Here is a 55853-nt window from a genome sequence, read left to right as displayed (position 1 = left end):
CGTTCAACGAGAAAGGCCGACTCGAGTCGTGCTCCGGACTTTTTCACGGACGCATGCCGCTCGATGCCGTCCACCCGGGCGGCCATCGGAACCGACCAGCCGACCTACCATCGACTGGCCGATCGAAGGTCGGCCCGATCCGGTGGCAGACCGGTCCGCCCGGATGTCGATTTCGTGCACCGGGCGTTCGTCGGTGAAGTGACAGTGCCGGACGACGAGAAGGACACGACATGCCGAAGTACACCCTGCTGATCTACGGCGACTCCGCGCAGTGGGAGGCGTTGACCGTCGAGCAGCGCCGGGCTCATGACGCCGCCCACGCCGACTTCCGGGACGCGGCGGGGGACCGCGTCATCGGCGGGCAGGAGCTGGAGCCGTCGCCGAACGCGACCACGCTGCGCGGGTCGGTCACCTCGGACGGGCCGTTCCTCGAGACCAAGGAGGCGCTGGGCGGCTTCTACATGCTCGAGGCGGCCGACCTGGACGAGGTGCTGGCGCTGGCCAAGCTGCTGCCCGAGGTGCAGGCCGGGCACAGCGGCGTCGAGATCCGGCCGGTCGTCGAACACCCGTGACGTCCGACTTCGTCGCGGCGGTGGCCGAGGCTCACCGCCGCGACTGGGCGCAGGTGCTGGCGACGACGGCACGGGTGACGCGTGATCTCGACCTGGCCGAGGAGTGCACCCAGGACGCGTACGCGCAAGCCTTGGTCGTCTGGCCCCGCGACGGTGTGCCGAGCAAGCCCGGTGCGTGGCTCACCCGGGTGGCACGGAATCGGGCGCTGGACGAGATGCGGCGGGCCGCGGCCTTCCGCCGGCGCCTGCCGCTGCTGGTCACCGCGCCCGACAATCCCGGCGACGACCGGCTGCGGCTGATCTTCACGTGCTGTCATCCGGCGCTGTCCCGCGAGACCCAGGTCGCTCTGACCGCTCGCCTCGTCTGCGGGCTTTCCACGTACGAGGTGGCTCGCGCGTTCCTCGTGCCGGAGCCCACGATGGCGGCGCGCCTGACCCGGGCCAAGAAGAAGATCGCGACCGCCCGCATCCCGTACCGCACGCCCGACCCGGACGAGATGGAGTCCCGCCTCGGCCCGGTGCTGGAGGTGGTGCACCTGCTCTTCACCACCGGTCACACCGCCCCCACCGGCGCCGCCCTGATCCGTACCGACCTGACCGCGAGCGCCATCCACCTGGCCCGCACGCTGCACCTGCTGATGCCCCGGTCGGCCGCGGTCACCGCCCTGCTGGCGTTGCTGCTGGTCACCGACGCCCGGACGGCGGCCCGGGTCACCCCGGCGGGGCAGCTGGTGCTGCTCGCCGACCAGGACCGGAGCCTCTGGAACCGTACGCAGATCGCCGAAGGCATCGCGTTGCTGACCGATTCGCTGCGCCGTGAGTCGCCGACCCGTTTTGCCGTCGAGGCCGCCATTGCCGCCGTGCACGCCGAGTCGCCGTCGTGGGAGCAGACCGACTGGACCGAGATCATCGGGCTCTACGACGTGCTGCTGCGGCTGACCGGCGGCTCACCCGTGGTGGCCCTCAACCGGGCGGTGGCGGTCGGTTTCCGTGACGGACCGCGGGCCGGGCTGGACGCGTTGGCCCCGCTCACGGCCGAGCCCGCATTGGCCACGTACGCCTATCTGGCCGCCGCCCGGGCCGACTTCCTGCGTCGCCTGGACCGCACCGCCGAGGCGGCCGCGGCCTACGAGGAGGCCCTGGCCCTGACGGACAACGAGGTGGAACGAGACTTCCTGCACAGTCGCCTGCGCAGCCTTTAGATCGGTTGGCGTCCCGCCGATAGTTGGGGTACAAATGATTGGCGTGGCAATGATGGCTCGGGAGGGCGCAGCGATGACGAAGAACGCCGAGGGACGCGGCCGGTTCCAGCAGTGGCTGCACGAGACGTTCGACGACATGTGGTTCCGCTCGATGATCGGGCCGGCCCAGACCAAGAACGCCGTGCAGGGCTGCGACGAGGGCGCCCGCGAGCAGTGGAAGCGCGACCTCGAGAACCGCAAGCGCTACACCCGTGAGCAGCGCGAACGCAAGCGCCTGGCGCGCGAGGCCCGTTCCAACTAGCGCCGTACGTCGTCGCCGGTGAGGGCGGCCAGCTCGGCCCGGGTGGGTGCCCCCTCGCAGTCGCCGGGCACGGTCACCGCGAACGCCCCGGCCGTGATCGCCGTGGTCAGCCGCTCGGCCGGGGAAGCGCCGGCCAGGCGGTCGGCCAGGTAACCGGCCACGAACGCGTCGCCCGCGCCCACCGGGTCGACCACCGTCACGGCCAGGGCCGGCACGGTGTGCCGCTCGCCCTCGATCAGGGCCACGCAGCCGTCCCCGCCGTCCTTCACGATCACCTCGGCCGGGCCCAGCTTGGCCAGTTCGGCCGGCACGTCACCGGGGCCGACGAACAGCTCGGCCTCGGCCGGTGACGCGAAGACCACGTCGGCCCGCGAGGCCAGGTCGCGCAGGACGGGAGCGGCGTCGAACCGGCTCCACAACTTGGCCCGGTAGTTCAGGTCGACCGACACCGTCACGCCGGCCGCCCGAGCCGTCTCGATCGACTGGAACACCGCCGCCCGGGCCGACTCGCTGAGTGCGGGCGTGATGCCGGTGACGTGCAGGATCGAGGCCGCCGTGATCTCGGCCGAGGGCACGTCAGCCGGGGAGAGGCGGGAGCCCGCGCTGCCCGCCCGGTGATAGTCGACCTGGGCGAACTCGCCGGACCGGCGGTGCCGCACCATGAGGCCGGTGAACGACTCGTCGGTGATGGCCAGCGTGCGTACGCCGGCCGCCGCGACACGCGAGGCGATCAGCGCGCCGGCCGCGTCCGGGCCCACCCGGCCCAGCCAGGTGGCCTCGCCGCCGAGCCGGGCCACGCCCATGGCCACGTTGCTCTCGGCGCCGCCGATGCCGAACGAGAAGCTTTTCGCGTACGCCAGGGGGCCGATGCCGTCCGCGGCGACCAGCCCCATCGTCTCACCGAAGGTGAGCAGGCCGCTTCCGGGCGAGCCGCCCTCGGGCGACCCGCTCGTGGGCGGGCTGCTCATGAGCGGGCGAAGGCGACCGCGCTCACCGCGTGCCGGGCCCGGGCGGCCAGCGCGGTCAGGCTGCCCCCGACGACGGCGTCACCCACCAGCGGCCCGCCCAGCCCGACCGAGCGGGCCCCGGCGAACAGCCAGTCGGCGATGTCCTCGATCTTGATGCCGCCGGTCGGCATGACGTTGATCTGGGGCAGCGGGCCGCGCACGTTGCGCAGGAACTCGGGACCCAGGCCGGCCGCCGGGAACAGCTTGACCAGCGGCGCGCCGGCCTGATGGGCCGCGTACATCTCGGTCGGGGTGGACGTGCCGGGGAAGAACGGGACCGTCGCGCCGGCGATCAGGCCCGGGTCGAGCACGGGGGAGACCAGGAACTCGGCCCCCGCGTCGACCGCGGCCTTGGCGTCGGCGCCGGTGAGCACGGTGCCGGCGCCGACCGCCACCGAGGACGGCAGCTGACGGCGCAGCCCGGCCAGCGCCTCGAGGGCGCCTTGCGAGGTGAGCGTCACCTCGAGCGCGGTGACGCCGTTCTCGGCCAGGACGTCGGCCACGGCGGCGAAATAGTCGGCCGTGGGGGCGCGCAGGATCGCGACGATCCCGCTTTCGACCACGGCGGCGGACACAGCGTCGAGGGGAACGCTCTCATCGGTCACGCCTTCAGATCCTGCCCCACTTCGGCGTGACCATCCAGGGGTGCGGTGCGTGCGGGACGTCTCAACCGCGGCCACGGGCGGCCGCGCAGATCGGCCTCGGTGGCCGTGGGCTGGGTGGGTGGTGTCGTCTCGATCCGCAGCTCGTCGCGGATGGCCGCCTCGAACTGCTGCATGACCAGCGGCACCTGGGCCAGCAGCTCGCGGAAGTGGATCGTCGGCTCGACCCCGACCACGGCGGCCGGGTTCATCTCGCCGTGCAGCTTCTGCAGCAGGACGTGCACCGCCAGGGCGGCGCTGCGCACCGGCCCCGAGGCGAGCAGGCGCACCTGCATCAGGGCCGGGCCGACCTCGTCCATGTACGTGAGGACCGGCACCGGCTTCTCGCCGGCGTCGTACGCGGCACGCAGGCGATACGTGTCCCGCTCGAAGACCGAGAGCAGTGACACGTACGCGTCCTTGCGTTCCTCGTACCACCGCCGGGTGCGCTTCCGGCGGCTGCGCAGATAGTCGTTGCGAGCGGACGCGAGCTGTACCGCCCCGGCGCCGGCCAGGGCGAACAGGGCAGCGATGAGGGGGAGCCCCCACCACGGGATGTCAGACACGCGCTAACGGTATCGACGCCGCGCCCGGCGGTCGCGGCCCGCACGCCGATCGTGACCGGGCGGCGACCAAAGCTCACCTATCCGGCCATCCGGGACAGCGCAGCGTCGATGGCCGATGACGCTTCGTCGTGAACCTGAGCCGGGGAGAGGAGCGCCCCGCGCCGCCGCAGCGCCGCTTCCCGATCGGCTCCGAGCCGCTCCGCCGCGGCCGCCCGGGCCCGGTCGAGACGGGCCTGTTCGGCCGGATAGACGCCGGCCGGCGGCAGCGCGGCGTCGACCAGCACGGCCGTCTCGTCCGCGCCCACCCGCACCAGCAGCACGACCAGGTTGCGCAGCGCCGCGGCCCGCAGCGTGTCGTTGCCCACCCGCCGCCACATGGCCAGGACCTCGCGGAACGCGGACAGCGCGGCCGCCGGGTCGCCGTGCCGGCTGCCGATGGCCACCGCCGCCGTCTCGGCCGCGCCCAGGAAGAGCCGCTCGTCGACCGTCGCCGCCAGGTGAGCCGCCTCGGCCAGCAGGGTGAGGGCGCGGCCGGGGTCGGTGTCGCCCAGCGCCTCGCCCAGGCCGTACAGCGCTTCGGCCCGCGCGCCCGGGTTGCCGGTCGACGACGCGAGGTCCACGGCGGCCTCGGCCACCGCGACGGCCTCGGTCACCCGGCCCGACCAGCCCGGACACCCGGTGCACCGGTTCCGTGCCCATCGCGCGGTAGTGCCGCAGGGCGGTCGTCGCGTCGCACGACACCAGGGCGACGTCGCCCAGCACCTCATGGATGGCATCGCTCTCGAAGCCGTCGGCCAGCGCCCGGGCCTCGGCCAGGTCGCCGCGGCCCCAGGCGTGGGTGGCCGCGGCCGCCCACGCGTCGGGCTGATCCCCGGCCGAGCGGCCCCACGCCAGCACCTCGTACTGCTGGCAGCGGTAGCCGTACCGGTAGAGGGCCGCGGCCAGATCGCCCGCGCGGTCGGACCGCAGGACAGCGAGCCGCAGATCGGGCAGCAGGGCGTCGAGCTCGCGCACGGCCTCGGCCTGCGACGGACCCCGGAACGCACGGTCGAGCCGGCGGGCGGCCGCCAGCATCACGTCCGCGTGCCGGCGATACAGTGCGTCGCGATCGTCGCCGAGCAGTGACGACGCGTAGCCGCGAATGGTTTCCAGCAGGCGGAACCGGCCGGGCCCGTGCCGCACGACGAGCGACCGGTCGACCAGAGCCGCGAGCACGGCGGCCACCCCCTCCGCGGCCACCACCGCCTCGGCCTGCGCGACCGTGAAGGAACCGGCGAAGGCCGACAACCGCGTCAGCACCCGCCGCGATGACGGATCGAGCAGCCCGAACGACCACTCCACCACCGCCCGCAGCGTGCGGTGCCGCGCGGTGCTGGTCCGCCCGCCGCGAACCAGCAGGTCGAGCCGGTCGTCGAGCCGTTCCCGCAGCTCGTCCACGCCGAGCGCAGCCGCCTGGGTGGCCGCCAGCTCGATCGCCAACGGCAGCCGGTCGAGCCGCTCGACGATGACGGGGTCGCCGGTGGACACTCCGGCCCGGTCCGCGAACAGGCGCAGCGCCGCCGGCTGATCGAGCGGGCCCAGGGCGAGCAGGCGCTCGCCGTCCACGCGCAGCCTTTCCTGGCTGGTCACGACGACCCGTACGCCACGCATCGCCTCCACGACAGCGGCGGCCGGCTCGACGACGTGCTCGCAGTTGTCGAGAACGACGACCGTGAAGCCCGCCGCGTGCCGCCCGATCACCTCCAGCGCGTCGTCCAGCGGTCCGATCCGCGCGCCGACCCCGGTCGCCACCGCCGCGAGAAAGTCCGCGGCGCTCACGTCGGCCGCATCCACCCAGGCCACGCGGGATCCGGCCCGCACCGTCTCGGCCACCAACCGGGTCTTCCCGACGCCGCCCGGTCCGGTCACGGTGACGAGGCCGGGCTCGGCCAGCAGCCCGGCCAGCCGGCTCTGCTCACCCTCGCGTCCGAGAAAGCTGGAAAAGCGGAGGGGCACGCTTCTTTTCCGTACGGGCCCAGGCGACCAGCCGGAATCGGGAGTTCCCACCACGGGGGCCGGCGCGTCACCGCGGAGGATCGCCACCTGCAGCAGCCGCACCGCCTCGGACGGATCGAGCCCCAGCCGGTCCACCACCGCGTCAGCGTGCCGGCGCAGCACTTCGAGCGCTTCCCCACGCCGTCCGCCGTGCGCCAGCGAGGTGGCCAGCACGGTCGCCCCACGCTCCCAGCACGGATCGTCCGCCGCGGCGTCCCACAGCCGATCGACCGCCCCGCCCGCGTCGACGAGGTCGGCCAGAGCCTCGCGCCGCAACCCGGCCAGCCGTTCGGCCACGCCCCGGAACGGCTCACCGTCGAACTCGGGCAGCGGCGTCCCCCGCCACAGATCAAGTGCTTCGCCGAGCGCGCCCGCACGCACCAGATCCTCGAACCGCAGAACGTCCACCTGCTCCCGCCCCACGGCGAGGCAGTACCCGGCCGGGCTCAAGAGGATCACCCCTGGCGCGCCGAGGGCGGCCCGCAACCGGGCCACATGGGACTGAAGGCTGTTCCGAGCCGAGGCGGGCGCCCCGTCCGGCCACAGCGCGTCGGTCAGCGCGTGCACCCCGACCGGCCGCCCAGCGTGCAGCGCGAGCAGGGCCAGCACCGTCCGCTGACTCCGCCCGGCCACCACGACAGCCGCTCCCTCGGGCCCGCTCACCTCGAACGGCCCGAGCATCCGCACGAGCACCCGCCGAAGATACGACCCGCCCCGGCAAGATCGCCCCAGCTTTACCGTAAGCCGACAGCGGTGGTTGCCCGATCGCACGGTAAAAAGGGGCAGATACTTGTCATGCGTCCTCCCTAAGATCACCGCACGCCAGATCGGCGTCCGTCGTTCTCCACGGAGGATCTGTGAACCACCGCGCCCTCACGGTCGCCACCGCGACTGCTCTTCTGGTCCTCCCGGCCTCCGCCGCCTCGGCCGCGCCGGCCAACCACCGCCCGGACACCCCGGCGCCGCTCACCGTCGGCGGTTTCACCTGCACCCCGGCCGGTCTGTGGATCGGCAGCACCGCCCCGCGAATCACCACGCAGGTGACCGACCCCGACGCCGGCGACACGCTGACCACCGAGTTCGCCCTCTGGCCGGTCAGCCGGCCGCACCAGCGCGCCAAGTGGACCGCTGCCGCGGTGCCCGCACCCGGCTCCGTCTTCACGGCGCCGCCGTCCACACTGGCCGACGGCGTCCGCTACGGCTTGTCGGCCCGCACCGCCGACGCTGCCGGCGCCCGGTCGGCCTGGTCGCCGGTCTGCACGTTCACCATCGACACCCGCGTGCCGCACGCGCCAGTGGTCACCTCCCCGGACTACCCCGAGAACCAGGCCGGTGGCGGCCCCGGGGTGCCCGGCACGTTCACGTTCGCGCCCGCCGGTGGTGACACCGACGTGCTGAAGTACCGCTACTCCGGCTCCGGCATCGGCCTTCAGGAGGTGGCCGCGGGCGCCGACGGCCGCGCCACGGTCGAGATCACTCCCACCTTCTACGGCACGTTCCAGCTCACCGTCGAAGCCGTCGACCGCACCCTGAACCGGTCGCCCGAGACCACGTACGAGTTCAGCGTGATCGACCCGGAACCCCGGGTCATCGACCTCGGCCCGGGGGAAGGGGTCGGTGAGCCCCGCGAGATCCGGTTCTTCAGCGCCGTACCCGGGACAGTGTCGTTCACCTATCAGTTCAACGACGGCCCGGCAGTCACCGTCCCGGCCGGCGCCGACGGCTCCGCCTACGTGACGCTCACACCGGACCGCCCGGGCTCGAACCCCCTGGTCGTCACGAGCCGCACCGCGAGCGGCGTCGTCTCCCCGGAGGTTCGCACGGATGTTTATGTCTGGGCGAGCGTGCTGCCGGGAGGGGTCAGGTGACGGCGGGTTCGATGGTCAGGGTGCCGGCGTCGGCGTCCAGCACGGCCGGGGTGCCGATCGGGATGGCGCCCTGGCCGGTCGGCAGGCCGCCCAGGATCGGGACGTTCAGCGGGCCGAGCCGGTCGCGCAGGACTTCGAGGACCGGGCCGGGCTCGCAGTCGACGTAGCGGCCCAGCGCGACCCCGCTCACGCCCTTGAGCAGGCCGGTGCGTTCCAGCATGGTCAGCTGGCGGTCGATCTGGGTGGCGCTGAGCGACCTTGCCTCCAGCAGCAGGATCGCCTGGTGCAGGCTGGGCAGGATCCAGCCGGCGGCGGTGGCGATCTGTTCCTGGTCGCCGCCCAGCAGCACGCCGGTGGCCCGGCCGGTGGTGGTCAGCTCGGCCGTGTGCGAGTCGGGTTCGCGGTGCAGCACGGTCGGCTCGGCGTCGAAGGCGGCGGCCACGAACGAGCGGTCGGGCCCGCCGTAGATGCCGGACAGGCCGGCCCGCTCCCAGAACGCCAGGTGCAGGATCGTGCAGTCGCGCAGGGCGACCAGCAGCGTCGGCAGGTGGGCCGCGGTCGCGAAGTCGAGGCGGTCGGCTATCCGGTGGGCGTAGTCGCCGCCGCCGACCGCGATGATCGCCTTGATCGACACGTCGCGCAGGGCCTCGTCGATGTCGCCGATGCGCTCCTCGGCGGATCGGGCGTCCAACGTGTGTTGCCCCACCGAGACCTTGAGGCCCAGGCCCTCGAGCCATTGGGTCGTGCGCTCGACGTCCGCCCGTTGCGGCGAGCCCGTCGGCGACACCAGTCGCACCTGATCGCCGGCTCGCAGCCGCGGCGGCCGGACGATATAGACATACTCGGATGCACTCTGCACGTCCGCATTATCACTCCTGCAGGCGGGCGACCTCGCGTTCCGCCGGGTCCGGGGCCGGCCGTGGCCGCCACGCGCCACCGGGGCGACGGTCCGCCTCGGGGGCGGATCTTCGCAGTAGGGTGCGCAGCATGAAGGTGTTCGAGGAAGACGTACGCATTCCCGGGGCGGGACACGAGATCCGGGCCAAGGTGCTGACGCCCGACGGCGGCGGGAAGCGGCCCGGCATCGTGCTCTACTCCGACATCTTCCAGCTGACCGAGTCGACGCTGCGCACCTGCCGCCGGCTGGCCGCGACCGGGCTGGTCGTGTGCGTGCCCGAGATCTATCCGCGGGGCGAGCTGGCCGGCGTGGCGCTGGAGTTCGACGACGCGGGCAAGCAGGCCGGTCTGGCCGCCGCCGCCTCGATGACGACGGCCGAGTTCGACGAGGACAGGGTGAGCGTCCTCGACTACCTGGCCGGGCGGGACGACGTGACCACCCTGCACGCGGGCGGCTGGTGCCTGGGCGGGCATCTGGCTTTCCGGGCCGCCCTGGACGAGCGGGTCGCGTCGACCGTCTGCTTCTATCCGACCGGGCTGCACAACGGCGCGCTGGGCGCCGACACCGCCGACTCGCTGAGCCGGGCGGCCGAGATCCGCGGCCGGCTGATGATCATTTTCGGCTCGCGTGATCCGCACGTCCCCGCCGGCGCGCGCGTCCAGATCGTCTCCGCGCTCTACGAGGCGGGTCTGGAGGATCTGGAACTGCACGTGTACGCCGGCGGGGAGCACGCGTTCATGCGGGACGTCGGGCCGCGTTACGACCCGGCCCTCACCGACCTCGGGCTCGCCGAGGCGGTCTCGTTCCTGGGCGGCCGATCGCTTCCTTGAGCGGGCGTTCCACCCGCGCCGGGTTCCCGCGTACGAGTTGATCGTGCACCCGCCATCGGCCGGCCGCCGCGGTCCGTTCCGCCTCGGCGTCGCCCGCTTCCAGCCGTTCCCGCAGCAGGCGGAGCGCGATCTTCCGGTTGAGCCCGAACTGGCGCTCGGTGTCGACCACCACGACCAGGCCGGACGGGCGGTGGGTGGCCCGCACGGCCGTGCTGGCCTTGTTGCGGTGCTGGCCGCCCGGTCCGCCGGTGCGGGTGGCGACCACGTCGACGTCGGCCTCCGAGAACACCGTGTGCGGCACGTCCAGGCTGACCGGCTCGGCGATGACGTACCAGTTCTTGCGGCCGATGCCCGTACGGAAGGGACTGGAAGCCTGCCAGCACAGGGTGCCCGTCCAAGCTTGCGCGAACGAGCCCGCGTCGACCCCCTCGATCGTCACGAGCGCCGAGCGGGACGTGTCGGACGCGACCTCGACGCTCAGCCCACGCGCCTTCGCCTCGGCCCGCAGCCGCACCAGCAGTTCGACCAGCGCCCACTCGCACTCGCGCGGCCCGCGCCCGGCCGACAGCAACAGATGCACTCTCATCGGTGCCCCCGCGTCTTGTAGGTGACCAGCGGAACCGTGACCGCGACCGGGGTGGCCAGCTCGTGCGCCACCAGGTCGCCGATCACCTGCTCGATCCTCTTGTAGGCGGTCGGCGCCTCCTCGAACAGCAACTGCCGATCGCCGCAGACGACCAGAGACCCCACTTTCGTACGTCGTAATTCCGCCACAGTGTGTTTGGCCTTCCCGCGACGGAGGGCGTCCGAGCGGGACATCTTGCGCCCGGCGCCGTGGGCCACCGAGAAGTTGGCCGCCGCGCCCGCGTGCGCCGCGACCAGATACGAGGGCGTGCCCCGCGTACCGGCAATGAGAACTTCCCGCGAGTCGCCGCGAGCCGCCCCCTTGCGGTGCAGGTAGAGCCCGTCGCGGATCTCGACCAGGTTGTGGCACTCGTCGACGATCGGCTCGGTGACCTCGGCCCCGAGCGCGTGCGCGACCCGGGCCGCCATCAGCCGCCGGTTGAGCGACCCCCAGCGTACGGCGTCGTCGTGTGCCTTCAGGTACGCCTCGGGGTCGGCGGCCGGACCGGCGCCGTGCACCTCGGTGTGCTCGCGCAGGATGCTCTCGCCAAACCCGCGGGATCCGCTGTGGACGATCAGCACGAGGTCGCCCGTCCCGAGCGTCGACGGCTGCAGAACCTGGTCGACGCGGGCGAGCTCGACGAAATGATTGCCGCGCCCGACGGTGGCGAGGCTGTCGGTGTGCCCGGCCGGGATGTCGTCCGGCCATTCCTCGTCGTCCGGCGTCAACGGCCGGTCGAGGTCGGGGAACCGGGCGGCGATCCGCTCGGCGTTGGGCCGCTTGAGCCGGATCGGGAAGACGGCGATGCCGCACCCGATGTCGGACCCGACGAGGAACGGGTAGAGCACCGACGACAGCATGGCCGCGCCGATCGGCGCACCCTTGCCGGGGTGCAGGTCGGGCATCCCGGCCACATGGATCATCCCGTCGAGCGCGGCCACCTGGTCGCACTGCACGAGGGCGTCCGACTCGATCCAGCTGCCGGGAGAAGCGAAGACACGAACAGTTGCACGGGCAGACTGCTTGGACAAAATAACTCCGCAAGGAATGACGACATGACGGCGGCGCGCCTCGAGCGCGCGGCCACTGAAGAGGGCTGAGGGCAGTCCGTCAGTACGTCATGCGTCGACTGTCGCGGATCAAGCCGGCCGGGACAACCGAATTAACCGCCACATGTGCTCTTCCGGCAGGGCCGGGTTGGCCGCGGCCGCCTCGGCCAGCTCCGGATCGTCCAGCAGTTCGACGACCCGCTCGACCGGCAGCGGCGCGCGGGTGACCATCGCCCGGCGGACCTCGAGATCGGGATCGTCGAGGAGCCGGGCCACCTGCTCGGGCGTGAGGCCGGGGCGCTCGGCCAGCCGCTTGCGTACTTCAGGGTCGGCATGGTCGATGAGCCGGGCCGCCGTCTCGTCGGGCACGCTCGGGTTGACCACTATCTCGGCCAGGCGGCGCGGGTCGTCCTCGGCGATCAGCTGGTCGACCAGGCGCCTCGACAGCGGCAGAAGCGACAGCATGTAACGGATGTCGTAGCCGTTGCCCCGGATGTCGTCCCGTTCCAGCTCACGGCCGCGGCGCTCGGTCAGGTCGGCCACCACCCGCGCGGCCGCGTTTCGCACCTCGGCCGAGTCGTCCTCGGTCAGCGCCTGCAGGTACTCGTCGTCGGGTGCGGAATACGGGAACCGGAAGACGTGCAGCAGGGCCAGCCTGACAACCGGCTCCGGATGGCGGACCGCCAGGCCGATCCGTTCCCGGCCCCGGCGCGCCACCCACTCGGAAACCTCGGCCCCGAGCTCCGGCATGGTCATCAAGCCGCGGACGTGGAACGAGTGCAGCCGGTCGAGTTCGGCCCGGCCGACGGTGTCCGGTGTGCTCTGGTCCGGGCCGGCGAGCGCGGCCTCCGACGTCGAAGCCGGCAACTCGATCCGTACGGCCTCGGGCGCGGCCGGGTTGGCCGCGAGCCCGCGGAGCACATCCACTTCGTCCCAGCTGCTCACGAGCGCGACCCTAGCGCCCGGCCGTAAGCATTGACACGAGTCCATGAGGAAGGTGGGGTGGGAAGCGACATCCTTCAATGAAGCAGGGGGTTCGATGTCGCTTCGTCCTCGGTGGGTGGCCGCTGCCGCCGCCCTTGTTCTCATCGTCTCGCCGGTGTCCGTGCCGGCTCAGGCGGCGCCGGTCGCGGCGCCGTCGATCACGCTCGGCGCCGGGGAGACGGCGCTCGTCCGGTTCCGGCTGGCCGACGAGGCGGCGCTGCGCCGGCTCGTCAACAGCGGCGCCGACCTCGCCGCCCGGCCGCGCACCCAGCAGGGGGCGGTGCTGGTCGACATCGTCGTCGACGACCAGCAGTTCGCCGCGCTGACCGAGCAGGGCGCGGTGCCGGTCCAGGTCATCCAGCGCGCCTCGTCTCCGCAGCGACCGGCCCAGTCCCGGCTGGCCGTTCAGGCCGACACGCTGCACTTCCTGCAGGCGTACTGGTGGACCACCAACGGCCGCACGTTCCTGCAGACGCAGGTGGCCACGACGGCCAGCGACGACCCCGACGTCGAGATCACGGTGACCTGGCGGACCGCGGACGGCGCGACCGGGTCGTTCCCGCTCGTGCGGTTCGAGGACGCCGGCGAATACCAGTACCACTACGCGCTGCCGCAGCCCCTGCCGGCCAAGCCGGTGCAGGTGACGGCCACCTCCAGCCTGGGCGGCGCCGCCCGGCCCACCACCCCGGCGGCCTGGCCCGGGGCGACACCGCCGGCCGCACCGAGCGGGTACCAGAAGGACTTCATCGACGCCTACATGACGCCGGTCGACATCCGGGCCCGGATCAAGCGGCTCGGGCGGCAGTACCCGAACCTCGTCGACGTCATCAACCTGCCCAACAAGACCCAGGGCTACCGCCGTACGGCCGTGGCCTACCTGGGCGATCCGAACGCCGCCGCGGTGGTGGTCGAGTCGGTCAAGTTCGGTGATCAGAACATGAACGGCGTGCAGGTGCGCACCGTGGACCCCGGCCAAGCCAACCGGCCCCTCTCCGCCACGTACCGGGACAGGGTCTTGACCGTCAGACTGGCCACCGACTCGGGCGGCAAGGTGATCAGCACGACCGACGACGTCGCCGCGTTCATCACGGCCCGCTACCCGCAGCAGTTCCGCGCCGTCGTAGAAGCCGGATCGGCCGGCCTGCCCATGCCGATCGCCGGGCCGGTGCGGCTGGACGACGGGCTCAAGGGCACCGAGGTGCCGCGCGCACCGTGGACCGTGCAGGCGCTGCGCATCGGCAAGGTGCGCGACGGCTCGAAGCCAGGGGTCCTCGCGTACTCGCAGGAACACGCTCGCGAATGGGCGACGCCGCTCGTGACGCTGGAGTTCGCGGAGCGGCTGCTGGCCAACTACGCGACCGACCCGGCCACCCGTCAGCTGGTCGACTCGGTGGACGTGTTCGTGATCCCGACGGTCAACCCGGACGGCGCCAACTACTCGTTCAACGACTTCAACTTCCAGCGCAAGAACCTGGTCAACCACTGCACCGGCCCGAACCGCGACCCACGCAACCGCGACTCGTGGGGGGTGGACGTCAACCGCAACTACACGGTCGGCTCCTACTTCGACGGCTATGTCGGGGCGAGTGCCAACTGCCTTTCCGGCACGTACGCGGGCACGGCCGAACTGTCCGAGGCGGAGAGCCGCAACGTGATCGCGCTGGCCGAGGCCCACCCGAACATCGGGCTGGCCATGAACGTGCACAGCTACGGCGGGTACTTCATGTGGCCGCCCGGCGCCTACAAGGCCGACGGCCGGGTCACGCTGCCGCGCCCGTCGATCGACGAGTCGAAGTTCTTCCTCGACAGTGCCCGCCGCATCGTGGGCGCCATCGCCGCCGAGCGCGGGACGGTGACCTGGCCGTCGTACACGGGCCCGGTGGCCGACGTGCTCTACTCGGCGGCCGGCAACTCGGCCGACCAGCTGTACTACGAGCTGGGCATCGACGCCTGGGACTTCGAGGTCGGCAACGACCGGTGGAACGAGGCGACCCAGCAGTGGGAGGGCGTCGGCTTCCAGCCGCCGTTCGACGAGGGGCACGCCGAGGCCCAGGAGTACGCGGGCGGGCTCGTCGAGCTGGTCCGGGTGGCGCGGGACAAGGCGGCAAACGATCAGTGACGGACTACGCTTCGATCTGTGGCCGGGGACACAGCCGGGTTGGTACTCGCCGCCGGTGCGGGGAGTCGCTACGGCATGCCCAAGGCGCTGATCCCGTACCCGTCGAAGCTGCTGGTGGAACGGGCCGTCGACACCCTTCGTGAGGCGGACCTGGACCCGATCGTCGTGGTGCTGGGGGCGGCGGCCGAGCAAGTGCTCGCCGCCGCCCCCGCTCTGCCCACGCCGGTGATCAACCCCGACTGGCGGTCGGGCCTGGGCTCGTCGCTGCGCGCCGGCCTCCGGTCGCTGGAGTCGTCGCCGGCCGCGGCGGCGGTGGTCCTGCTGGTCGACATGCCGGGCGTCACTTCCGAGTCCGTACGGCGGGTGGCCGCCCACGCCGACGCCGGAGCCCTGGCGATGGGCGGTTACGGCGACCGCCGCGGCCACCCGGTCCTGCTGGGCCGCGACCATTGGCCCGGCGTGATAGCGAGTGCGACAGGTGATTCCGGGGCACGTAACTACCTCAAGGCCCATTCCGTACGGGTGATCCCCGTCGGCGACGTGGCCGACGACCTCGACCTGGACGTCCCGGAGCTGAACCCCCATGCCTGACCTGCCGAACCGCCCGTCACTTGGCGCATGTCGCTCTTTGCGGGCCGTTTTCCCCCGCGTGACGCGCGATTCGCTGGTCTGCGGGGCGATTCCCTATGCGTGACGTGCTGAGCCGGCCGCCGCGGGTGCCGCACGCTGGCTCGTGCTCGGGCCGATTCCGCATGCGTGACGTGCCGGCCCGCGACCCGCTCCTCCTGGTGGAGGTTCCTCATGCGTGAGGTGCTGGACAGCCTGCTCAAGTGGTGGGAAGCGGATGTGCCGGTCGGCCTGGCCACCGTCACCGCGACCTGGTCGAGCGCCCCCCGCCAGCCCGGCGCGGCCATGGTCGTCGGCCCCGACGGCGAGGTGGTGGGCAGCGTCTCCGGCGGCTGCGTGGAGGGCGCCGTCTACGAACTGTGCCGCGAGGCCGTCGAAACCGGCGAGCCCCGCCTGGCCCGCTTCGGCGTCAGCGACGACGACGCCTTCGAGGTAGGCCTGACCTGCGGCGGAACCATCGAGCTCCTGGTCGAACGAGTAGACCGCAATACTTTCCCGCAGCTCCCGGCCCTGGCCCAGGCCATCGCCGACGGCCACCCGGTAGCCCTGCTGACCCGCCTCGACGACGCCGCCCACCCGCCCGCCACACCCGCGACCGAGGACGGCGCCGGCCGGACCGGTGAATCGCTGGGCGGGGCTCGTCACTTGGTGATCACGCCCGACGGGCGGGACGGGACGCTGGGCAGCGACCGCATCGACGACGCCGCCACCGATGACGGGCGCGGTCTGCTCGCCGCCGGGCGGACGGCCGTGTTGCATTACGGCCCGTCCGGTGAGCGCCGCGGCGAGGGATTGTCGGTGCTGGTCGCCTCGTTCGCGCCGCCGGCCCGCATGTTGGTGTTCGGCGCGACCGATCACGCCGCGGCGACCGCCCGGATCGGCTCGTTCCTGGGTTACCACGTCACGGTGTGCGACGCCCGCCCGGTCTTCGCGACCACCCGCCGCTTCCCCTCGGCCGACGAGGTAGTGGTCGACTGGCCGCACCGCTACCTGACCGCCGAGATGGAAGCCGGCCGTATCGACGAACGCACAGTCCTTTGTGTACTCACCCACGACCCCAAGTTCGACGTCCCCGTCCTCGAGGTCGCGCTGCGCCTGCCCGTGGCCTACGTCGGCGCCATGGGCTCGCGCCGCACCCACGACGACCGCAACAAACGCCTCCAGGAAGCCGGCGTGACCGACGCCGAACTGACCCGCCTGGCCTCCCCGGTCGGCCTGGACCTGGGAGCCCGCACCCCCGAAGAAACCGCAGTCAGCATCGCCGCCGAAATAGTCTCCCTCCGCTGGGGCGGCACCGGCGCCCGCCTAACCGCCACCGACGGCCGCATCCACTCCGACTGACCCACCGCCCCACACCGAGCAGCCCACCAAACGGCAGCAATCCGCCGGCGTCGAACAGCTCGCCAGCACCGGTTAGCCCGCCGAGGGGGAGCAGCCCTCCGCACTGAGCCAGCCCTCCGCACTGAGCCAGCCCGCCGACACCGAACAGCCCGCTCGCGCTGGACAGCCCGCCCAGGCGCAGCAGTCCGCAGTGGTGATGGGCTTGTCAGTCGGCGAGCATTTGGGCGAACTCGGCCGGGTCGATGATGGGGATGCCGAGCTTGGCGGCCTTGGTGGCTTTCGCCGTGGTGGTTTCGTTGGTGACCAGGGCCGTTGTGGTGGCGGAGACGCTGCCGCTGGCTCGGCCTCCCAGTTGTTCGATGCGTTCGCTGACTGTGGTGCGGGTGTAGCCGGGCACGGTGCCGCTGACGACGTAGGTTCGGCCCTCGAAAGGCTTCTCGCCGTCGGTTTCGGGGACGCTCATGGTGACGCCCGCGGCGGCCAGGCGGTCGATCACGCCGGACATGGCGGTCAGGCCGTCGACGACGTGCTGGGCCTTGATCAGGCCCATCTTGTCGATCTCGGCGATCTCTTCGACGGTGGCGGCGCGCAGGGCGTCCATCGTCTTGAAGCGGGCGGCCAGCCAGCGGCCGACGCTGCGGCCGGTCATGCGGATGCCGAGGCCGGTGATGACGCGGTTGAAGGGCTGGCTCTTGCTGCGTTCGAGCGACGCCACGACCTTGGCCGCGTTGAGCTTGCCGAGCAGCACCACCCCGCCCGCCTTGGTGTTGCCCACCGGCAGTTCGGCCAGTTGTTCCTCGGTCAGCGAGTACAGGTCGGCCACGTCGTTGGCCAGGCCCGTGTTGACCAGGGCCACGCACAGCGCCTCGCCCGCGCCCTCGACGTCCAGCGCCTCGCGGCTGCACCAGTATTCGAGCGCGTTGACGGCGCTGCACGAGGCGGTGTGGCAGCGCCACAGCAGGCTGGACTTGTCCCACGGTTCGCCGCACTGCGGGCACGTCTCGGGCGGCGTCCACGGGGTGAGGCCGTGCGGCTGCTCGCCGATGGGCGCGGTGACGCGCGGGATCACGTCGCCGGCCCGCCACACGGCCACGGTCTGCCCGATGGCCAGGCCCTGATCCTCGACGAACTTCGGGTTGTGCAGCGTCGCGTACGTGATGGTGGTGCCGTCGACGAACACCGGGTCGAGCACGGCCCGCAGCGAGATGCGCCCGGTGCGCCCGACCCGGACCTCGATGTCGCGCAGCACCGTGGAGCCGGTGTCGGCCGGGTATTTGAAGGCGGCCGCCCAGTGCGGCGTGCGGCTGCCGGAGCCCAGCCGGCGGCGGGTCGATTCGAGGTCGGCCGTGAGCACCGCGCCGTCGATCGGGAACTCGAGGCTGCGGCGCACCTCGCCGATGCGCGCGATGGCGGCCAGCGCGGCCTCGGCGTCGCCGGCCACCTGAACCTCGCCGGTGGCGAGCCGCCCGGCCACGGGAAAGCCGAGCCCGGCCGCGTGGTCCATGCGCTCGCGATGCGAGGCGAAGTCGCCCGAGATGTCGTAGGCCGAGAACGTCATCGGCGCCTCGTACGCCCGGTCGACCGTGCGGATCGAGCCGGCCACCGCACCGCGCGAGTTGATGAACGGCTTGCCACCGGCGGCGACCCGGTTGGCCCCGGCCGCCTCGAAGTCGGACACCGTCATGTAAACCTCGCCGCGCACCTCACCCGTCCACGGTTCGGGCAGCCGGGCCGGCAGCCCGGCGACGCCCCGCAGCACCTGGGCGGTCACGTTCTCGCCGCTGGTGCCGTCGCCCCGCAGCGCAGCCAGGGCCAGCCGCCCCGACTCGTATTCGACCCGGATGGCGAGCCCGTCCAGCTTGACCTCGACCAGGCACGGCTCACCGCCCAGGCTCGCGACGAAGGCCCGTACGCCCTCTTCGCCGTTGATCTTTTCGAGCGACATCATGGGCACCGGGTGCCGCACGTCGCCCCCACCGGAGACACCGGCCGCGACCTGGGAGGTGAGGCCGCCGTCGTCCCACTCGGGATGCGCCCTCTTCGCCTCGGCGATCCGATCGAGCAGCACGTCGTAGTCGGCGTCGGTCATCAGCACCTCGCCGGTGTCGTAATACGACTTGGCGGCGGCCTGGGCCTGCCCGACGGCGGCGGCGAACTCGTCTTCGGTGAGCATGCCGACAACCTACGTCCCCCGTACGACAATTCAGCGGGGTACGTACTCGAGCAACACCACGCCCGACTCGAAGGCCTTGGTACGCGTGGGCGAGAGCGGCAGCGAGACCTCGTCGAAGAGCCGGATGCCGTGGCCCTGCACCACCGGATAGACGAAGAGGCGGTAGACGTCGACCAGGCCGGTCGGGATCAGCGAGCGGACGAGCGTCGTGCTGCCGGTGACGGTGATGTCCCGGCCGTCGGCGGCCTTGAGCGCGGCGACCTCGTCGGTCAGCGGGCCACGAAGGATCGTCGTGTTCCGCCACTCCGCTTTTTCGAGGGTGGTCGACACGACGTACTTGTTGACGCGATCCAGGTACGCGGAGATCTCGCCCTCCTGGTTCGGCCAGAAACCGGCGAATTCCTCGTACGTCGTCCGGCCCAGCAGCAGGCCGTCGGCGCTCGCGCTGTGTTCGTCGTTGACGGCGGACAATTCCTCGTCGGCGACCATCGGGTCGAACCAGTCGCCCATGGGCGCGATGATGCCGTCCACGGTGATGTTCTCGGTCACGATGAGTCTGCGCATCACCTGCACTTACCCGACGCGCGCACTCCACAACACGGCCGAGCGGCGCAGCACGAAATCGGGACGCTCGACCATTTCCTCGAGTAGGCGGGCGTGCATCTCGGCCCGGCGGTACGGGGTCAAGCCGTCGATGAAGCGGCCCGAACCGTGCGAGCGGCTCCAATTCCAGTACGTCTCACCGTCCGGCACGGGGATGGCGATCTCCAGCGTTTCCGCGCGCACGTCGGACAGGCCGAACCGCTCGAACTCGTAGTCGAAGTCGTTGCCGTGCCGCGCATTCCCGGAGGTGCGGTACTCCGCATAGAGGTCGATCAGCGGATCGTCGTGCTCGGGGGAGGGGCCGGGAACGGTGAACGCCACCCGTCCGCCCGGCGCGGTGACCCGGACGGCCTCACTGAGCACCGCATCGGGATCGGTCACGATGTGCAGCGCGAACCCGCACACCGTCAGGTCGAACGCCGCGGAGGGCAGATCCAGCTCGGCCGCGTTCATCACGAGGGCCGAAATGTCCGGCCGGGCCGCCTGGAGCAGCGCGATCATCCGGGGCGCCCCGTCGACGGCGGTCACGTCAGCACCATGATCGGCCAAGGCGACGGCCAGTGCGCCCCGGCCACAGGCCAGATCCAGGGCCCGTACGCCGGAAACGGGCTTCAACCGCTCGACGGTGAGCCCGGCGAAGGCGGCGAAGAACGGCAACACCTCGTCGTACGAATCGGCTACCCCGTCGAAGTGCTCGATCACCGCGTCCGTCACGGGAGGAAGCCTCGCACGGCGGCCAGCCCCAACGCCGTCCGCGGGTGATATGCGGTTCGCCACAGACCGCCGTGAGCTGCCGCAACAGCCTCGTCCTGCCAGGCCACGGGAGCGGCCGGCCGTGGCCGGCGGATCTGGTGCACCAGCAGCAGGGCCATCAGGCGGTTGGCCGTCTCGGGGCGGAAGATCTCGACGTCGAACAGGTGCGCGCCCGCGTAGGCCGCGGCCAGCAGCCGGTTGCTGGTCACCGAGCGGGTCCAGGTCGGCGGGGCCACGGCGAAGCTGACCACGCCGTCGCGCCGCGCCACCGAGGCCCGCCAGCGTTGGATCCGTTTGGCCAGCGCGTAGTTCGGTCCCTGCTGCGGCACCAGGCTGTCGTTGATGGGCTCGCCGCGGTAGTTCGGCTGCAGCAGCCGTCCGCCGGAAAGTGCCCCGGCCAAGCGGGCCCGTCGCGAGCGAGCGCGGAATCGTTGCTGCGACTGCTCGACCGCCGATTCCGGCACCGCGAACACGTCGGTCGGCGTGGCCAGGAAGGCCAGCGCGACGTCGCTTCGGCTCGCCCGCAGACGCGCGGCCAGAGCATCGAAGGCGACAGACAGCCGTACGTACGCGGCCCCGGGCGCATAGACGTAGTTGCCGGCGATCAGCCGTCCTTCGATCCCGTCGAGCCAGTGGGCGACCGCCCCGAGCTCGGTCAGCAGGTCGGCGCCGGGCGAGCGACCCGGCCGGACAGGCGCGATCAGCGTTCCGGCCGAAGGCACCGCCGCCACTCGTTCCCACACCGCGGGCAGGTCGACCGCCACCACCGTGCCGCCCCAGCCCAGCACGGCCGGCACCGGACCCATCTCGGCCGCCGCCCCGATCACCACCAGCCGCTGATCGGAGAGATCCAGCCAGTCCGGGTGGTCCATCACCTCTCGCACCGCGACGGCACACGACTCCTCGATCACCCCGGCCGCCACCCACGCGTCCAACCGCTTCCGCAGGGCGTCGCCCTTCAACAATTCTTTCCCGTACGGCAGCACGACCGCGGTCTGGCGGGCCTCACGACCGACGGTGGTCACGGTCTCGAACGGCTGCGCGGGGGCCTCGAGGGTGACCGGCATCCGTTTGTGCACCGACTCGAGTCCGGCCGCCGCCACCTCGTACCCGTCGGAAAGCCCGGCCGCCACCAGCGCGCGGAAATGCCGCAGGTAGCCGCGCCGCCAGTCGGTCTCGGCGGCAGCGGCGTCGGCGGCGGCCGGGTCGGCCGCGCGCAGGGCGTCGGCGACCACGTGGCGGCCGAAAGCAGCACTGCTGCGCCGGCCCGTCTCATCGGCGGGAAAGTCGATCACGCGCGCCAGTATCTCCTCCCCCGGGAGGAGACGCCGTCCGACCACCGGCCGCAACCGGGGCCCGCGGGCGGGCGATTCGGCCGCTGCAAGCGAAGACGCTGCGAGTATGACTTCCGTTGCGCACCGCACCACCGTCCGATGGCACCGGCCGCTGCTGGTGCTGACCGGCGCGATGGCCCTGCTGGCGATCGTGGCCGCCGCCGGCCTGGTGACCGACGACCGCACCCTGGTCGGCGCGGCCATCTGGGCCAAGCCGTTCAAGTTCGCCGTCTCGTTCGCCCTGTACGCCCTCACCCTGGCTTGGATGCTGGCCGTGCTGCCCCGCCGCAGCCGGCTCGGCGAGTGGTCCGGCACCGTGATCGTCGCCGTCTCGTTCATCGAGATGGCCATCATCACCGGGCAGACCGTGCGCGGGCACCGCAGCCACTTCAACAACACGAACCCGTTCGACAGCGTGCTGTGGTCGATCATGGGTGCGTCGATCATGGTGCTGTTCGTGGCCCACCTGATCATCGCCGTGGTGGCGTTGCGCCAGCGCATTCCGGATCGGGTGGCCGCGTACGCGATCCGGTGGGGCCTGCTGCTGTCGTTGCTCGGGCTGATCGTGGCCTGGCCGATGGTGATGCCGAACCGGGCCAGCCCGGCCGAGGCGATCTCGGGCGCGCACGCCGTGGGCGTGCCGGACGGTGGGCCGGGGCTGCCGCTGCTGGGCTGGAGCACCACGGGCGGTGACCTGCGGATCGGGCACTTCGTCGGTCTGCACGGGCTGCAGGCGATGCCGTTGCTGGCGCTGCTGCTGACCAGGCGGACCCGGCTCGACCAGACGACGAGCTCCCGGCTGATTGTGGTGGCCGGGTTCGCGTACGCGGGAATCACGATCTTGACGACCTGGCAGGCCCTGCGCGGTCAGCCGCTGCTGCGCCCCGACCTGCTCACCCTGGCCGCGCTGGGTGTCCTGGTGGCTGGAACGGGCCTGGGTGTGCGCGGTGTGCTGCGTGCTCAGCGCCTAGGCTGAGCGCCATGGGCTGGCTGGCTCGCCTCTTCGACAAGCGGGACACCTGGGCCCGGATGATCCTGCTCGACCTGAGCGGGCTCAGCTACCTGATCTTCCACCCGGGGGAGCAGCCGGCGCCGACCGGAATGCAGTGGGCGCTCGCCATCGCCGCGTTCGTGCTGCTGATCGCGCTGTCTCGGTGGCCCCGGGTGAACTTCGGGGTGCAGGTGGCGTTGCTCACGGCGGCGTTCCTGCTGGTCGACGACACGACGATCAACCAGGTGGGGGCGAGCTGGGCGCTGGGCGAGCTGGTCGTTCAGGCCAGCCGTCCGCGCGTCTTCGGCCTGGCGGCCGGTCTGCTGGCTGTCGTGCACTTCAGCCTCGACGTCCTCCCGGGTGACGGCCCGGTCCGGCGCGGGATCTTCGGGCTGGTCGTGCCGGTCGGGCTGCCGTTGCTTCTGGGCATGGTCATTCGTACGTCGCGGGAGCTGGGGCGGCAGGCCGAGCAGCGCGCCCTCTCGGAGAGCCGCGCCGCACGTGCCGACGAGCGCAGCGCGATCGCCCGCGAGTTGCACGACGTCGTCGCCCACCATGTGGCGTCGATGGTGCTGCGGGTGGGGGTGGCCCGGCACGTGCTGCCCGGGATCGATCCGCGGGTCGGGGAAGTGCTGGACGACGTGCACCGGACCGGCACGGCGGCGCTGGACGACCTGCGACGACTTGTCGCCGTCTTGCGGGACGAGGGTACGGCGACCGACGCCGCGCTGGCCGCGATCGATCCCGGCGCGCTGCCGGCCGCGTTGGGAGCGGCTGTCGACACCGCGCGGAGCACCGGGCTGGCGGTCGAGGCGGACATCGACGAGGCGGTCGGAGAAATTGATTCCGTACGGGGTCTGGCTGTGCTGCGGCTGACGCAGGAGGCGCTGACGAACGTGGCCAAGCACGCCGGCGCCGACGCCCGGGCGCGGCTGCGGGTGGCGGTCGCGGACGGCGACGTGACGTGGGAGGTCAGTGACGACGGAGGCGCCGGGCCGGCCCAGGGCGCGCCGGGTGGCGGGCACGGGCTGACCGGGATGCGGGAGCGGGTCGAGGTTCTGGGTGGCACGCTGACCGCCGGGCCCGACGGCGCTGGATGGCGAGTGGCGACCGTGCTGCCCGCCCACTCGGGGGCGACCGCGTGATCCGCGTCCTGCTCGCCGACGACCAGCAGCTCATCCGGGCCGGGTTGCGGATGCTGTGCGACGCCGAACCCGACCTGGAAGTGGTGGGCGAGGCCGGCAACGGGCGCGAGGCCATCACCCTGGCCGCGCGGCTGACGCCCGACGTGATCGTGATGGACCTGCGGATGCCCGGCGTGGACGGGATCAGCGCGACCAGCCGGGTGCTGGCCGACCGCCCGGCCACCCGGGTCCTGGTGCTGACCACGTTCGGCGACGACGATCACCTCTACCCGGCGCTCAACGCGGGTGCTTGCGGGTTCCTGCTCAAGGACGCGCCGCCCGAGGAGCTGCTGGACGGCATCCGGCGGGCGGCGGCCGGGGACAGCCCCTTCAGCCGGGACGTGCTGCGCCGGCTGGTGAACCGGGCGACCAGCGCCGGGGCGGCACCGCGGCGGCCGGTCGAGGGCCTGACCGCGCGCGAGCAGGACGTGCTCGACCTGGTGGGGGAGGGCCTGTCCAACACCGAGATCGCCGAGCGGCTGCACATCGGGATCACCACGGTCAAGTCGCACATCACGGCGCTCATGACCAAGACCAACAGTCCCAACCGCGTACGGCTGGCGTTGGTGGCCCACAGAGGCGGATGAGAAAAGCCGGAGCCCCCGTGGCGGCGGGAACTCCGGCTTTGTCAGTGCCAGGCTATCTCAGCCGGATCAGCCCTGTCGGCCGTTCCAGCGCGGGTTCTTCTTGTTGATCACGACCTGGCGGCCGCGGCGGCGGGTGACCACGCTTCCGGGCTTGCTCTTCAGCGACCGCAGCGAGTTTCGGACCTTCATGATCGGTACCTTCCTCAAGCGCCGGCGATGGCGTCCGCCGGTCGCGAGTGATGTAACCAACGTGGCAAGGCCGGTATTTCCGCGTTGCGAGCAGGGTTTTGCCTCATGTCGGGCGGGTGCGTCACCGATCACAGGGCCATGCGTATGCGCACCCTGGCCACCGCGGCCGCCACCGCCGCCGTCGTCCTCGCCGGCTCTGCCGTCCCCGCTCTGGCCGCCCTTCCGGAGGGCACTGTCCTCGGCGCCGGCCTGCCGGGAGCGATCCCCGGCCGGTACATCGTCACGCTCGACGGGACGGCCGGTGGCGACGCCTCCACCCTGTCCGTCGACGGCGGCTCCACCTTCGTGGCCGACATGAGCGCCACCCAGGCCCGCCGGCTCGCGGCCGAGAAGGACGTGCTCTCGGTCGAGCAGGACCGCATGCTGACCCTGCAGGCGACGCAGAACAACCCGACGTGGGGCCTCGACCGCATCGACCAGCGCGTCACCAAGGCGTCCAAGACCTACACGCCGACCGCGGACGGCGACTCGGTGCACGCGTACGTGCTCGACACCGGCATCCGGATCACCCACGCCGACTTCGGCGGCCGGGCCTCCTACGGCTACGACGCGCTGTCCGGCACGAGCAACGCCGGCGACTGCAACGGGCACGGCACGCACGTGGCCGGCACCATCGGCGGCAACTACTTCGGCGTCGCCAAGAAGGTCAAGCTGGTCGCCGTCCGGGTGCTCGACTGCCAGGGCAGCGGCGCGCTGTCGCAGGTCATCGCCGGCGTCAACTGGGTGACGGCGCACGCGGTCAAGCCGGCCGTGGCCAACATGAGCATGGGCGGCTCGAACAGCCCGGCGCTCAACGCGGCCGTGCAGCGCTCGATCAACTCCGGCGTCACCTACGTGGTGGCGGCCGGCAACGAGAACCGCAACGCGAGCACGATGAGCCCGGCCAACCTGGCCGCCGCGATCACCGTGGGCGCCACCGACTCGGCCGACCGCCGGGCCACCTTCTCGAACTACGGCTCGGCGCTCGACCTGTTCGCGCCCGGCGTGAACATCCGCTCCGACTACTACGGCGGCGACTACCTGACCGCCGTGGCCAGCGGCACCTCGATGGCGGCCCCGCACGTGGCCGGCGCGGCCGCGCTGGCCCTGGACGCCTCGCCCGGCCTGAGCCCGGCCGCGGTGCGCAACCTGCTCGTCAAGAACGCCACCACCAGCAAGGTCAAGGACCCCAAGGGCTCGGCCAACCGCCTGCTGTACGTGCCGCGTCCGCCCGCCAAGCCGGTCATCAAGAGCGCCTCGCTGACCGTGACGGCCGGGGTGGCGTACTCGGGTCAGCTGGCCCTGACGGCGGCCCGGCGCGGCACCTGGAGCATCGCCGGCGGCAAGCTGCCCACCGGTCTCACGCTCAAGTCGAACGGCCTGATCAGCGGCACCCCGACCGGCCCCGGCTCGGCCGCCGTCACGGTCAGGTTCACCGACTACGTGCCGCAGGCGGTCACCCGCTCGCTCAAGGTCACCGTCCGCACCACCACCCCGGTGATCACCACGGCCTCGCTGCCCGCCGCCACCACCAGCGACTACTACTACCAGCAGCTGGCGGTCGCGGGCGGCCGCACCGGCACCTGGTCGATCACCGCGGGCGCGCTGCCCGACGGCCTGACCCTCTCGGCCGCCGGCGTGCTCGAGGGCATGCCGACGACCGCGGGCAGTGCCGCCTTCACCGTGGCCTTCACCGACGGCTTCGGCGCCAAGGGCACGCGTGACCTGACGATCGACGTCAGCTGAACGAAGCCGCGTACTTCTCCGCGATCGCCGCGGAATCCGGAAGGTCTGCCTCGACGACGGGCAGGCCTTCCGCCACGTCCGCCCCCAGTTCGGTCAGCAGTTGCCGCAGCAGCGCTTCGGCCGCCGCGGCCTGAGGCGCAACACCGGCGGTCACGACCGGGACGGCCCGCTTCCCGGCCAGGGCCTGCGCCGGCAGTTGATCCAACAGCACCTTGAGTACGCCGGTGTAGCTGCCCTTGTAGGTCGGGGTCGCCACCACCAGGACGTCGGCCTCCTTCAGCGCCGCCACGGCGGCCGCGGTCGCCTCGTCGCCCGGCGTGAGCAGCCCGGCGCCCAGCTCACCGACCTCGATGATCTTCGGCTGCTCGAGCCGGGCCAGGGCCTTGCCGACGGCGGTGGCCAGGATCGAGGTCCGGGAGCCGGGACGCGGGTTCCCGGACACAACGACGTACTGAGTCATGACTCCCACCGTGTGCTGCCGACCGCGGGGTGTCAACGACCGTCCCATATCCTAGTTCGCCTACAGGCAATGAGAATTGTCGGCCGGCCCTCCTATGCTCGGGCGATGGCTTCGCGAGAGTGGACCGGCAGCTCCCACTGGGGTGCCTTCCGGGTCTCGAAGGACGGTACGGGCGGGCTCACGGTGACCCCGCGGCCGGGCGATCCCGACCCGGCGCCGCTGCTCGGCAACATCGCGAGCGCCCAGCGGCACCGGGCCCGCGTGGCCCGGCCCGCGATCCGGCGGCGGTCGGCCGGGCGCGGCTACGACTCGTACGAGGAAGTGCCGTGGGACGACGCGCTCGACCTGGTGGCCGCGGCGTTGCGGCGGACGCGGGAGCGCCACGGGGACAACGCGATCTTCGGTGGCTCGTACGGGTGGGCCAGCGCCGGGCGCTTCCACCACGCGCAGTCGCAGTTGCACCGGTTCCTCGCGCTGGGCGGTGGCTTCACGCGCTCGCGGAACACGTACAGCTTCGGGGCGTCCGAGGTCGTGCTGCCGCATATCGTCGGCAAGCGCGGGGCGGCCCGGGTGTTGTGGCAGGGCACCGACTGGCCGGTCATCGCGGCCCACACCGACCTGATCGTGGCCTTCGGCGGGCTGCGCCGGGACACCACCCGGGTGACGCCGGGCGGCCGCGCCACGCACACCGTGGCGCGAGAGCTGGCTTCGGCGAAGGCCCGGGTCGTCTCGGTCTCGCCGCTGCGCGACGACTCCTCGGACGCCGAGTGGTGGCCGATCCGGCCCGGTACGGACGTGGCTCTGATGTTCGCGCTGGCCCACGAGCTGGCCGGTCAGGTGGATCTTGATTTCCTGCGTCGCTTCACGGTCGGCGGTGATCGGTTCCTGGCTTCCGTACGTGACTGCACACCGGCCTGGGCGTCGGAGATCTGTGGTGTGCCGGCTCAGGCGATCGCCGATCTCGCGCGGCGGATGGCGGCCGGGCGCACCTTCATCACGGTGAGCTGGTCACTGCAGCGGGCGGTCAACGGTGAGCAGCCGCTGTGGGCCGGCATCGCGCTGGCGGCGGTGCTCGGGCAGATCGGGCTGCCGGGCGGCGGGTTCGGGCACGGGTACGGCTCGACCGGCAACACCGGGGGCGGGCGACTGCCGTACGGCCTGCCGACCTTCCCCCAGGCGCAGAACCCGGTCACCGACTTCATCCCGGTCGCCAAGATCGCCGACCTGCTGCTGCACCCGGGCGAGACGTTCGAGTACGACGGTGGCACCCACACCTACCCGGACACCAAGCTCGTCTACTGGGCCGGCGGCAACCCCTTTCACCACCACCAGGATCTGACCCGGCTGCGGCGCGCGTTCCAGCGGCCCGAGACGGTGATCGTGCACGAGCCGTTCTGGACCGCGACCGCCCGCCACGCCGACATCGTGCTGCCGGTCACCACCACGCTCGAACGCGACGACCTCGGGATCGGCCACGGCGACACGCACCTGATCGCGATGCAGGCCGCCGACGCGCCGTACGAGTCGGCCCGGGACGAGTACGACATCTTCGCGGCTCTGGCCGACCGGCTGGGCTACGCCGAGCAGTTCACCCAGGGCCGCACCAGCGAGCAGTGGCTGCGCCACCTGTACGAGCGGTGGCGGGCCGAGCCGAAGAAGCCGTTCGACGAGTTCTGGGCCGACGGCGAGCTGGAGGCGCCCGGGCGGCGCGACGACACCGTGCTGTTCGCGGACTTCCGGGCCGGTGCGCCGCTGGACACGCCGAGCGGGCTGATCGAGCTTTTCTCGTCGACCGTGGCCGCCTTCAATTACGAGGAATGTCCGGGTTACCCGGCCTACGCAGCGGCGCCACTCACTCCGTACGAAATAACTTTGATCTGCAATCAGCCCGGCTCGCGCCTGCACTCCCAGCTCGACATGGGGGATTTCTCGCAGGCCGCGAAGCGGTCGGGACGCGAGCCGGTGCGGATGAACCCGGCCGACGCGGCCGCCCGGAACATTGCCGACGGTGACGTGGTGCGGCTGCACAACGAGCAGGGCAGCGTGCTGGCCGGCGCGGTGCTCAGCGACGACTGCGCGCCGGGTGTGGCGCAACTCTCGACCGGCGCTTGGTGGGATTCGTCGGCGCCGTCGGTGGCGACGTGCGTGCACGGCAACCCGAACGCCCTGACGCGCGACATCGGCACCTCGCGGCTCGCTCAGGGCTGCACGGGCCAGGTGACCTGGGTCGATATCGACCGCTTCGACGGCCCGGTTCCGCCGGTCCGGGCGTACGACCCGCCGATCGGGTCTTAACCTATCTCGCAGATAGGAGATATATTGTTCGGGCCGTCACCGGAGGGAGAACCCCATGTCCGTGCTCGCCGTCGCCCACCCCGCCGTCCCGCGCCGCCGGCTCCACCCCGTGCCCGACCTGCCCGAGCCGCCCGTCACCGTCACGATCAGCATCTCGGGATCGGGGGCCGGGCGGGACCGCGTCGTGGCCGCTCTGCGCGACTTCGTGGACGCGGCCGGTCAGGCGGTCTCGGTCCAGGAGCCGCCCGAGCCCGGTGAGGGGCTGGAACTCGACCCCGGCGCCCGCACCGCCGTGCGCGACGGGCAGGCGCTCGACCTCAGCCGCCTCGAGTACGATCTGCTGCTGTTCCTCGCGCGGCACCCCCGCCAGGTGTTCAGCCGCAGTCAGCTGCTGGCCCAGGTGTGGGGGCACACGCACACCACCAACCGGACGGTCGACGTGCACGTGAGCCGCCTGCGCACCAAGCTGGCCGACCCCGAGGTCGTGACCACCGTCTACGGGCTCGGCTACCGCCTGGCCGACGACGCCGGCGTCACCGTGGTCGAGCGGTGAGCCGTCGCACCGTCGCCGTCGTGGGCGGGGGGTGTGCCGGCGTGCTGGCCGCCCGGGAGCTGGTGCGCGGCACCGACGATCACGTCGTGCTGATCGAGCCGGGCGAGCCGGGCGGGGGGCTGGCCTACGGGTCGGCCCGGCCCTGGCACCTGCTCAACTCGCGGGCCGGCGCCATGAGCGCCGACCCGGATGATCCCGGGCATTTCGCCCGGTGGGCCGGTTGTTCGCCCGACTCCTTCCAGCCGCGAACCGTGTACGGCCAGTACTTGCGCTCGGTCTTCGCCGACATTTCGGACAGGCTGGACGTCAGGCGCGCCCGGGCGGCCGGCTTGTCCGCCACCGGGGTGAGGCTGGCCGACGGGTCTTCGATCCGGGCTGACAGCGTTGTCGTGGCCACCGGCAACCCGGCCCCCGCCCAGCCTGCCGCGCGGCCCGACCACCCCGACTACATCGCCGACCCGTGGGCCAAGGGCGCCCTCGACGCGATCCCCTCCGACGTGCCGGTGCTGCTGGTCGGGGCCGGGCTGACCGCGATCGACGTCGCGCTCACGCTGACCGCCACCGACCGGGACGCCCCGATCACCGCGGTCAGCCGCCGCGGCCAGCTGCCGCTCACCCACACCGAAAAGGCCGCGCCCCCGGTCGGGCTCGCGCTCGACGACTGCACGACGCTGCGCGACATCGTGCGGGCCGTGCGGGCCGAGGCGGCCCGGGCCGGGGACTGGCGGGCCGTGGTCGACGGCCTGCGCCCGTACCTGGACGAGCTGTGGACCGCCTTCACGCCCGACGAGCAGGAGGCGTTCCTGCGCCACCTGGCCCGCCCCTGGGAGTGTCACCGGCACCGGATGGCGCCGACGGTCGGCGCGCGGGTCGCTTCGCTGCGCGAGGAGGGCCGGCTTGAGGTGCGGGCCGGGGGCATCCGTTCGATGACCGCGCCGGCCGCCGGTGGCCTGCTGGTCGAGCTGGAGGCCGGCGTGCAGTGGTTCGGCGCGGTCGTGAACTGTGCCGGGCCCGGGCGGCTGCCGGCCGCCGCGGGCTCTTTCGTGGGCAGCCTGCTCGACGCCGGGCAGGCCCGGGTCGGACCGCACGGGCTGGGGCTCGACATCGACCCGGCGGGCCGGCTGATCGGCGCCGACGGACGCGTCCAGCAGGACCGATGGCTGATCGGGCCGCTGCGCCGGGGCGCGAAATGGGAGACGACGGCGGTGCCCGAGATCCGCGCGCAGGCCCGCGGTCTAGCCATCCCGGTTGGATAATACGATTCGTGCTATGCGTGAAGTTCGCGCAGGTCAGACGGGTTTCGTTCACAGACGATGAAAATGTGAACACCTTGTATATCAATCGAGAACTCTCAATACTCCGAGGCAGAGCGGTACGTCGGTTCCGGCGTACCCCCACCCCCTGGGAGGACCCCCGTGCTCAACCGGAAGCTGCGCCGGCCGATCGTCGGCCTTGCTGCCTGCATGCTCGTCGGCACCGGACTCGCCGCCTCACCGGCGTCGGCCGCCCCCGCCGGCGACCCCTCGTTCGCACCCTCCGCTCTGTCCCAGAAGCTCGACGCCCAGTTCGGCGTGAACGCGGCCGGCTCGTACATCGACGACGCCGGCAAGGTCGTCGTCAACGTGACCGACGCCGCCACCGCCCGGTCGGTCAAGGCCGCCGGCGCCACCCCGCGCTTCGTCACCCGCACCGGCGCCCAGCTGGCCGCGGCCGACAACGCCCTCAAGTCGTCGCTGAAGACCCCCGGCACCGCGTTCGCCGTCGACCCGATCAGCAACCAGGTCGTCGTCGAGGTCGACAGCACGGTCACCGGCGCCGCGCTCGCCGCCGTCGAGGCCACCGTGGCCAAGCTCGGCGACAACGCCCGCATCCAGAAGGCCCCCGGCGAGATCACCACCCGGATCAGCGGTGGCGACGCCATTTACGCCGGCGGCGGCCGCTGCTCGCTCGGCTTCAACGTGCGCTCCGGCAGCACCTACTACTTCCTGACCGCCGGCCACTGCACCAACATCGGCGCCACCTGGACGAACGGCTCGACCACGCTGGGCACCCGCGCCGGCAGCAGCTTCCCCGGCAACGACTACGGCATCGTGCGCTACACGAACACGAGCATCACCAAGACCGGCGGCGTGGGCACCTCGGTGGACATCACCGGCGCCGGCACCCCGGCCGTCAACGCCACGGTCACCCGCCGCGGCTCCACCACCGGCACCCGCTCGGGCCGCGTCACCGCGCTGAACAGCACGGTGAACTACGCCGAGGGCTCGGTCTCCGGCCTCATCCGCACCACCGTGTGCGCGGAGCCGGGCGACAGCGGCGGCTCGCTCTACTCGGGTTCGACGGCCCACGGCCTGACCTCGGGCGGCAGCGGCAACTGCTCCTCCGGCGGTGTCACGTACTTCCAGCCGGTCACCGAGGCCCTGAGCGTGTACGGCGTCCAGGTGTTCTGATCCGCAATTTGATCAACCGTTCGATGGCAGCGGCCCCGTCATTCCTGGCGGGGCCGTTTCCCTGTACGCGTCACGTCCGGCCGCCGGGGTAGGGGCGAGGCCGGGGTAGGGCTGGCCCTACCCCGGATCGGGTGGCTCACCGGATCGGATGCGGGGATGCCGGTCAATAGCGTCAAGGCATGACGATCACCCAGCTCGAGACGCCCGCACCCGCCGCTCAGCTAGAAACGTCTCCCATCGCTGTTGAACTGCTCGAGCCGCCGCGCGCTGAGCTTTCCGGATCGGCCGGCGCGGGGGAGTTCGAGGTTTCGCTGGCTCGGCGGGTGGTGGAGGACTCGTGGTATGTCCTCGGTGGGCTTCCGGTGGCGGTGGCGTCGTTCATGATTTGTCTTACTGCCTTCACGGCCGGGGTGAGCCTGGCGGTCGTGTGGATCGGCGTCCCGCTGCTGGTGTTCGCCCTGATGCAGTCCCGGCGGTTCGCCGCTCGCGAGCGGGAGCGGGCCGGCGCGGTGCTCGGCGTCGAGGTGGCCGCGCCCGTCTATCGCACCGGGCGGCTGACCGCGCTGATCACCGATGGCCAGGCCTGGCGGGAGCTCGCCCACGCGGTTCTGCGGTTCATCCCGAACGCGGTCGCGGTGTCCTTCGTGGCCACCTGGTGGGCCGGCGTGCTGGGCGGGGTGAGCTTCGCGCTCTGGGGCTGGTCGCTGCCGGGTGATGACCTGCCTCAACTGCTCGGCCTCAGTGACACGTACGCGGCCTCGATCATCTTCTATCTGGTGGCCGGCCTTCTGTTCGCCGTGACGCTGCCGGTGGTCGTTCGCGCCGCCGCCCGCCTCGAAGCCCGCTTCGCCCTCCTGCTGCTCGCCCGCTGAGCGCCCGTCACCACGCACGAAGTTATCCACAGATCTGGATTCGGTTGTGCCGGCGCGGTCGCGACTCCGGCAGAATCAGGGGCGTCGCCGACGAGGGTGAGGGGTGGTGGCTTGACCGGTTCGCCGCCGGAGTTTCCGCAGTTGCACCCGCCCGAGCGCGAGACGCTGAACCAGTTCCTCGACCAGCATCGCGCGATGGTGCTGGCCTCGCTGGACGGGGTCAGCGACGAGGCGGCGGGTGCGCGGCTGCTGCCGGCCACCGACATGACCATCGGCGGGATCGTGAAGCACCTGGCCCACATGGAGGATCTCTGGTTCACCCACAAGCTGCTCGGCGCGGCCTTCCCCGAGCCGTGGACCGCCGTCGGCTCCGACGAGACCTGGGCCTGGGCCTCGGCGCCCGGGGATTCGGTCGAGTCACTGCGTCACCTGTACGAGTCGGCGTGCGCCCGCAGCCGGGCGGCCGTCGCGGGTTTCGGCGATCTGGACCGGCGGGCGGCGCTTCCGTCGTTCGGGAAGGCGCCGGTCAGCCTGCGGTGGATGCTCGTGCAGATGATCCGCGAGACGGCCCAGCACTGCGGCCACCTCGACCTGCTCCGCGACGCGCTGCGCCCACCCGTCTGACCGGCTGATCGGTCAGCGGGACTCCTCGACGCGCTCCTCGCCACGGCGGCGGAGCAGCTTCAGGCCGGGGAGGCCGGCGATGGCCAGGTGCAGGTCTTCGGTGACCTCGAGCAGCTTGTGCAGGTCGGGGCCGACCTGGTCGAGCTTGCCCAGCAGCGGCATCACGTCGTCGACCAGGTGGGCCCGCAGCGTGGGCAGCTGGTCGATCATGCGGATGGCGGCGGTGACCTCCTCGGGGGAAAGCTCCTCGACGAAGCGGCGGGCCAGCGGGGCGCCCTTCATGAGCGCTTCCGAGTAGGCGGCCAGCAGCATCGCCGCTTCCTTGGCGGTGGCGTCGGCCCGGCCCACGACCGACTCGGCTCGCGTGCTGACCTCGGTCGCCCGCTCGACCACGCCGGCCGCGGCGTCCGAGATGCCGACCGCCCGCAGCACGACCCCCTCGGCGCGCTGGCTGACCTCTTCGGCCCGCCCCACAACCGTCCCGGCCCGCCCGCTGATCTCCTCGGCGCTCCCGACAACCGTTCCGGCCCGCCCGCTGATTTCTTCAGCCCGCCCGACCACAGAACCGGCGCGCGAGCTGATCTCCTCAGCCGTGCCGACCACCGTGCCGGCGCGCGAGCTGATCTCTTCCGCGGTGCCGACGACGACGCCGGCCCTTCCACTGATGTCTTCTGCCGTGCCAACCACCGTGCCGGCCCGGGAGCTGATCTCTTCCGCCGTGCCGACCACCTTGCCGGCGCGCGAGCTGATCTGTTCGGCGGTGCCGACCACGACGCCGGCTCGGGCGCTGATTTCCTCGGCCGTGCCGACCACGGCGTCGGCCCGGGCGGCGATGGCGCGGGCCTCGGTCACCGTCGACTCGGCCGCCGTGACGATGGTGTTCACCCGGTGGATCAGGCCCTCGGCCTCGTCGGCGAGCATCGTCACCCGGCTCACGAGCAGCTCGGTCTGGCCCAGCAGCCCGATCACCCGTACCGGAACCGTGGCCGCGGCCGCCGCCGTCTCGACCACCTGGCCCACGGCGGATCGGGCCAGCTCGGCGAGCGCGGACGGTGACACGAACGGGATGCGCATGTTCCCATGATGCGCCAGGAATGCACGCCTCAAACGTGATCACCTTCGGTGATTCCGGGGCGCGCTCAAAGGAAAAAGCACCCTAGGACGCCCATGAACCGTCGCGACTTGGCACTATGGCAGGCGTGCGACGTACGCGAAATTGGATTGTGGCCACCGCGGCGGTGGGAGTCCTCGGGGGTGCGGGGTTGGTCGGCTTGGGCATGATGCGCGACTCCGGGGGCAGCGCGCAGCCGCTCGTCGGCACGTTCAGCGAGGCCGGCGCCCAGGCGGCAGCCGCCCCGCCGCAGAGGACCCAAGAGGCGACACCCACGCCGACGAAGACTGGCCCCAGCCCGGCCGAGGTGCGCGCCGCCCGCGTCAAGGCCCTGAACGCCGCGCTCAAGAAGTACGCCGCGTCGGCCCCCGAGTTCTCGGTCGCCGTGCTCGACCGCCGCACCGGGCAGCGTTACTCGTTCCGCGGCACCGAGAAGTACGAGACCGCCAGCGTCGTGAAGGTGCAGGTGCTCGCGTGCCTGCTGCTCAAGGCCCAGGACGCGAAGCGTGACCTTACGGCCACCGAGCTGTCGCTGGCCAAGCGCATGATCCGGCTCAGCGACAACGACGCCACCACCTCGCTGTTCGCGAAGCTGGGCCGGGCGAGCGGGGTGAGCGCCTGCAACAAGCGTCTCGGCCTCACCGAGACCAAGGTCAACAGCGCCTGGGGCCTGACCCGCACCACCGTGAACGACCAGGTGAAGCTGCTGGCCGAGCTGACCGACACGTCCGGCCCGCTCGACGCCGGCTCGCGCAAGCTCGCCTACACGCTGATGAGCACCGTCGACGCAAGCCAGGACTGGGGCGTGCCGGCCGTGGCCAAGAGCACCGAGAAGTTCACGGTCAAGAACGGCTGGCTGGCCCGCTCGACCGAGAACTACCGCTGGATCATCAACTCGGTCGGCCGGGTCACCGGCCCCGGCACCGACGTCTCGATCGCCGTGCTCTCGCACAACAACGGCACCATGTCCGGCGGCATCGCCAGCGTGCAGAAGGTCGCCAAGCTCACGCGCCAGCACCTGAAGTATTAGCGTCCGCGGCGCGGGCCTCGCGCCGCTTCGAGATCCACGACACGGTCTGGTTGACGATCAGGATCAGCAGGACGGCGGCGACCACGCCCTCCCACGGCTCGGGGAAGATCGAGCCGCCGGCCACCCCGATGCCGGCGTAGACGGCCGACCACAGCGCACAGGCCGGGGCGTTGGCCACGACGAACGTACGCCAGGGCATGCCCAGGAAAGCGGCCGCGAGCAGCACCGGCACCCGGCCGCCCGGGATCAGCCGCGAGACCAGCAGCACCGGGATCTGCTTCTCTTGCAGGCGCTCCTTGACCGAGACCAGGTGTTCCTCGTCACGCAGCCAGCGCAGGCGCTTGGCCAGCTTCTCGCCGCCGACGCGGCACATCGCGTACATGACCAGGTCGCCCACGTACGCCCCGGCCGCGCCGGCCGCGATGACGAACACGATCAGCACCGGGTGGTGCTCGTGGAAGGCCAGGGCGGCCGCGCCGCTGACCGCCGCGCCGGTGGGGACGATCGGGATGATGGCGCCGAACGCCACGACCGCGAAGAGCCAGGCCAGCGTGCCCAGGGTGGCCGTCACGCGGACGGCCCGATCGTCAGCGTCTCGCCCTGGCCGAGCACCCGCACGTGGGAGTCGGGGGCGGTGCGCTGGGCGACGCGGGCGAACTCCTCGCCGGGGTCGCGGAACATGTGCGGGCGGACCCGGCCCATGCCGACCGGCCACAGCGTGCCGTAGTGGACGGGCACCGCGTAGGCCGCCTTCACCCGGCGCAGGGCCTCGGCGCCGTCGGCCGCGTCCAGGTGGTGCTGCGAGCCGAGGGTGGGGCCCCAGCCGCCGACCGGGATCAGGGCCAGGTCGAGCGGGGCGAAGTCGTTCATCTCGTCGAACAGGCCGGTGTCGCCCGCGAACCAGGTGCGGGCCTCACCCTCGACGACGAAGCCGATGGCCACGGCGCGCTCACGGGACCACGGGCCGCGGCCGCCGTCGTGCGCCGCCTTGACCGCCCGGACCCGTACGGAACCGACGGTCGTCTCGTCGCCCGGCCCCAGCTCGACCGTGCGGGCGGCCGCCTCGAAGCCCAGCGCCTTGACCACGAACCCGCCGGCGCCGCGCGGCACGATCAGCTTGGGGGTGCCGCCCAGCTTGCGCAGCGAGGCGACGTGAAAGTGGTCGGCGTGCAGGTGCGAGAGCAGCACCGCGTCGGGCGGGCCGGGCAGCAGCGGCGTCGGGCCGGCCATCCGCCGCAGGTGGGCCACGCGCCCGGTGAGCACCGGGTCGGTCAGCAGGGACGTGCCGGAGTCGGCCAGCCAGACGGTGCTGTGGCCCCACCAGGTGACCGAGGTCATGCTCACGTAATTCACGGTACAGAAGCCGAGTTTCGATCCCCACCCAGGTCGGGCACACTGTCGCCGTGACTGGACCCCGCAGCGCCGTAGTAGTGAACCCCACCAAGGTCCCGGACATGGACGAGCTGCGCCGGATCATCGGCGAAGGCCTGTCCGGCGCCGGCTGGCCCGAGCCTTCCTGGTACGAGACCACCCCTGAGGACCCGGGCGAGGGTCAGGCCAAGCAAGCCGTACGCGATGGGGCCGAACTCGTTTTCGCCTGCGGAGGCGACGGCACGGTGATGGCCGTGGTGACCGCGCTGGCCGGCTCGGATGTGACCATGTCGGTGCTGCCGGCCGGCACCGGCAACCTGCTCGCGGCCAACCTGGGCCTCGGGGCCGACCCCGCGACCGGCGTGCAGGTGGCGCTCGAGGGCGGCCGCCGGCGCATCGACGTGGGTGTGGTCGACGGCAGGTGCTTCGTGGTGATGGCCGGCATGGGCTTCGACGCCCAGATGCTCGAGAAGACCTCCGACGAGGCCAAGAAGCGGATCGGCTGGCTGGCCTACATCGGGGGCGGCATCAAGGCGTTGCGGGAGAGGCCGATGCGGGCGCGGATCGTGCTCGACGGCGGCAAGGTCATGCCCCGGCGCCCCCGGACGGTGATCGTCGGCAACGTCGGGCGGCTTCAGGGCGGCGTACGGCTATTGACCGAGGCCGACCCGGCCGACGGCAAGCTCGACGTGGCCATCCTGAGCCCCAACAACCTGGCCCACTGGGCGTCGCTGGCCTGGGGCGTGATCCGCCGTCGCAAGAGTGTGCCGCTGATGGAGACGTACACGGCCGAGCACGTCGAGATCCACAGCCGGTCGACCCAGCCCCGGCAGCTCGACGGCGACCTCATCGAGCCCGGCCGGACCCTCAAGATCTCGGTCAAGCCGAAGGCGCTGCTGCTCAGCGTGCCCCGCCCGGCGAGCGACCCCGACCTGGCGTACGACGTGAGTTCCGCGGCCGAGGCGGCCGAGGACATCCGCGAGGCCGCCCGTGAGTAGTACCGAGCCCGTTCCCCAGACCCGCGACATGCGCGGGGACGAGCTCTCGGCCGACGACGCCGTGCACGCGTTGTGGCACTACGGCCGGTGGCCGCTGGTGCGCGACGCGTTCATCCGGTTCCGGTACGGCGACGGCTTCAGCCACGCCCGGGCGTTCGCGTTCCAGCTGTGCCTGGCCATCGTCCCGTTCCTCATTGCGCTCTCCGGTCTGGCGGCCGACCTGGGCGCCGAGGACGGCGGCCGGGTGGTGGCCGAGACCATCCTCGAGCTGACCCCGGGCGCGAGCGATCCGCTGGTCAGCGACCTGCTCGAGGACACTGAGGACAGTGACGACGCGGGCGAGCTGGCGCTGACCCTGGGCCTGATCACCGGCCTGTTCGCGCTGACCACCGCGATCAGCCAGATCGAGCGGGGCGCGAACCGGATCTACGGCGTCGAACGGGACCGGCCGGCGCTGTTCAAGTACATCCGGGCCTCGATCCTGGCCCTGATCGCGGGCCTGCCGGCCCTGTTCGGCTTCCTGTTGCTGGTGGCCGGGCGTCCGTTCGGCAACGCGGCCGCCCGGCACTGGCCGTGGGCCGAGGACGTGCGGGTGGCCTGGGACTTCGTCCGCTGGCCGCTGAGCCTGCTGCTGATCGTCTTCGCCGTCGGGTTGCTGTTCAAGTACTCGCCGCGCCGTCATCAGCCGGGACTCTCGTGGCTGCTGTTCGGGGCGGGGCTGGCCACCGTGTTGTGGTGGCTGGCCAGCCTGCTGCTGGCCGGGTACGTGCGCTTCGCCGAGGGCTTCGGGGCCACGTACGGGCCGTTGACCGCGATCATCGCCCTGCTGTTGTGGGCCAACCTGACCGGGATCGCGCTGTTCCTGGGCATCGCCTTCGCGGCTCAGCTGGAGGCGGCGCGGGTGGGCGCGCCCCGTCCGGCCAAGAAGGACAAATGGGACCCCAGGCAGGACGGTGTACGCGCTCGGCGTACCGGGTAAAAACCGGGCCGTGACCGACAACCGAGTGGTAGAACGGGCCGGCTGGGCCCCCTTGCGGCACTTCGCCGAACGCAGCGTGGCCGGCCTGGCCGCCGTCGTCCTGGCCGGCCTGGCCTTCGGCACACTGCTTCTTCTCGTACGAAGTGAGTGGAGCCCGCTGCGCCGGCTGGACCAGTCGATCGCCACCGGCCTCAACGACCTGATCGCGCCGCACCCCGCTCTGGTCAAGGTGCTGACCACCGTCACCTCGGCGGGCGGCCGCGGCGTGCTCGTGCCCCTGGTCGTGATGGTCGTCGTGCTGCTGCTGATCCGCCGCCTGCCCCGCCTGGCCCTCTACGTGGCGGTCACCGGGATCGGCGCGGTCGTGCTCGACCCGTCGCTCAAGGCCCTGGTCGGCCGGGTGCGCCCGGTGGTCGCCGACCCGGTCGCCTTCGGCGGCGGCAACAGCTTCCCGAGCGGTCACACGCTGGGAGCGACCATTGTGCACGGCATGTTCGCGCTGGTCGCTCTGTCGGCCACGCGCGGCCGGCACAAGGGCTGGATCCTCTCGGTGGCGGCGGCGATCGTCGTGGCCGTCGGGCTCACCCGCATCGCCCTGAGCGTGCACTTCCTGTCCGACGTCCTGGCCGGCTGGTTGCTCGGCCTGGCCTGGATCAGCGTCACCGCGTACGCGTTCCGGGTCTGGCGCCGCGAAGCGGGCCACACCGCGCCGCCGGTGACCGACGGCCTGGACCCCGACGCCGCCGATGACCTGATCCCCGCGCCGGCCGAAGAGAAGGTGCTGCCCCACCCGTGGGCCAAGGGCGCCGAGATCCTGGTCGGCTGGGTGTTCACGTTCGGCGTCCTCTATTTCGTCGGGTACGCGGTGACGCGCTGGGAGCCGTCCTTCGACGACGGCGTGCCGCGCTGGCTGCAGACGTTCCGCACCGAGCGTCTGGACTACCTCAGCTGGCTCGCCTCCAAGGCCGGCGACACTCACGCCGTACTCATGATCTGCCTGGTCTTCTGCCCGCTCGCCCTGGCGCTGTGGCGGCAGTGGCGGCCCGTCGTGTTCATCGTGCTGACCATGATGGGCGAGCTGACGCTGTTCCTGTGCGCCGCCGCCGCGACCGGCCGCGAACGCCCCTCGGTGGAGCAGCTGGACGGCCAGATGCCCACCTCGTCGTTCCCATCCGGTCACATCGCCGCCACCATGTGCCTCTGGCTCGCCATCGCGATCGTCGTCTTCCCCCGCGTACGCCAATGGTGGCGCTGGATCTTCCCGGTGCTCGCCTTCGTGATGCCGGCCCTCGTGGCGCTCTCGCGCATGTACCGCGGCATGCACCACCCGACGGACGTCCTGGGCGCGTTGCTGCTGACCCTGTGCTGGGTGGGCGCCCTCTACCTGATCATCCGGCCCAGCGCCCGCGCCGAAACAGTCAGCGAAGCGGCCCTGGTCGTGCGCGACCGCGAGGCGGTGGCGGCATGAGCCTGCGCTTCCTCACCTGGAACATCAAGACCGGCGGCGGCAACCGCCTCGACGCGATCACCGCGGTCATCCGCCGCGAACAACCCGACCTGCTGGCCCTGCAAGAACTGCGCAACTTCGACCGCAACGGAAGCCGCATCCTGCACGACTTGGCCGCGGCGGTAGGAATGGAACCCCACCTGGCCCGCTCCTTCCTGGGCCAGCCGGTGGCCGTGCTGGTGCGCCCACCCCTGAAAATCATCGACCGAGCCGAGGTCCGCTGGCGCCTCCACCACGCCGCCGCCGCGGTCACCGTCGAGACGGCAACGGGCCCCCTGCGCGTGGTCAGCGCCCACCTGAACCCGTTCTCCCCGTACCGCCGCATGCGCGAAGCCATCTGGCTGGCCCACCGCTACCGCCCCGACAAGCTGCCGACGGTCATCGCCGGCGACCTGAACGGCCTCGACCCCGGCACCGACCACACCGAGACGCTGGCCCCGCAGCCCGGCTTCCTGCGAGCCCGCCACCTGGCCCGCGACGGCTCAGCCGACACGAGGGCGGTGGCCGCCTTCCTGAACGCCGGCTTCACCGACCTGTGGAAGGTGGCCGGCTCCGGCAACCCCCTCACGGTCCCCACCACCAAGGGCGGAGGCCGCGAGTTCTCCCGCATGCGCCTCGACTACGTCCTGGCCAGCCCCGCCATAGCCGAGGCGGCCAAAAACATGACGGTAGTCCGAGGCGACGAAACCGAATACGCCTCCGACCACTACCCCGTCCGGGTCGACCTTCCCTGATAATGTTGGCTATGTTGGAGCCAGGCATACATGGCCAACATGGGAGGCTCCGGTGGGGGTTACTCAGATCGACCTCGATGACGACGCCCTGGCCGAGGCCATGAGGCTGTCCGGCGCCAAGAGCAAGAAAGAGACGGTCAACCTGGCCCTTCGCGAGTACGCGGCCCGGCACCGTCGCATCGCCGCCCTCGAACAACACTTGGCGGCCGCTCAGCATTGGGACTACGAGGGCTGGCAGCAGATGAACGCCGCCGGCAAGATGCCGCCGGAATGATCAGATACCTGGTCGACTCGTCCGCGGCCTGGCGAATCCTCCGCGATCCGGGCACGAAGAAGCGCTGGGCCGATGTGATCTCGGAACACGCGATCGGGTCGTGTCACCCTCAACGCACGGAGTTCCGCCGTTCGGCTCGCAACTCCGGCGAGTACGAGCAGATGACGACCATGTTCGCCGACCTGTACCCCGACGTCGGTGTGCCGAAGACGGCCTGGCAGTGGGTCGAGTCGGCGCAACACAAGTTGCTCAAAGCGGGCGCCCACCGTTCTCTCTCCTGTGTCGACCTGCTGATTTGCGCCTGTGCCGCCGCCCGAGGGCTCATCGTTCTGCACGACGACAATGACTTCGTCACCGCCGCCCGCCATCTGCCCGACCTGGCCGAGCGCCGGGTCCGAGAACAGGAGCCGAAATGAAGGGCTACTCGCGCTGGCAGGACATCCGGGCCGAGTACGTCGAGCGTGCCGGCGGGGAAGAGGCCGTCGCCGAGGGAAAACGGAAGTTGCTGGCCGAAGTGCCCCCAGATGATCGGACAGCCGACCCCCGGGGGCATGAGAAGCGGTAGTGGTGGGCATTGCCTCACTGGTGATCGATTTGATTGGGGCGTCCGGGTCGCTATCATCAGCGGACGCCGCACTCGGAAGCACTCCACTGCGGGAGTGCTCGAAACCGGAGGCGTTGGATGGCGAATCAGCGCTTCGCGGTGATGGTGGGCGTCGACGACGCCGGTTCTCGCCTGCGCTTCGCCGAGCGGGACGCCGAGGCGATGCGCGATCAGTTCGCCGCCGAGGGCTTCGAGACCTGCCTGTTCACCGGGGCTGACGCCACCGCTGGTGAGATCAAGGCGACGCTGCGTCAGGCTGTCATGCGGGCCGGCAAATCGGATGTCCTGGTTGTCTACTTCGCGGGCGGAACTGTCACGCCGGAGTGGAGTCGCGGCGCCGATACGTATCTGATCACCCACGATCTCGACGAATCGGCCCTTTCCGAAAATCCCGATTCGGGGGTTCGGATGGCCTTTCTCGAGCGGGACGTGCTGGAGTTCTTTCCTGGCACGGCGGTGCTGATCATCGACGCGGTGGGGGACGAGCCCGAGTTCCTTCGCCCGACCTACAGCGCGCTGGCGTCCTATGCGGGCGACGCGGCCGGCCGCGAGGATGCGGTCATCCGCCACGGCGTGCTGACCGCACACATTCTGGCCACCCTGCGTAGGCAGCAGTCCGTCACGTTCGGGTCGCTGGCTCAAGCCGTACGGGACCAGGGTCTGACGCCGCGGGTGATGAGCCCGCCGTGGGGCGAGGGTGTCGTGCTGGCCGGGCCGGCCGACCAGACCGGACTGCCCGCCTCGCGGCCGCTGGCCAACCCGATGGACGCCGCCGCGGGCGACATCCTGCACCTGATCGGCCGCCTGACCCACCACGCCCGGATGCCCCGGCACGCCGCCCCGCGCTCGTCCGGCAGCCGGGCCGAGGCCGGATCGGCCGCGCCCTCCCGCGTCGAATACCTGCGGGCCGCCACCGACGCCCACTCGACGGCGCTGCTCGAGTACACGCCCAACGGCTTCCAGACGATCGACTCGTCCAAGCGTTTCGACCTCGACGTGATCCGCCCGATGCTGCGTTTCCCGCCCGGCGCCGACTGGTTCGGTCACACCGTGCACGACGATCACCACACCGTGCTGTGTGTGCCGCTGCGCCACGCCGAGGGCCGGTCCCTACTGCTGGCGCTGGTCGACCCGGCCGTCGATCTGCTCGGGCTCGGCCAGCCGCTGGCCAAAATCCTCGAGACGATTTGGCGTACGGATTTCGCGGCGTCACCCGACGAGGCCGAGATCGAGGTTCTGACCGCTCTGCGCGGCGCGTTCGGCCGGCTGCCCGTGCCTCTCTACGAGCACTGCTTCGAGCTCTATCAGCGCGTCCTCGAGTCGTACTGCGTGGTCTTCCAGCCCGTGGTCACCCTCGGTAAGACCGCCCGGCGCGTCGGCGTGCACAGTTACGAAGCGTTGGCCCGGCGCTCGCCCAGCGACCAGCGCGCCCCGGTCGCCATGCTGCGGCTGGCCGAGGTGTGGGGCGACCGGTTCGTGGTCGAGCGGGACAAGGTGATTCTGCGAATGGCCCTTCGTGCGTACGCGCAAGCGCATGCCGAAGGCCCCTGGGCTCAGCCCAAGCCGGTCTCGATCAACGTCGCCGTACGGTCGTTGCTGAGCGACGCGTACGTCGATGTCCTGCGTACGACGATCGCCGAACTCGCCATCGACCCGCGCACGGTGACGCTGGAGATCTCGGAGCAGGACCCGATCGAGCCTCGCCGCGGCGAGCAGTGGGCCGAGGCGCCGCACGCCTACTTCCACAACCGCCTGGCCGCGATCGCCCGCGACGTCGGCGTGGCGTTCGCGGTCGACGACTTCGGCGAGGGGTACGCGTCGCTGTCGCGCATGGCTGAGCTGCCGCTCACCCAGATCAAGGTCGACCGGGCGATCCTGCACCACCCGCTCGCGGCCAAGGAGCTCTCGCTGGTCATGGACACGGCCCGGTACGCCGGGCACGCCCCGCGCGTGGTCATCGTCGAGGGCGTGGACGACGAGTCGCCGCTGACCCTGCGCGAGATCTACGAGCAGCGCATTCGCCACGTGCAGGGCTACATCACCCGGCAGCCCGCCGCCCCCACCCTGAGCACCCTCTCGGCCGAGGCCAGCGAATACATAGCCGCCCTGGTCCGAGGCGACGACGAGCACCGCGACACGTTGATCACCCGGGCCGACGACCTGCCCCTGCAGCGCGGCGCGTAAATCGGTTTGACGCTCGTGTGACGATCGGCGCGATGCCAACACGTGTGCGTTTCGTGCCTTTGCCCCCAGCTGTGCTGTCCGCGTTGCTCGCCGGAGACCTCGACGCCGCGCGAGCGGCCACCGGAGTGCCGCTGACCGAGTGGTTTCTCAGCGACGACATCACCTGGTTGTGGCGGATGCGGCTGGACCAGATCGCGGCCGACCCGGGCGCCGCCGAGTGGATCGTGCGCGCGGCCGTCTCGGAACCCGACGGGGCGGTGGTCGGCGCGGCCGGCTTCCACGGACCGCCCGACGAGAACGGCATGGTCGAGATGGGCTACAGCACCGACCCGGCGTACCGCCGAAGGGGTTATGCCCGGGCCATGGTGACCGAGCTGCTGCGCTGGGCGGCCGCCGCGCCGGGCGCCGTGACCGTGCGGGCCAGCATCAGGCCGGACAACGTCGCCTCCCTCGCCACCATCGCCGGTTTCGGCTTCACCCACGTCGGCGAGCAGTGGGACGAGGAGGACGGAACCGAGCACCTCTACGAGGTCGCCGCCTAAAGGTCATGTAATGGCCGCAATGGCGGGCACTGTGGGGTCATGACTTCCTCGATCGACCGCGCCGGATCCCGGATCGACCACTTGAACATCGCCGTGCCTGACCTGGAGGCCGCGGTGGGCTTCTACGAGCCCGTGCTGGTGGCGATCGGGATCACCAAGATGCTCGAGATCCCGCCGAACGCCACGCCGAACCAGCCGACCGCGATGACCGGCTTCGGGCTGGCCGGCGTGAAGCCGTACTTCTGGCTCATCGACGGCGGCACCGTGGGCAGCAACATGCACGTCGCGTTCACGGTCGACAGCCGCGACGACGTGGCCACCTTCTACGAGGCGGCGCTGGCCGCTGGCGCCACGTCACTGCTGGCGCCGGCGGTCCATCCGGAGTACCACGACGACTACTACGGGGCGTTCGTGCTCGACCCGCACGGCATCAACCTCGAAGCCGTCTGCCACGCCGCCTAACTGGCCGACGCGGCGCGGCGCGGCAGCTTCCAGTCCGGGCGGGGGAAGTGACAGGTGTAGCCGTCGGGGATGCGCTCCAGGTAGTCCTGGTGCTCGGGCTCGGCCTCCCAGAACGGGCCGGCCGCGGTCACCTCGGTGACCACCTTGCCCGGCCACAGCCCGGACGCGTCGACGTCGGCGATCGTGTCTTCGGCGACCCGCTTCTGCTCGTCGGTCTCGTAGAAGATGGCCGACCGGTAGCTGGTGCCGATGTCGTTGCCCTGCCGGTTGAGAGTGGTCGGGTCGTGGATCTGGAAGAAGAACTCGAGCAGATCCCGGTACGACGTCACGGCCGGATCGAACGTGATCTCGATGGCCTCGGCATGCCCGTCGTGGTTGTAGTAGGTCGCGTTGGCCACGTTCCCGCCGGTGTAGCCGACCCGGGTCGAGACCACGCCGGGCCGCCGCCGAATCAGATCCTGCATGCCCCAGAAACAGCCACCGGCCAGGATCGCCTTCTCAGTAGCCATACCGCTCACCTCTTTGCTAGCTGATGGTCGCCCTCAAGAGTTACCCGCCGACCGCTCCACGGCTACTGTCACGTCCGTCACCGTTGCCGCGCGCCTCTTACGCCGCGGCCTGCTCTGCGCTCACCCCGGCTCCGCACACCGCTTAGGCGCCACCACGATGATGCGTCGATGCGGAGGTGATGCGGGAGGCTGATGGACCGGCCGGGTATGAACGTTTGGATGATCTTGAGAGCGTAGGTACCCGATTACCCTGCGTTGAAAGTAAACGGTTGCTTCGGGAGTGATCATTGGGCAGGTACCGACGTCGCGGTCACTGGCGTCGAGGACGCAACGGGCAGCGTCACTGGGTATCGCCCCACGATGTCCGGCGTGGCTCGGCCCGGTCAAGGGCCGGGAATTCGGCCTCGTGGCTCACCCGGTCGAGGCCCTACCGGCCGGCGCCCACCCGGCGCGTGACAGAGAGATGGGTGCGACCCAACGCGACCTGTCCGGTCTGCGGAGCGTCCGTCTACTTCTACGCGAACGAGTACGGCAGCAGGGTCTACTTCGACGAACTGGGTCCGCCGTGGCCCAAGCATCCCTGCACAGCCGGCGAGACCAAGCAGGCACCCCGTCCTGGTACCGCGCCGATGCGGATGCCGGTGCCGGTGCCGTCTGCTCCTGCTGCGATCAGCGGAGCCTTCGGGGCCAAGCCCGGGCTGGTATTCGCGCTCCGATCGCCCCAGGCTCCGCTCATCGCCAGCGGATGCTGGCTTCAGCCCGAGGGGTCGATCCTTCACGTGCACCCGCCGGATCAGCCGTGGAAGGTCTCGGTCTGGCAGAGCCCCTACGGGCTGGCCATTGCTCCGGGGGACTGCGTCTACCTCCGGAACGGCTGGGTCTCTTACTTCGACCGTCGCCTGTTCGATGTGCGCGTCACTCCGGTCGCCTACCTCGGCATCGTGCCGCGCGAGGAAGCCCCGATCGTGCGACTTTTCCGTCGCCTGACGGGTCGCTGACGAAGCCGAACTGTCGGCGCAAGGCGATCAGGCCGGGCGGACAAGATCATTGGGACGAGCGGGCCATGGTGGGGCGCACGGGGCTGCCGTTAACGTCAGACGATTCGTGCGCTTATCTGGGGGAGCCGGCGGTGGAGAACGAGATCGAGCTGATCAGTGACGGGGACGGGCTGGCGGTCATCGGGCACCCGGCGGCGGTCGAGCGGTTCCTCGCGGCCGAGAGTCTGCCGTCGAAAGACCTGGGGTTGAAGCGCCTCACGAGCGCTCTGGGCACTGGCTCCAAGATTGCCAAGGCCGGCGCCGAGATGAGTGAGAAGTCGGGTCGCTGGGTGCAGCTGACCGCGGAGTCGGCTCAGAAGATGAAGAAGTACGAGCTGATGAAGGGCTCGGAGAGTGGTCTCAGCCGGGCCGTGCTGACCGACCACGGCAAGATCACCGGCCTGCTCGAGATCGTGCGGACGCCCGGCGCGATGCTGACCAACCCGGCGATGCTCACCGGCGCGGCCGGGCTCATGGCTCAGCTCGCCATGAAGCAGAGCATGGAGGAGATCACCGAGTACCTGGCCGTGATCGACGCCAAGGTCGACGCCGTGCTCCGCGCCCAGACCGACGCCGTGGTGGCCGACATGATCGGGGTCGAGCTGGTCATCGACGAGGCGCTGACGATCCGCGAGCGGGTCGGCCACGTCTCCGAGGTCACCTGGTCGAAGGTTCAGGCCACCCCGATTCCGCTCGCGAGCGTCCAGGCGTACGCGCTGCGCCAGATCGACGCCGTCACCGAGACCCTGGACACCCGGGCCGGGATCGGCGACCTGGCCCAGGCCTCGAAGAAGGCCGAGACCAAGATCGGGGAGTGGCTGGCCGTCCTGGCCCGCTGCTTCCAGCTGCAGGACGCAGTGGCCGTGCTCGAACTCGACCGAGTGCTCGACACGACCCCCGACGACCTGGAGAACCACCGCGTGGCGATCCGGACCGGCCGCGAGAACCGCCTGGCCATCATCGCGACGACCACCGACCGCCTGCTGGCCCGCCTGGACGCCGCCGCGACCACCGCCAACACCGGCGCCAAGCTGATCCTGAACCCCACCGCCTCACCCGCGCTGGTCCACTCGACCAACCACATCCGCTCCGCGGTAATCCACTTCCACACCTGCCTGGGCCACGACCGCGAATCCCAGACCCGCGACGCCCGCCGCTGGCTCGACGCAGCCACAGCCGCCCGCAACCGAGTCCTGACCACCGGCACCACAGCCACCACAGCAGCCCTGACCGCCACGACTACAGCCGGCACCACAGCTCTAACTGCCACGACCGAAGCAAGCAGCAAGGCCCTGACCGCGACAACCGAAGCAGGCAGCAAGGCCCTCGACGCCGCCACCACAGCCGGCGCCGCCGCCCTGAACGCCACCTCCGAAGCAGGCAGCAAGGTAGTAAACGCAGGCGCAGAGGGCGTCAACGCAGCAGGCCGCCTAGGCCTGAAGGCCTTCGGCCGAGCCAAGAAGCTGCTGGGCGGAGACTGACCACAACCAAGATCGCCCACCCGGGTGACGAAGACGGCGCGGTAGTTGGCGAGGGCGTCCAGTTATCGCGTGGCGAGGCCGCTTCAAGCCGCCCGCGGCTTGAAGCCGGCCCGGCAAAGTTCCGGCTCAAGCGACGAAGTCGCAACGAGCCCACCCGGTGGCGAAGCCACCTTCCAGCCCAGCCCGAATCCACAGGATGACCGGCAGCGGGGGTGCGGGTGGCGAAGCCCCCGCCTGCGCGACGAAGTCGCGCGAAAGGAACGAGGCGGCAAGGTCTGCGCACTCCGCAGACACACTGCCGCCCCCGACTCGTGGGCGATACTGGGATCGAACCAGTGACCTCTCCGGTGTGAACGGAGCGCTCTCCCGCTGAGCTAATCGCCCTCAACGAAGTCAGACTGTACTAGACGGCCGCCCCCAACCGCGAGCAGGGGTCAGCTCAGCCATTCGCGCCCCTTGTCGATCAGGTCGATGTCGAAGCTGAGCTTGACCGAGAAGTAGACGACCACGCTCACGAAGATGAAGGTGGCCAGGCCGACCAGTCCTTTCACCGGCCATGACTGGCGGCCGATCCAGTGCGTCCAGGCCAGGACGTGCTTCTTGGTGAACTCGAGCAGGTGTCTGGCCCACGCGAATTCGATGGCCCAGATGGCCAGGCCGCCGATCACGATGGCCCAGCCGGGGCCGGGGAGCGGGATCGCCACGATGCCGACGGCGACGACGATGGCGCCGAGGACGGCGACCGAGATCTTCAGGGCGAGCTTGCCCGTCGGGTTGGCTCGGATCTTGTCCAGCACACCCGGGCGGGCTTCTTCGTGGTCGGGTTTCGTCGTCATTTCATCCCCCAGTGTCCCGGAGCCCCGTCACTACCCGGGAGGAATGGACGTTACCGGAGTAAGTCAACTGCTGGACCACCCGACGCCGGGCGGAACCGAGTACTTGGGCAGAACAGGACAAGATATCGCTTTACGTCTTGTGCTAATGGGTTTTCGGAACCGTCTTCCCACTACTGGGTGAGATCAGCGTATGGCGGAGCGTAACGACAGGGATCACCTGAGTATGGGAAACGCGGGGTTCACCAGCCTCGCAGCGGTGCCGGGGGGAGTTCGTCCATGAGTACCATTCGTCCAACGACCGTCGAGGTCGAGACCTCGCTGCGGCTCGTAGCGCCTGACGCCACGGCACTGCCCGTGCGCGCCAGTCTGCGGTACGACCCAGCCGACCCTTATGCGGTCCACGTGTTGTTCCACGCAGAATCAGCCGGTGGGGAAGCCGTGAGCTGGTCCTTTGCGCGGGAACTGCTCGTGACCGGGCTCGATGAGCCCGCGGGTATCGGGGACGTCCGGGTGTGGCCGTGGGCCACGCCGCGGGGCGACTTCGTGGCCCTCGCGTTGTCGTCTCCGGACGGCAATGCGCTGTTCGAGGTGCCTCGCAGCGTCCTTGTCCGATTCCTCCGTCGCACCTATGTGGTGGTGCCGCGGGGCCGGGAATCCGAACATCTGGACGTCGATGCGGCGGTGAATCGGTTGCTGGCGGGCCGATAACGAACGAATGCGATGGGGAGCGACTCGCGCGGACACTGCCGGTCCGTACGGGTCGCTTTTCCATATACCGAACTTAACGTCCATAACCGGACATTGGCTACCAGAATTCACGCCCGGCGATGCCCATTCGCTCAAGCTGTGTTTCAACGGGTGCATCGCTGGTCAGAGCCAGTTACCGTCAGCCCGATGTCCATTGCGGCTCCGCGGATCGACTCCGCGACGACGACGTTCCGCCCACCCGGCTGGGCGGGCGTCGGCACGTGCGCTCTGGACGCTGCCTCGGCCCAGCCGCCGATCCGGCTTCCGTATCACGTCCTTTTGCTGGCCACGGCCGGTCACGGCACGGTCGAGGTCGACTTCTTCGGGCACTCGTGCCGGCCCGGCACCCTGCTCTGGATCCGTCCCGGCCAGGCCCTGCGGGTGGGTCGCAACGGGCTGATCGCCTCGGTCGTCACCTTCGACCCGCGTCTGGCCGGCGACGAGGAGTATCTGAGCAGCCGCTGGCAGCTGCGCGGCGAGGACGAGGACGCCGTGATCAGCGAGTTCTCCCAGCTCGCGGTCGACGGTGAACGTCACCGGCCGGGCCCGATCGCGGCCGACCTGCTGCGTCACCAGCTGCGCGTGCTGTTGCTGCGGATAGCGCTGATGGCCTCGGCCGAGCCGTCGGGGCCGGAGAGCCGTACGTATACGCGGTTCCGGGGTCTGCTCGAGGCCGGGCATCCGCACAGCCGCCGGGTCGAGGACTACGCCGAGGAGCTGGGCTGTTCCGTCCGTACGCTGACCCGGGCCTGCCTGTCGGTGACGGGGCGCACGGCCAAGCAGGTGGTCGACGACCGGGTCGCGCTCGAGGCTCGCCGGCTGCTCGCCTGTACGCCGCTGTCGGTGGCCGAGGTGGGCCGTCACCTGGGGTTCCCCGAGCCCACGAACTTCGGCCGCTTCTTCCACCGCGAGGTCGGAATGAGCCCCGGTCACTTCCGGTCTGAGGCGGCCGCCGAGCCGCACGCCGCCATTCCGGCCCAGCGACGATCATCTGACTGAGCGTAATTCCCACAAAACCGTGGGGTATGTGCGACTCTGTGGCGCGGAGAGGGCATGATGAATGGGTGCAGATCTCCGCGCGCGGCGACTACGCGGTCCGGGCCGCCCTCAGCCTGGCGAGGGCCTACCCGGCATTGATGTCCGCCCAAGCCATCGCTCAAGACCAGGAAATGCCCCGCAAGTTCCTCGAGGCGGTGCTGGCCGATCTGCGCCGGGCCGGCGTCGTCCGAGCCCAGCGCGGTGCGGAGGGTGGCTACACATTGTCACAGTCCCCGCGCGATGTGACGATCGGTCAGATCCTGCGCGCGGTCGACGGGCCGCTGGCCGGGGTGCGCGGCCTGCGTCCGGAAGAGACGCGGTACACCGGCGCGGCCGAGAATCTGCCCAATCTGTGGGTCGCTGTCCGGGCTGCCGTACGCGAAGTGGTCGACGAGGTGAATCTGGCCGAGCTGATCAGCGGTCGGATGCCGGCTCACGTCCGCAAGCTGACCACGCGCCCCGACGCGTGGCAGCCGCGCTGACGTTTGCCGATTTGTCCAATCGGGAATCGATCTCTTATCCGACGCACCTTGGGAGGGAGCTCCGATGCCTGTCGTTTTCCGCAAACGCAAGAAGATCGGTCCGCTGGTCCTGAACTTCACCGAGAACGGCTTCTCGTCGTGGAGCCTCAAGATCGGCCGTTGGTCGTGGAACTCGCGCAGCCGCGCGCACCGCTACGACCTGCCCGGCCCGTTCTCGTGGAAGCAGGACAAGAGCCGCTCCTAGGCAACCGATATGACGACGTCCCCGCCGAGCCGTCCGGTCGACGGCCGGCGGGTGACCGTTCCCGCGTCGACGAGCGTGTGCAGCACCCGGGTCGCGTCGGCGGCCCGATAGACCGTCTCGGTCAGCGCGTACGTTCGTAACTCGGTCACCGTCGCCGGGCCCGCCTCGGTCAGGTGAGCCAGCAGTTCGCGCCGCAACGGGCCCGGGTGCGGCGTCAGCGAGATGTCGATCAGGTGCCTTTCCGGGTCGCCCGGGTCGCGATAGCGGACGCCGGCGAACTCGTCGACCGCCCACAGGGCCTCTTTGAAGCCTTCGAGGCTTTTGCCGGCCGTGGTGGCGTAGATCAGCAGTTCGCCTGGATCGTCCGATTCGGCCAGTTCGACCTGGGTGAACAGCGGCCAACCGGCGCGGTAGGGCTCGGCCGACGCGCCCGGCGGCAGCACCAGCAGCATCTCGGCCGGCTTGCCGGCGGTCAGCGCGGCCGTGGTGGCCGGCGCGGGCGGTTCACCCTCGGCGGCGTCGAGAAACCCCAGCACAGGTACGCGTTGAGCCCCGACCGCCTTCAGTCCGACCGGCAGCCGTCCGTCGGTTCCGCCCGAGATCGTGTGGACGGCCAATCCGGTGCCGGCCCCCGACTCGGCCTGGATGGTCTTGAGCCTCGGGTCGATCGCCCCCAGGTCGGCGCCCGTGGCCACCATGATCAGCTCACGGCCGCGGACGAGATCCGACTGTTCGGCCAGCACTCGCATGGCCGCCTCGACCGGGGCGCCGCCGTCGGCATCGGCGTACCCGTGGGCGTAAATCACCCGGCGGGCACGGTGCAGCGCCGCGGGGGCCCAGGCCTCGAGGTGCCTGACCAGCAGTTCCCGCTTGATCGCGGCGATCGATGAGGACGTCATATGCGAGTTCTACATTGTCCGAGAAGCGAGGACTTCGCAACCTTGCACTTGTACCTACAGTGGTCACGTGAGCACTATGGGAAATGTGGCCCCTCCGCAGCTCGCCGAACTGACCGCTCGCGCCCAGACTCTGACGTCTGAGGGCGACCTGGCCGGCGCGCGCCGAGTGCTGGCCAACGTGCTCGATCCGGTCGATGCCGCCGACCCCCGCCACGCCACCGCCGACCTGGCCCTGGCGGCCGCGCTGCACGCCCGCGTCCTCATCGCGCTGGGCGAAGCCCACGGTGCGCGCATGTGGGCCGAGTACGCCCATGTGGCTGAGGAACGACTGCACGGCCCGCACCACGACCGTACGGTGGGAGCGGCCGCGACCCACGCCGCGGTGCTGCACCGGGTCGGCCACTTCGGCCGGGCCGCCCAGGTCTACCGCCAGCTGGTCGGCGACCTCACCGAGATCGACGGCCCCGACTCGCCCCGCGTGCTCGCGGCCGAGGCCGACCTGGCCACCGCCGAACACGCGGCCGGCCACTGCACGGCGGCCCGCTCCCGGCTCACGGCGGCCTGGCGCCGGCACGTCCGCCGCTACGGCGAGGCGTCCGCCCCCGGCATCAAGATGCTGGCCCGCCTGGGCGCCATGGAACGCGAGTGCGGCCGTGACGCCGAGTCCCACGAACACCTGGCCCAGGCGCAAGAGCTGTGCGCGCGGTACCTGCCGTCCGACCACCCGCTGGTCCGCCAGGTCGCTGCGCTGGCGGCCGCCCCGGCCTCGGGCAAGCACGTCTGCGGCCGCGTCGAGCAGTCCGACGGCCCGGGCGTGACCACGGTGGGCGCCCCCGGCGTGCGTACGCTGCCGTTCCCGCGCCGCCCCACGGTGCCCGAGTCGTCCGGCGACCCGGCCCAGCCGCCGCCCGACAACCGCCCCACCGACCCCAACGGCACGGTCTACCAGCAGCCGCTCTACCTGGCCGACGTGCATCAGGAGGCGGGCGACCTGACCGGCCGGCACGAGCGGGCCGACACGCCGCCGCCGGTTCCCGGCCGCCGCGCCCCCGACTACGGTCCCGACGGCCGCCCGCAGCCGGTCGGTTCGGCCCCCGCCAGCACCTACACGCTCCCGCCCAACACCGAGAGACGCCTTCCCGTACGACCGGAGCCCGAGCCCACCGCCCCCGGCCGCCGCCGTCAGCCGTTCCTGCTGGCCGCCGTGCTGGTGGCCGGCGTGGCCGCCGCCGTCGCCGTGGTCGCGCTCACCCTGCCCGACGCGAACGGCGACGAGAACCCGCCCGCCGCCCCGGCCACCACGGCCCCGGTGGCGTCCGGGCCCGCTCCGGCCGCGTCCTCGGCCGCTCCCACCACCAAGCCGCCGAAGGCCGACCCCGGCGCCCCCACCGCCGTCAAGCTGCGCGACAACAGCGACAACGTGGTTCTGCAGTGGACCTACCCGAAGAACTCGGAGGGCCCGATCCTCGTCTCCGGCGGTCGCGCCGGCCAGCCCCAGAAGCCGTTCCAGCAGCTGCCCGCGGGCAGCGCCGACTACGTCGTGTACGGCCTGAACGAGCAGCTGAACTACTGCTTCACCATCTCGGTGGCCTACTCCACGAACAACATCGCCCGCTCGGTCCCGGTCTGCACCAAGCGCTGAGCCCGGCCGTCACGGGTCGAGCTGGAGTCGTACCTGGTCGTCATAGGGCACCACCAGCGTCCGGCTCTCGGTGGTCCAGTGGGCCGGGGTCAGGAACAGCCGGTCGCCCGCGGCCAGCAGCAGGCGCAGCCCGCGGTAGCGATAGCGGAACTCCTTGCCCGGCAGCGGCGCCTCGGTGATCCCAGCCGGCACGTCGATCAACTGCTCCCGCGTGTCCAGCACGACCTCCGGCTCGCCGGGCAGATCCAGTGCGTCCTGGACGGCCCGGCCCGACCCGAACGCGCCGGCGAACCCGTTGGCCGCCCAGAACAGCGCGACCAGCACCAGCCCGGCCACGGTCGCAGCCACGAACCGGCGCAACCGGATCATCCCGGCGCCCTGGTACCACCGCGCGAAGCTCTTCTCGCCGCGGGCCAGCACGGTGCCGGCCGCCCATGCCGCGTACAGGATCAGCACCGGTCCGACGGCGAGCGTCAACGGGCTCGTGAGCGGCCGCTCGGACTGCGACACCCGGAAGATGAGCAGCCCGATGACCCCGCGGGCCAGCAGCAGCAACCCGGCCACCGCGGCGACGCCGGCGAAGCCGAGGGCGGTCCAGGAACGGCCGGCCGCGTGAACCAGACGGCTGATCAGCGCGTGGCAGATCGCGGCCACCAGCACGACCACCAGCGACACCGCGGCCGGAACGTAGATCACCTCGAGGCCGTACAGGATCAGGCTCTGATTGCTCATCTCGGTCAGGTCGAGGTTGACCCCGAAGTACGCGAAGCGGGCCCGGGTGCCGACGTATCCGAAGTAGATGAGCAGCGCGGTGATCGCCGTGGTCGGCGCGATCAGGGCGGCCAGGTCCTTGATCCGCGTGCCCCAGTCCGGCGCCGGGTCCGCGGGTGGCGTGCCGCGGCTCCGGCGGGTCAGGCGGTTCATTCGTCGTCGCTGCAGAGGTGGTCGGAGCCCACCCGGTAGCAGACGTCGCGGCCTTTGTCGGTCCACTCCAGCACGGCGGGACGGCTCGAAGTCGGCGGCGAAGCGCGCAGCACGGGAACGTCGCAGGCCGCGGGTGCTAATGAGGTGCACCGGGCGCGCAAGCCGAGGGTCACCACACCGGGGTAGTTGTCCGGGTCTTCGGTGGTCGCGATGGTCTCGGCGAAGCAGCCGTCGCCGGTCGGCAGCCGCAGGCCCGGCCGGCAGGCCCGGCGGGGTTTGACGTTGTCGTCCCCGGCACACTCGCCGGCCTCGACCCGCAGCCGGCCGGTCACGTTCACGCCGGTCACGGTCACCGTCATGCCCAGTCCGCGGTTGTCGAAGATCGCGCACCACCCGCGCGGGCTGTCGTTGTCGAGGGTGGCCCCGCCGACCTGGATGGCGTGCGTCGGCACCGGCGGAGGCGGCGGGGTCGTCGCGCGGGTGGTCGGCGGAGTGAGTCCCGGAGAGCGCGTCGGTTCGGCGGTGCGGGGCCGGGTGGTGGTGACAGTCGGTCCCGGCGGCGGAGCTGTCTCGGTCCGCGGGGTGTCCGGGTCGTCAGTCACCCGGGCGCGCGTCGGTTCCGGCCCGGAAGACGTGGCCACCAGTTCGGTCGGCAGCGAGGCCGGGTCGCCCGGGGCCGGCGTCGTGGTGGTCGTGGAGGC

The 55853-nt window shown here is 71.3% G+C and carries 57 protein-coding genes, 1 tRNA gene and 1 pseudogene (1 of these 59 only partly in view); 36 read left to right on the top strand and 23 right to left on the bottom strand.

The annotated features are described in order from the left end of the window. Positions 1-230 precede the first annotated feature (230 nt). The 3 genes from OWR29_RS17715 to OWR29_RS17705 all read left to right on the top strand — a co-directional run bounded on the left by OWR29_RS17715 (position 231) and on the right by OWR29_RS17705 (position 2075). Positions 231-572, top strand: a complete 342-nt coding sequence (locus OWR29_RS17715) for a YciI family protein (protein WP_267564000.1) — start codon at positions 231-233, stop codon at positions 570-572. A gap of 53 nt (positions 573-625) precedes the next feature. Then, entirely contained in the window at positions 626-1774 is a 1149-nt protein-coding gene (locus OWR29_RS17710) for an RNA polymerase sigma factor (RefSeq protein WP_267564427.1), read from the top strand. A gap of 73 nt (positions 1775-1847) precedes the next feature. Then, the gene (locus OWR29_RS17705) at positions 1848-2075 is read left to right on the top strand and encodes a hypothetical protein (RefSeq protein WP_267563999.1); all 228 of its coding nucleotides are present in this window, start codon (positions 1848-1850) and stop codon (positions 2073-2075) included. Here OWR29_RS17705 and OWR29_RS17700 read toward each other — a convergent pair. From OWR29_RS17700 to OWR29_RS17685, 4 genes are read right to left on the bottom strand one after another with little or no spacing between them, the layout of a single operon-like run. Then, positions 2072-3043, bottom strand: coding sequence for a sugar kinase (locus OWR29_RS17700; protein ID WP_267563998.1), 972 nt, complete (start codon positions 3041-3043; stop codon positions 2072-2074). The two genes, OWR29_RS17705 and OWR29_RS17700, sit on opposite strands and share 4 nt — an antisense overlap. Next, positions 3040-3687: a bifunctional 4-hydroxy-2-oxoglutarate aldolase/2-dehydro-3-deoxy-phosphogluconate aldolase gene (locus tag OWR29_RS17695; protein WP_267563997.1), complete on the bottom strand. Its 648-nt coding sequence runs from the start codon at positions 3685-3687 to the stop codon at positions 3040-3042. The genes OWR29_RS17700 and OWR29_RS17695 overlap by 4 nt, the downstream gene beginning before the upstream one ends. Then, positions 3684-4289 carry a hypothetical protein gene (locus OWR29_RS17690; protein ID WP_267563996.1) on the bottom strand — a complete coding sequence of 202 codons (606 nt, stop codon included), beginning with the start codon at positions 4287-4289 and terminating at the stop codon, positions 3684-3686. Before OWR29_RS17690 ends, OWR29_RS17695 begins: the two co-directional genes overlap by 4 nt. A gap of 3 nt (positions 4290-4292) precedes the next feature. Next, positions 4293-7016 (bottom strand): AfsR/SARP family transcriptional regulator, encoded by a 2724-nt coding sequence (locus OWR29_RS17685; RefSeq protein WP_267563995.1) that lies wholly within the window; start codon positions 7014-7016, stop codon positions 4293-4295. Between the two features lie 164 nt (positions 7017-7180). On the opposite strand from OWR29_RS17685, the gene OWR29_RS17680 reads away from it, so the two are divergent. Continuing rightward, positions 7181-8191, top strand: coding sequence for a hypothetical protein (locus OWR29_RS17680; RefSeq protein ID WP_267563994.1), 1011 nt, complete (start codon positions 7181-7183; stop codon positions 8189-8191). On the opposite strand, the gene OWR29_RS17675 is transcribed toward OWR29_RS17680, so the two are convergent. Further along, positions 8184-9050 carry a S66 peptidase family protein gene (locus tag OWR29_RS17675; protein WP_267563993.1) on the bottom strand — a complete coding sequence of 289 codons (867 nt, stop codon included), beginning with the start codon at positions 9048-9050 and terminating at the stop codon, positions 8184-8186. The genes OWR29_RS17680 and OWR29_RS17675 overlap by 8 nt on opposite strands. Positions 9051-9178: 128 nt before the next feature. Here OWR29_RS17675 and OWR29_RS17670 point away from each other — a divergent pair, with 128 nt between their 5' ends. Then, entirely contained in the window at positions 9179-9919 is a 741-nt protein-coding gene (locus tag OWR29_RS17670; protein ID WP_267563992.1) for a dienelactone hydrolase family protein, read from the top strand. On the opposite strand, the gene OWR29_RS17665 is transcribed toward OWR29_RS17670, so the two are convergent. The 3 genes from OWR29_RS17665 to OWR29_RS17655 all read right to left on the bottom strand — a co-directional run bounded on the left by OWR29_RS17665 (position 9861) and on the right by OWR29_RS17655 (position 12538). Then, entirely contained in the window at positions 9861-10505 is a 645-nt protein-coding gene (locus OWR29_RS17665; RefSeq protein ID WP_267563991.1) for a peptide chain release factor-like protein, read from the bottom strand. The genes OWR29_RS17670 and OWR29_RS17665 overlap by 59 nt on opposite strands. Continuing rightward, the gene (locus OWR29_RS17660) at positions 10502-11575 is read right to left on the bottom strand and encodes an RNA ligase RtcB family protein (RefSeq protein WP_267563990.1); all 1074 of its coding nucleotides are present in this window, start codon (positions 11573-11575) and stop codon (positions 10502-10504) included. Before OWR29_RS17660 ends, OWR29_RS17665 begins: the two co-directional genes overlap by 4 nt. Before the next feature lie 108 nt (positions 11576-11683). Next, positions 11684-12538, bottom strand: a complete 855-nt coding sequence (locus tag OWR29_RS17655) for a hypothetical protein (protein WP_267563989.1) — start codon at positions 12536-12538, stop codon at positions 11684-11686. A 94-nt stretch (positions 12539-12632) separates the two neighbouring features. On the opposite strand from OWR29_RS17655, the gene OWR29_RS17650 reads away from it, so the two are divergent. The 3 genes from OWR29_RS17650 to OWR29_RS17640 all read left to right on the top strand — a co-directional run bounded on the left by OWR29_RS17650 (position 12633) and on the right by OWR29_RS17640 (position 16664). Then, a complete protein-coding gene (locus OWR29_RS17650; RefSeq protein ID WP_267563988.1) occupies positions 12633-14696 on the top strand; it encodes a M14 family zinc carboxypeptidase in 2064 nt (687 codons plus the stop codon). An 18-nt stretch (positions 14697-14714) separates the two neighbouring features. Beyond that, positions 14715-15287, top strand: a complete 573-nt coding sequence (locus OWR29_RS17645; protein ID WP_267563987.1) for a nucleotidyltransferase family protein — start codon at positions 14715-14717, stop codon at positions 15285-15287. Positions 15288-15497: 210 nt separating this feature from the next. Further along, positions 15498-16664, top strand: a complete 1167-nt coding sequence (locus OWR29_RS17640; protein ID WP_267563986.1) for an XdhC family protein — start codon at positions 15498-15500, stop codon at positions 16662-16664. Positions 16665-16869: 205 nt separating this feature from the next. Here the strand turns inward: OWR29_RS17640 and ligA are convergent, their stop codons facing one another. From ligA to OWR29_RS17620, 4 genes are read right to left on the bottom strand one after another with little or no spacing between them, the layout of a single operon-like run. Continuing rightward, positions 16870-18837, bottom strand: a complete 1968-nt coding sequence (gene ligA, locus OWR29_RS17635) for an NAD-dependent DNA ligase LigA (RefSeq protein ID WP_267563985.1) — start codon at positions 18835-18837, stop codon at positions 16870-16872. A gap of 30 nt (positions 18838-18867) precedes the next feature. Then, complete coding sequence (locus OWR29_RS17630; protein WP_267563984.1) at positions 18868-19401, bottom strand: dihydrofolate reductase family protein; 534 nt, start codon at positions 19399-19401, stop codon at positions 18868-18870. A gap of 9 nt (positions 19402-19410) precedes the next feature. After that, positions 19411-20154, bottom strand: coding sequence for a class I SAM-dependent methyltransferase (locus OWR29_RS17625; RefSeq protein WP_267563983.1), 744 nt, complete (start codon positions 20152-20154; stop codon positions 19411-19413). Next, positions 20151-21488 carry a hypothetical protein gene (locus OWR29_RS17620; protein WP_267563982.1) on the bottom strand — a complete coding sequence of 446 codons (1338 nt, stop codon included), beginning with the start codon at positions 21486-21488 and terminating at the stop codon, positions 20151-20153. Before OWR29_RS17620 ends, OWR29_RS17625 begins: the two co-directional genes overlap by 4 nt. Before the next feature lie 106 nt (positions 21489-21594). Between OWR29_RS17620 and OWR29_RS17615 the strand changes: the two genes are divergently transcribed. The 3 genes from OWR29_RS17615 to OWR29_RS17605 are packed head-to-tail and all read left to right on the top strand — an operon-like array spanning position 21595 to position 24289. Then, complete coding sequence (locus tag OWR29_RS17615; protein WP_267563981.1) at positions 21595-22503, top strand: hypothetical protein; 909 nt, start codon at positions 21595-21597, stop codon at positions 22501-22503. Positions 22504-22508: 5 nt separating this feature from the next. Further along, positions 22509-23663 (top strand): sensor histidine kinase, encoded by a 1155-nt coding sequence (locus OWR29_RS17610; RefSeq protein WP_267563980.1) that lies wholly within the window; start codon positions 22509-22511, stop codon positions 23661-23663. Then, on the top strand, positions 23660-24289 hold the full coding sequence (locus OWR29_RS17605) for a response regulator transcription factor (RefSeq protein WP_267563979.1): 630 nt from the start codon (positions 23660-23662) through the stop codon (positions 24287-24289). Before OWR29_RS17610 ends, OWR29_RS17605 begins: the two co-directional genes overlap by 4 nt. Positions 24290-24355: 66 nt before the next feature. Here the strand turns inward: OWR29_RS17605 and OWR29_RS17600 are convergent, their stop codons facing one another. Continuing rightward, a complete protein-coding gene (locus OWR29_RS17600; RefSeq protein WP_127501833.1) occupies positions 24356-24478 on the bottom strand; it encodes a ribosomal protein bL36 in 123 nt (40 codons plus the stop codon). 138 nt (positions 24479-24616) lie between these two features. On the opposite strand from OWR29_RS17600, the gene OWR29_RS17595 reads away from it, so the two are divergent. Continuing rightward, positions 24617-26263 carry a S8 family serine peptidase gene (locus OWR29_RS17595; protein ID WP_267563977.1) on the top strand — a complete coding sequence of 549 codons (1647 nt, stop codon included), beginning with the start codon at positions 24617-24619 and terminating at the stop codon, positions 26261-26263. On the opposite strand, the gene OWR29_RS17590 is transcribed toward OWR29_RS17595, so the two are convergent. Next, on the bottom strand, positions 26256-26723 hold the full coding sequence (locus OWR29_RS17590) for an NADPH-dependent FMN reductase (RefSeq protein WP_267563976.1): 468 nt from the start codon (positions 26721-26723) through the stop codon (positions 26256-26258). The genes OWR29_RS17595 and OWR29_RS17590 overlap by 8 nt on opposite strands. 105 nt (positions 26724-26828) lie before the next feature. Between OWR29_RS17590 and OWR29_RS17585 the strand changes: the two genes are divergently transcribed. The 6 genes from OWR29_RS17585 to OWR29_RS17560 all read left to right on the top strand — a co-directional run bounded on the left by OWR29_RS17585 (position 26829) and on the right by OWR29_RS17560 (position 33517). Beyond that, entirely contained in the window at positions 26829-29018 is a 2190-nt protein-coding gene (locus OWR29_RS17585; protein WP_267563974.1) for a molybdopterin-dependent oxidoreductase, read from the top strand. A gap of 55 nt (positions 29019-29073) precedes the next feature. Further along, a complete protein-coding gene (locus tag OWR29_RS17580) occupies positions 29074-29571 on the top strand; it encodes a winged helix-turn-helix domain-containing protein (protein WP_267563973.1) in 498 nt (165 codons plus the stop codon). Further along, entirely contained in the window at positions 29568-30827 is a 1260-nt protein-coding gene (locus OWR29_RS17575) for an FAD/NAD(P)-binding protein (protein WP_267563971.1), read from the top strand. The genes OWR29_RS17580 and OWR29_RS17575 overlap by 4 nt, the downstream gene beginning before the upstream one ends. Before the next feature lie 159 nt (positions 30828-30986). Then, complete coding sequence (locus OWR29_RS17570) at positions 30987-32021, top strand: S1 family peptidase (protein WP_267563970.1); 1035 nt, start codon at positions 30987-30989, stop codon at positions 32019-32021. A gap of 179 nt (positions 32022-32200) precedes the next feature. Then, positions 32201-32893 (top strand): sensor domain-containing protein, encoded by a 693-nt coding sequence (locus OWR29_RS17565; protein WP_267563968.1) that lies wholly within the window; start codon positions 32201-32203, stop codon positions 32891-32893. A gap of 111 nt (positions 32894-33004) precedes the next feature. After that, the gene (locus OWR29_RS17560; protein WP_267563967.1) at positions 33005-33517 is read left to right on the top strand and encodes a DinB family protein; all 513 of its coding nucleotides are present in this window, start codon (positions 33005-33007) and stop codon (positions 33515-33517) included. Between the two features lie 12 nt (positions 33518-33529). Here OWR29_RS17560 and OWR29_RS17555 read toward each other — a convergent pair whose 3' ends face one another. Beyond that, positions 33530-34591 carry a methyl-accepting chemotaxis protein gene (locus OWR29_RS17555; protein ID WP_267563966.1) on the bottom strand — a complete coding sequence of 354 codons (1062 nt, stop codon included), beginning with the start codon at positions 34589-34591 and terminating at the stop codon, positions 33530-33532. A 125-nt stretch (positions 34592-34716) separates the two neighbouring features. Between OWR29_RS17555 and OWR29_RS17550 the strand changes: the two genes are divergently transcribed. Next, complete coding sequence (locus OWR29_RS17550; RefSeq protein ID WP_267563965.1) at positions 34717-35658, top strand: serine hydrolase; 942 nt, start codon at positions 34717-34719, stop codon at positions 35656-35658. Here the strand turns inward: OWR29_RS17550 and OWR29_RS17545 are convergent. After that, complete coding sequence (locus OWR29_RS17545; RefSeq protein WP_267563963.1) at positions 35633-36229, bottom strand: DedA family protein; 597 nt, start codon at positions 36227-36229, stop codon at positions 35633-35635. The genes OWR29_RS17550 and OWR29_RS17545 overlap by 26 nt on opposite strands. Further along, positions 36226-36996 carry an MBL fold metallo-hydrolase gene (locus OWR29_RS17540; protein WP_267564426.1) on the bottom strand — a complete coding sequence of 257 codons (771 nt, stop codon included), beginning with the start codon at positions 36994-36996 and terminating at the stop codon, positions 36226-36228. The genes OWR29_RS17545 and OWR29_RS17540 overlap by 4 nt, the downstream gene beginning before the upstream one ends. A gap of 65 nt (positions 36997-37061) precedes the next feature. Between OWR29_RS17540 and OWR29_RS17535 the strand changes: the two genes are divergently transcribed. The 10 genes and pseudogenes from OWR29_RS17535 (at position 37062) to OWR29_RS17490 (ending at position 45313) form a co-directional block, all read left to right on the top strand. Continuing rightward, positions 37062-38027, top strand: coding sequence for a diacylglycerol/lipid kinase family protein (locus OWR29_RS17535; protein WP_498371632.1), 966 nt, complete (start codon positions 37062-37064; stop codon positions 38025-38027). Further along, positions 38020-39006 (top strand): YihY/virulence factor BrkB family protein, encoded by a 987-nt coding sequence (locus OWR29_RS17530; protein ID WP_267563962.1) that lies wholly within the window; start codon positions 38020-38022, stop codon positions 39004-39006. The genes OWR29_RS17535 and OWR29_RS17530 overlap by 8 nt, the downstream gene beginning before the upstream one ends. Before the next feature lie 10 nt (positions 39007-39016). Next, the gene (locus OWR29_RS17525) at positions 39017-40474 is read left to right on the top strand and encodes a phosphatase PAP2 family protein (RefSeq protein ID WP_267563961.1); all 1458 of its coding nucleotides are present in this window, start codon (positions 39017-39019) and stop codon (positions 40472-40474) included. Further along, positions 40471-41247, top strand: a complete 777-nt coding sequence (locus OWR29_RS17520; protein ID WP_267563959.1) for an endonuclease/exonuclease/phosphatase family protein — start codon at positions 40471-40473, stop codon at positions 41245-41247. The genes OWR29_RS17525 and OWR29_RS17520 overlap by 4 nt, the downstream gene beginning before the upstream one ends. A gap of 52 nt (positions 41248-41299) precedes the next feature. Further along, a complete protein-coding gene (locus OWR29_RS17515; protein WP_267563957.1) occupies positions 41300-41521 on the top strand; it encodes a type II toxin-antitoxin system VapB family antitoxin in 222 nt (73 codons plus the stop codon). Next, positions 41518-41937: a PIN domain-containing protein gene (locus OWR29_RS17510; protein WP_267563956.1), complete on the top strand. Its 420-nt coding sequence runs from the start codon at positions 41518-41520 to the stop codon at positions 41935-41937. Before OWR29_RS17515 ends, OWR29_RS17510 begins: the two co-directional genes overlap by 4 nt. Beyond that, positions 41934-42038 (top strand): annotated as a pseudogene (locus OWR29_RS17505) (helix-turn-helix domain-containing protein); the annotation flags it as partial. The gene OWR29_RS17510 and the pseudogene OWR29_RS17505, both read left to right, overlap by 4 nt. Positions 42039-42203: 165 nt before the next feature. Beyond that, positions 42204-44309, top strand: coding sequence for an EAL domain-containing protein (locus OWR29_RS17500; protein ID WP_267563954.1), 2106 nt, complete (start codon positions 42204-42206; stop codon positions 44307-44309). 32 nt (positions 44310-44341) lie between these two features. Next, entirely contained in the window at positions 44342-44851 is a 510-nt protein-coding gene (locus OWR29_RS17495; RefSeq protein ID WP_267563953.1) for a GNAT family N-acetyltransferase, read from the top strand. A gap of 39 nt (positions 44852-44890) precedes the next feature. After that, a complete protein-coding gene (locus OWR29_RS17490; protein WP_267563952.1) occupies positions 44891-45313 on the top strand; it encodes a VOC family protein in 423 nt (140 codons plus the stop codon). On the opposite strand, the gene msrA is transcribed toward OWR29_RS17490, so the two are convergent. Further along, positions 45310-45822, bottom strand: a complete 513-nt coding sequence (msrA, locus tag OWR29_RS17485) for a peptide-methionine (S)-S-oxide reductase MsrA (RefSeq protein ID WP_267563951.1) — start codon at positions 45820-45822, stop codon at positions 45310-45312. The genes OWR29_RS17490 and msrA overlap by 4 nt on opposite strands. Before the next feature lie 467 nt (positions 45823-46289). Between msrA and OWR29_RS17480 the strand changes: the two genes are divergently transcribed. Both OWR29_RS17480 and OWR29_RS17475 read left to right on the top strand, forming a co-directional pair. After that, positions 46290-46820, top strand: a complete 531-nt coding sequence (locus OWR29_RS17480) for a hypothetical protein (protein WP_267563950.1) — start codon at positions 46290-46292, stop codon at positions 46818-46820. A 131-nt stretch (positions 46821-46951) separates the two neighbouring features. Next, positions 46952-48340: a hypothetical protein gene (locus OWR29_RS17475; protein WP_267563949.1), complete on the top strand. Its 1389-nt coding sequence runs from the start codon at positions 46952-46954 to the stop codon at positions 48338-48340. Between the two features lie 312 nt (positions 48341-48652). Here OWR29_RS17475 and OWR29_RS17470 read toward each other — a convergent pair. After that, positions 48653-48724, bottom strand: a tRNA-Val gene (locus OWR29_RS17470). A gap of 50 nt (positions 48725-48774) precedes the next feature. Beyond that, complete coding sequence (locus tag OWR29_RS17465) at positions 48775-49176, bottom strand: TIGR02611 family protein (protein ID WP_267563948.1); 402 nt, start codon at positions 49174-49176, stop codon at positions 48775-48777. Positions 49177-49452: 276 nt separating this feature from the next. On the opposite strand from OWR29_RS17465, the gene OWR29_RS17460 reads away from it, so the two are divergent. The 4 genes from OWR29_RS17460 (at position 49453) to OWR29_RS17445 (ending at position 51687) form a co-directional block, all read left to right on the top strand. Further along, positions 49453-49884, top strand: coding sequence for an SsgA family sporulation/cell division regulator (locus OWR29_RS17460; protein ID WP_020514863.1), 432 nt, complete (start codon positions 49453-49455; stop codon positions 49882-49884). A gap of 186 nt (positions 49885-50070) precedes the next feature. Beyond that, positions 50071-50922, top strand: coding sequence for a helix-turn-helix transcriptional regulator (locus OWR29_RS17455; RefSeq protein ID WP_267563947.1), 852 nt, complete (start codon positions 50071-50073; stop codon positions 50920-50922). Between the two features lie 65 nt (positions 50923-50987). Continuing rightward, a complete protein-coding gene (locus OWR29_RS17450) occupies positions 50988-51443 on the top strand; it encodes an RrF2 family transcriptional regulator (RefSeq protein WP_184956002.1) in 456 nt (151 codons plus the stop codon). Between the two features lie 64 nt (positions 51444-51507). Further along, a complete protein-coding gene (locus OWR29_RS17445; RefSeq protein WP_267563946.1) occupies positions 51508-51687 on the top strand; it encodes a DUF4236 domain-containing protein in 180 nt (59 codons plus the stop codon). Here the strand turns inward: OWR29_RS17445 and OWR29_RS17440 are convergent. Continuing rightward, positions 51684-52586 (bottom strand): hypothetical protein, encoded by a 903-nt coding sequence (locus OWR29_RS17440; protein WP_267563945.1) that lies wholly within the window; start codon positions 52584-52586, stop codon positions 51684-51686. The two genes, OWR29_RS17445 and OWR29_RS17440, sit on opposite strands and share 4 nt — an antisense overlap. 76 nt (positions 52587-52662) lie before the next feature. Between OWR29_RS17440 and OWR29_RS17435 the strand changes: the two genes are divergently transcribed. Further along, complete coding sequence (locus OWR29_RS17435; protein ID WP_267564424.1) at positions 52663-54228, top strand: tetratricopeptide repeat protein; 1566 nt, start codon at positions 52663-52665, stop codon at positions 54226-54228. A 9-nt stretch (positions 54229-54237) separates the two neighbouring features. Here OWR29_RS17435 and OWR29_RS17430 read toward each other — a convergent pair whose 3' ends face one another. Next, complete coding sequence (locus OWR29_RS17430; RefSeq protein WP_267563944.1) at positions 54238-55152, bottom strand: hypothetical protein; 915 nt, start codon at positions 55150-55152, stop codon at positions 54238-54240. Then, a protein-coding gene (locus OWR29_RS17425) for a hypothetical protein (RefSeq protein ID WP_267563943.1) crosses the window boundary here: on the bottom strand, positions 55149-55853 show its 3' portion. Its footprint extends 132 nt past the window's final position; only the last 705 of its 837 coding nucleotides appear in the window; its start codon lies off the right edge, out of view; its stop codon occupies positions 55149-55151. The genes OWR29_RS17430 and OWR29_RS17425 overlap by 4 nt, the downstream gene beginning before the upstream one ends.

It is taken from the genome of Paractinoplanes pyxinae, assembly GCF_026626335.1.
Taxonomy (GTDB): Bacteria; Actinomycetota; Actinomycetes; order Mycobacteriales; family Micromonosporaceae; genus Actinoplanes; species Actinoplanes pyxinae.
The sequence above is the reverse complement of the archived record's forward strand: the minus strand, read 5'-3'. Positions and strand labels throughout refer to the sequence as shown.

Coding starts and splice junctions, on each gene's coding strand:
- OWR29_RS17715 (WP_267564000.1), top strand. CDS start 231: ATGCCGAAGTACACCCTGCTGATCTACGGCGACTCCGCGCAGTGGGAG.
- OWR29_RS17705 (WP_267563999.1), top strand. CDS start 1,848: ATGACGAAGAACGCCGAGGGACGCGGCCGGTTCCAGCAGTGGCTGCAC.
- OWR29_RS17700 (WP_267563998.1), bottom strand. CDS start 3,043: ATGAGCAGCCCGCCCACGAGCGGGTCGCCCGAGGGCGGCTCGCCCGGA.
- OWR29_RS17670 (WP_267563992.1), top strand. CDS start 9,179: ATGAAGGTGTTCGAGGAAGACGTACGCATTCCCGGGGCGGGACACGAG.
- OWR29_RS17665 (WP_267563991.1), bottom strand. CDS start 10,505: ATGAGAGTGCATCTGTTGCTGTCGGCCGGGCGCGGGCCGCGCGAGTGC.
- OWR29_RS17650 (WP_267563988.1), top strand. CDS start 12,633: ATGTCGCTTCGTCCTCGGTGGGTGGCCGCTGCCGCCGCCCTTGTTCTC.
- OWR29_RS17640 (WP_267563986.1), top strand. CDS start 15,498: ATGCGTGAGGTGCTGGACAGCCTGCTCAAGTGGTGGGAAGCGGATGTG.
- ligA (WP_267563985.1), bottom strand. CDS start 18,837: ATGCTCACCGAAGACGAGTTCGCCGCCGCCGTCGGGCAGGCCCAGGCC.
- OWR29_RS17630 (WP_267563984.1), bottom strand. CDS start 19,401: ATGCGCAGACTCATCGTGACCGAGAACATCACCGTGGACGGCATCATC.
- OWR29_RS17615 (WP_267563981.1), top strand. CDS start 21,595: ATGACTTCCGTTGCGCACCGCACCACCGTCCGATGGCACCGGCCGCTG.
- OWR29_RS17610 (WP_267563980.1), top strand. CDS start 22,509: ATGGGCTGGCTGGCTCGCCTCTTCGACAAGCGGGACACCTGGGCCCGG.
- OWR29_RS17600 (WP_127501833.1), bottom strand. CDS start 24,478: ATGAAGGTCCGAAACTCGCTGCGGTCGCTGAAGAGCAAGCCCGGAAGC.
- OWR29_RS17595 (WP_267563977.1), top strand. CDS start 24,617: ATGCGTATGCGCACCCTGGCCACCGCGGCCGCCACCGCCGCCGTCGTC.
- OWR29_RS17590 (WP_267563976.1), bottom strand. CDS start 26,723: ATGACTCAGTACGTCGTTGTGTCCGGGAACCCGCGTCCCGGCTCCCGG.
- OWR29_RS17585 (WP_267563974.1), top strand. CDS start 26,829: ATGGCTTCGCGAGAGTGGACCGGCAGCTCCCACTGGGGTGCCTTCCGG.
- OWR29_RS17580 (WP_267563973.1), top strand. CDS start 29,074: ATGTCCGTGCTCGCCGTCGCCCACCCCGCCGTCCCGCGCCGCCGGCTC.
- OWR29_RS17565 (WP_267563968.1), top strand. CDS start 32,201: ATGACGATCACCCAGCTCGAGACGCCCGCACCCGCCGCTCAGCTAGAA.
- OWR29_RS17555 (WP_267563966.1), bottom strand. CDS start 34,591: ATGCGCATCCCGTTCGTGTCACCGTCCGCGCTCGCCGAGCTGGCCCGA.
- OWR29_RS17540 (WP_267564426.1), bottom strand. CDS start 36,996: ATGACCTCGGTCACCTGGTGGGGCCACAGCACCGTCTGGCTGGCCGAC.
- OWR29_RS17520 (WP_267563959.1), top strand. CDS start 40,471: ATGAGCCTGCGCTTCCTCACCTGGAACATCAAGACCGGCGGCGGCAAC.
- OWR29_RS17510 (WP_267563956.1), top strand. CDS start 41,518: ATGATCAGATACCTGGTCGACTCGTCCGCGGCCTGGCGAATCCTCCGC.
- OWR29_RS17500 (WP_267563954.1), top strand. CDS start 42,204: ATGGCGAATCAGCGCTTCGCGGTGATGGTGGGCGTCGACGACGCCGGT.
- OWR29_RS17495 (WP_267563953.1), top strand. CDS start 44,342: ATGCCAACACGTGTGCGTTTCGTGCCTTTGCCCCCAGCTGTGCTGTCC.
- OWR29_RS17490 (WP_267563952.1), top strand. CDS start 44,891: ATGACTTCCTCGATCGACCGCGCCGGATCCCGGATCGACCACTTGAAC.
- msrA (WP_267563951.1), bottom strand. CDS start 45,822: ATGGCTACTGAGAAGGCGATCCTGGCCGGTGGCTGTTTCTGGGGCATG.
- OWR29_RS17465 (WP_267563948.1), bottom strand. CDS start 49,176: ATGACGACGAAACCCGACCACGAAGAAGCCCGCCCGGGTGTGCTGGAC.
- OWR29_RS17460 (WP_020514863.1), top strand. CDS start 49,453: ATGAGTACCATTCGTCCAACGACCGTCGAGGTCGAGACCTCGCTGCGG.
- OWR29_RS17455 (WP_267563947.1), top strand. CDS start 50,071: ATGTCCATTGCGGCTCCGCGGATCGACTCCGCGACGACGACGTTCCGC.
- OWR29_RS17445 (WP_267563946.1), top strand. CDS start 51,508: ATGCCTGTCGTTTTCCGCAAACGCAAGAAGATCGGTCCGCTGGTCCTG.
- OWR29_RS17440 (WP_267563945.1), bottom strand. CDS start 52,586: ATGACGTCCTCATCGATCGCCGCGATCAAGCGGGAACTGCTGGTCAGG.
- OWR29_RS17435 (WP_267564424.1), top strand. CDS start 52,663: ATGGGAAATGTGGCCCCTCCGCAGCTCGCCGAACTGACCGCTCGCGCC.
- OWR29_RS17430 (WP_267563944.1), bottom strand. CDS start 55,152: ATGAACCGCCTGACCCGCCGGAGCCGCGGCACGCCACCCGCGGACCCG.